Raw genomic sequence first — 57,671 nt, 5'->3', positions numbered from 1 at the left:
AAAAGCGTTTATCGTCGACATTGCTCCGTACCGGCATGCCATGCTTCCGCCGGAAATCAAGGACACCTACTACATCTACGGCTGGAGCGATCACGTCCTGGCTTACATCGCCCAGACCCTCCAGGGGTATGCCTCCATGACGGAGCAGGTAGAAGCGCTGGAGATAGAGGACGGAAAGTAGAGTAGAGGCAGATTTGTTCACAGCAGATGTTCGGCCATGGACGTTTGGTCTGTGGCCTTTTTGCGTATCACGGGCGGCGCCGCCGGAAAGGAACCGGTGGCTGAAACGATCCAGCGGCTGCAACCATCCACTTTCCCTAAAGGAGGTTTATATGGCTATTGTTCAACTGAAATCTACAAACCCGCAGTTTTCCTTTCTGATCAAAAAGAACCCGCAAACCGGCGTTTTGCTCCGGTCGATCCGAAAGGGAATGGCGTACGGCTGGTACACCGACCCGACCACTTTCAACGTGTACTTCAAGGACGCGGACAATGAAATTTCCTACAAACGGCATGAGCAGGAACAATTCGAATATTTGAATGTGTCGCGGTACAACACGCCGCTCTTTCCGTTAAATGCGATAAACGAGTTTTTTTCAGCACCGTTAAAAGTGCATGACGAGCGGGACATAGAAGGCTACGAACACGCCTTTTACATCCACATGATTCATATTGAAAAGCTGCGGTATATCGAGTTTTTTGCCAAGCATCTCAAGGAGTTTGCGTTTGCCGTCGAGCATCGGGCGCATAAAAGCTATGCGCTGACCATCACGACGCGCAAGAGCCTGCATCATCTGCTGCATACGACAAGTGTGCTGTGCCTGTTCTTGTCCATGTTTGGCGAAGAGTATATCGACATTTCCGACAGCATTCTCGATAAGTACACGAGGAGCATCAACCTGATTGACGCGCCGTTTTATATTCGCAGCCTGTTTGTCCGAAACTTCCTGTCCTCGCGGGACCGTTTTCAAACATACAAGGCAGAGCTGGAGAAAACGGGCGGCTGCGAGATCCGGTTTGCATTTGGAAGCACCGCGCTGCAACGCCGGAACTACATCGAAGGTTTGCTGCCCTTCAACAAGTCGATTGTCGATGTAGGCTGCGGGGAAGGATTTTATGCACTGCGGTTCGCCGGGAAGATAGAAGGCAGCTATTTTGCGATAGATACGGATAAAGAAGCGCTCGCTTCCGCAAATCGCAAGGCGCAGGCAAAAGACATCGATAACATCGCGGTATTCGACTCGCTTGACCGCTTCCTGGAGGTGTACAACGGAGAGAGAGTTGACGTTATCCTGACAGAGGTCATCGAGCATATGGCCGAGGATGAAGCCGGGAAGCTGATTCAGTCTATCTTGAGGCATATCGATTTCGAGTACTTTATCATCACGACGCCGAATGCAGATTTCAACCAGTTTTACGAGCTGGATGGATTTCGCCATGACGACCACAAGTGGGAGATGGGAAAAGACGCGTTTCAGCAGTGGTTCTCCGATGTAATCAAAGGGACCGGGGTAAACACGGAATTTGTAGACATCGGCGACGCGGTAAACGGCATTCACACGACGCAGGGCGTCATTGTCAGGAGAAAGGAGGCTTGAATCCATGGAAATTCAAACGAAAGTCCACACTATCCTCATGCTGATCGGACCGACGGAATGCGGCAAGACGACGTTTGCCAGGGAAGTGCTCATTCCCGGTCTGCGGTTTGCCGACGAGACGAAAAACTATCGGGCAAATGTCCAGTACATCTCCTCGGACAGCATTCGCCAGGAGCTTCTGGGAGCGGATTTGGACAAGTACGACCAAGTCATGCTGGAGGCGAGCGAGCAGGCGTTTCAGCTCTTGTATGACAAGCTGAGAGCGGTGACCTCCTACCCGATCAATGCGGAATTCGTCGTGCTCGATACGACGGGACTGGCCGACGATTTTCGGGCAAAGGTGAAGGAGATTGCCAGCCAGAATCACTACAGACTGGAAGCAGTCGTGTTCGACTATCGCAACCGGGAGGATTACTACGCTTCCGAGCGGTCCAAAAAGCTGATTACCAGCCACATTAACCGGTTGAAAAGAGATGTCCTCGGCTCGCTGGCAAAGGAAGGATACGAAAAGATCCATCGGGTGCGGGCAAAAGACTTTTACCGGCCGGCAGAGGGCAAGGTCCATCCCGACTACCGGGTTGTGATCGAAAACAGGGAAGAGTACCTCGGGACAATTCTGCCGCCGGATGGGCGCTATATTATCGTCGGAGATGTCCATGAGTGCGTACAGGAGCTGCAAGGACTATTGCTCGCCTACGGCTACCGGATCGAGGCGGGCAAGCTGATCGCTACGGAGAAGGTCCGGGATACGAAGATCATTTTGGTCGGCGACTGGCTCGACAAAGGAAAAAACACGAGAGAAATTGTAGCGTTTTTGTACGCGAACCGGGAGCATTTCCTGTTTGTCACGGGGAATCACGAGAACTTTGTCGACAAGTATGTAAGGGGAAAAATAAAGGGAGCCGACCAGGAGCTCGTCCATTCGTATTTCGATTCTACGCAGGTGTTTTTGCAGGATGCGGAACTTTTGGAAAAGTTTGCATGCCTGCATGCTCTGTCAAAGCCGTTTTACAGATTTATCGGGGCAAACAGCCCTTCTTTCATCGTGACCCATGCGCCGTGCAAAAACAAATACTTGGGGAAAATGGACGACCATTCGGTTCGCCGCCAGCGGAATTATCGGATCGATCGGGAAAAACCGCTGGAAAACCAGCTTGCCTTTCTGCGGCAGGAAGCGGTGAAAAACCACCCGTATCACGTATTTGGACACATCGCGGCGAAACAGGCGTTTCGCATCAAAAACAAGCTGCATATCGATACAGGCTGCGTCCACGGCAATGTCCTGACCGCCGTCAGTATTGCACACAAACCGTTCTTCCGGTCATATAAATCCGGCCGGGCTGTCCTGACCGAAGAATTGCAATTGCTGTTCCAGGAGGAGCAAAAGGTATCTGTCGACGAATTGCAGGAGGAGGAAATCCGCAGGCTGGATTACTGCTCGCGAAACCGGGTCAATTTTATATCGGGTACAATGTCTCCGGCGGACAAGGACGAAGCGGCAAATGAATTGGAGTCTTTGAAGCGCGGGCTGCAGTACTTTGAAGGGAAAGGGATTCGGCACGTCGTTTTGCAGCCGAAGTACATGGGCTCCAGATGCAATGTGTATCTGCACAGGGAGCTCGCCCAGTGCTTTGCGGTCAGCAGGAACGGCTATAAAATCACGCAGGTCGACCTGACGGAGATTTATGAGGGGCTGCTGCAAAAATTCGGCGGCTACATGGAGCAAAACGGGCTGCAAATGCTCATACTGGACGGGGAGCTGCTTCCCTGGAGCGCGATTGGCGACGGCCTGATTCAAAAGCAGTTCAGACCGATTGAAAAGGCGTTGGAGGGCGAACTTGCCTTTCTGCAGCAAAATGGCTTTGAGGAAGCCTTTGGAAAGCTGGTGGACGAGTACCGGAACAGCGGATTTGAGCAAGACCAGTTCCGCAGCTCCAAGAGCGAGCTGAGTCAAAAATACGGGGCGAGTGTCTATCAAAATTACAAGCATCTGCACGACATTTGGGAGACGTATGTTCCCTTGGACGTCCATGTGAGCGCCTACCACACGTACAAACAGCAGCTGGAGCTGTACGCCGGGGACGGGAAGCTGGAATACAAGCCGTTTTCCTTGCTCAAGGCGGTATTGGAGAATGGACAGGAGCAGCTTCCGGACTGGAAGACGTCAGAGATGTACAGCTTTCTGTCGGATGACGACTTCCTCTTGCTCGATCTGGCTGAGCCGGACAGCGTGGAGCGGGCAGAGCGGTTCTTCGCCAGATTGACGCTGGAAAACCGGATGGAGGGCGTCGTGATCAAGCCGGAGGAAGCGACCAGCAGGGCCGTTCCCTATCTGAAGGTCCGCAATCCTGACTACTTGTCGATCATCTACGGGTATGACTACCGTTTCCCTCACAAGTACAGGAAGCTGCTAAAACAGAAAAACATCGGTCAAAAGCTGCGGACATCGATGAACGAATACGTGCTGGGACAAAAGATGCTGGCAATTCCGTTCCATGAGATCACGTCTGACAATGAAGCGTATAAGGAAGCCGTTGCAAATCTGTTGTTTGAAGCGGCCAAGGAAAAGGAGATCGATCCGCGGCTGTGAATAGGACGGGGGACGTGACGTTCCAGCCGGTCCCACCCGTTTTCATGCAGACCCATCCGTTCTCATACGTTCCCATCCAGCGGCTCCCTCTATCTCCATTCACCAACCGGAGGAGAGGGAGCCGAAAAAATAAGTTCTGTGACTTCAAGTCATTTTTTTCGTCTATTTACTGAGCAAGTGAATAGCATTTCGTGCAAACCGCTCACTCATTCGGAAGGCTGCCGTCCAGGTGGAGGCATGTCTTTTTAGAGCGAATACTGGAGGGGACCAAAAGGAACAGAGGACGAAAAGCGAAGTCTTCTTGCAGTCATGGAAATTTTCCTGAAGGCAAGGTCGGAAGCACTGAATATGGAACAGTCGGTACAGGAGGAACCAGTTTGAAAAACACGGGAAAACTCGAAATTTTTGTTTTGGCCGCAGCTATCCTGATCGGCGCGTGGCTCGTAGCCAGAGCGGCAACCGGAATTGCCGCCTACGGCGATTCGGAAACGCACAACACCGCTGAAATCGCCGGAGCCGTCGTTCGTCTGGAGGCAACGGTGAACGAGATGATTCAAGCCGAAGAACCGGAAGTCATGGATCAGAAGAAAGTCAGAAAATACCTGGGGATCAGTGAGCAAAATTTGACGGAGCTCATTCATGGCTCCGACTTTCCGTATATCAAGATCAGAGGGGACTATTTGTTTCCCAAGAGCGCGGTGGATGAGTGGCTCCACGATAGGGCGAAGGGACGATCATCTTTGCTTCAGTATTAGGAATCGTTTTTATCTTTCTATAAGTTGATAGGACGAGGGAGTAAGGACAAAAGTGTTCGTACTCCCTCTTTTTTGAATGGCCTCGATAGCTCCGGTTTTTCTGCGACTTTTTCCCTATTTGCGGAAAATCAATTGATTGCGGGAAGAAATTCCGCTACGATTTAATAGATAGAATATTCAAATAATTACTCTGGCAACTTGTCTTGTGCTTGTGAGAACATCTGAAAACGAAGGTGGGACCAGCATGAAAAATGAATCGTTGGACAAGCCGTTAACAACCGAAGAAATCGGCCAGATGCAGAGTCATATTTCACCTCGTGAGTTTGGCTGCAGGCAAAACCCTCCTAGTGTCGATGTCTTTGAATCTGCTATCTCTTCGTCAGAAGAACCCAACCCACAGCAGCAAACACAGACAACCCAATCTGTCTCCCGCAGAGAGTTTCTCCACAAAACAGCCCTGCTTGGCTTGGCTGCGGCTGTTCCCGGAAGTCTTCTGACCATCGGTTCTGTCATGGCCGAGGAGGCGGGGGGAATGGAAGGAGCAAAAGCCGCTGCGGCAGGCATCGGTGAATGGATCAAACCAGGCGGAACGATCGTCGACGTACCGGGTGTGAAAGTCGGCCAGATGCAAGATCTAAAGGCGATGACCGGCTGTACCGTAGTCGTGCTGGAAGAGGGCTCCCCTTGCGGCGTAGATGTACGCGGCTCAGCCCCCGGCACACGGGAAACCGATCTGTTGAACCCGATCAACATGGTGGAAAAAGTAAACGCCATCGTGCTGACGGGAGGAAGCGCCTACGGACTGGATTCTGCGAGCGGCGTCATGCGCTATCTGGAGGAGCAGGGCATCGGCCACAATGTGGGGGTAGGTGTCGTTCCCATCGTTCCGGCAGCGGTCATCTTCGATTTATCGTTCGGAAGCGCAAAGGTGCGGCCCGATCAAAAGATGGGCTACGAGGCAGCCAAAAAAGCGAGCAAAGACCCGGTCAAGCAAGGAAATGCAGGAGCGGGAACCGGGGCGACAGTAGGAAAGCTGGCAGGAGGCAAACGGGCGATGAAAGGCGGGCTTGGCTCCGCATCTCTGCATTTGCCAAACGGCTTGGTCGTAGGTGCGGTCGTCTCCGTCAACGCCGTGGGAGAGGTGCGCGACCCCGTTACCGGAGAGATTTTGGCCGGCGCGCGTGACGACAGCGGCAGGATTCGGGACGCTCTCTCCTGGATGATCGAGCAGAGCTCTCCGCCTGTCCCGAGCGGCACCAACACCACGATTGCGGTGGTCGCAAGCAATGCCAACCTGAACAAAACGCAGGCGAATAAAGTCGCGCAGATGGCTCACAATGGACTGGCCAAAGCGATATTCCCCGTACATACGATGAGCGACGGGGATACGGTTTTCGCAGTTGCGACAGGCGGTGTCGATGCATCTGTCAATCTCGTGGGAGCATTGTCCGCGGAGGTGCTTGCAGCAGCGGTCGTCAACGCGATCAAAGCGGCGGAAGGGGCAGAAGGGCTCCCGGCCTATCGGGATCTTCGGAAATAGAGATGGAGATTATGACTTCCTGTCTGATATAGTAAAAAATGAAACATCATCTAAATCAGGCAGGGGTTAGCGAAAATTATGTATAGAATTGGTGTCGTTGGACCGCCTCCTTCTGTCGAGCGGATACTGGCTGTAGCCAACGAATTTGAACATGAGATCGAATTTGTTCCGATAACGTACGGGGATGCAAAAGAAGTGAGCGGCATTGTTCAGGAGCGCAATCACGAATTTGACGGATGGTTTTTCTCCGGGCCCATTCCGTTCACGATTGCGAAAAATGTGCTCAGCCCCGAGGCCAATATGGTCTACTGCCCGCCTACCGGCTCCAACCTGTACCGGAGCTTTATTCAAATGTCGATCGACCGGGATGAAGCCGTGAAGCGAGTCTCGATTGACATGATCGAGTCGGAGGGGCAGTTTTTGCAGGAGCAGTTGTCCGAACTGCAGATACCGGAAGAAGACACGCACGTGATGACCTACGACGAGCATTATGACGCGCAGGCAGTCGCGCAATTCCATCTGAAGGTCTGGAGGGAAGGGAAGACCCAGGGCGCTTTTACTACATTGATGACCGTGGAAGAGCTTCTTCGCGAGGCAGGGGTTCCTGTCTACCGCATTTATATGACCAAGATGGAAATTCGGCAAGCAATGAAGATGGTCATCGAAAGAGCGAGGAGCTCCTACTTCAAGGATACGCAGATCGGTGTCGAAATCATTGAACTTGAGCAGTTTGACACGATTGTGGAAAAATCAACGGCCCGTTTTCATTTACAGCATCTGGAATTGAAGATCAGGCAGCTTTTGCTGCTGCTGTGCGAAAAGCTGGACGGTTCACTTATGGCAAACGGCAACGGCCGCTACCAGATTTTCAGCTCCCGGGGAGCCATCGAGCGGGAGATTGACATGCTGCGCGCGACCTTGCAGCAGCTCTCCCTGGAGGCGGACGTTCCCGTCGCAGTGGGCATCGGGTTTGGCGAGACCGCTTTTTCCGCCGAAAGCAATGCGCGCAAGGCGGTTCAGCATGCAAAAAACAGGGACGGATACGGGATCGTGATCGTCCAGGAAAACGGCGTCATCGTGGAAGCGGCAGGCGAACCGGAACAAATCGCTTATGCCTATCGCTCCAATGACAAGGAGCTTTTGGATAAATTAAACAAGGCAAACGTCAGCATCAAAACCTATAACAAGCTGCAAGCGTTGGTGCAGCGCATGGGCTGGAGCACATTCACGACTTCAGACATCGCCACGTACTTGTCGATGACGGTACGGAATGCCCAGCGGATCATCGGCAGCCTGTGCGAATACGGACTTGCCGAGTATAAGGGAGAAGAGCTTCAGGCTGTGCGCGGACGTCCGAAAAAAATATACCAATTAAAAAAGTAGCGATAAAAAAGATGAGCAGGCCAGTTCTCAAGAGAGGACTGGCTTTTTGTATGGAAAGCGCTTGCTGTTTTGTGAGAAGTCGAACAATTCTGTTGAAAAACATTTAACAAGGCTATATAATTCATTTAACGACAATTTCTCTATTTATTCGCATAATGAAAAATATGCGCAGAATTCACGAAGAAAGGGGCGCTGGCTACCGCTTTCGCAAAAAGAAAGTGCTTACATTGGGGCGGCTGCAGACTGAACACTCATTCGGTTTCGCTGCCGGCTTGCTTTACACACACATGGAAAACGAGTGACTTACCAGGACAGAAAGACACGGGCCGAGGGGGATTGTTCAATGCAAGCGCAAACGCAGCAAGCAAAGTCAGAGTTTCAGGAGCAAAAGGGGACAGGCTTATTGAAATGGGTGGAGCGGATCGGGAACAAATTGCCGAATCCATTCATGCTCTTCCTCTATCTGATCGCCATTTTGTTCGTAGTGACAGCCGTTTTGTCGTTTTTCCACATTACAGCCGTAGACCCGATCAAAAACGAGGAAGTTCAGGTAAAGAATCTGCTCAGCCAAGAGGGGCTTCAATGGCTGCTGCCCAATATCATTAAAAACTTTTCCGGATTCTTGCCGTTGGGATCGATTCTGACGCTGATGCTGGGGGTCGGATTGGCAGAGAAGGTCGGTCTGTTGGAAGCGGTCATCCGCAAGATGTCTCTGCGGGTAAATGCCCGATATGCAAGCTACCTGGTTGCCTTTATCGCTTTTTTCAGCCATGTCTCGTCTGATGCTGCCTTTGTCATCATGCCCCCACTCGGTGCGCTGATCTTCCTGGCTGTAGGACGTCACCCGGTAGCGGGACTTTTGGCTGCCATCGCCGGTGTCGGGTCAGGTTTTACAGCCAATATGCTGATCGTAACAACAGATGTGCTGCTTTCCGGGATCAGCTCGGAAATTTCGAAGTCGGTCGACCCGAACGTGACGGTAAGCGTTTTGGACAACTGGTTCTTTATGTCTGTCTCGGTACTGCTGCTTTCTGCCATCATCGGCTTTATCACCGACAAGTTTGTGGAGCCCAAACTGGGTGTTTATCAGGGCAGTGCGGAGAAAAAGCTGGAGGACCTTTCGGCTCAGCAAAAGAAAGGGCTTCGCGCGGCAGGAATTGCAGCGCTGGTGTTCATCGCCGTACTCGCCATTCTGGTCGTGCCGGAGGGCGGAATCCTGCGTGATCCGAAGCAGGGCACGATTGTTCCGTCGCCGTTTATTTCAGGGATTGTCCCGGTCATTCTGCTGTTCTTCTTCACGGTTGCCATCACATACGGGATCAAGGTGGGCGTGATCAAGAAGCAAAATGACATTCCGGCCCTTTTGACCGATCCGATCAAGGGAATGGCCAGCTTCATCGTCATGGTTTTCCCGCTCTCCCAGTTTGTCGCCATGTTTAACTGGAGCAACATGGGCAGCTTCCTCGCCCTGTTTATCACCGATTTGCTCGAAAAAATGAACATGACAGGAGCGCCTGTCTTTATCGGCTTGATGTTTTTGTCCGCATTCCTCTGCATGTTCATTGCCAGCGGCTCTGCGATCTGGTCGCTTTTGGCGCCGGTCTTTATCCCGATGTTCATGGCGCTAGGGTTCCATCCGGCTTTCGCGCAAATCACATTCCGGATCGCTGACTCTGCCGTGATTCCGTTCGCGATCGTGTCGCCGTTTATCCCGCTGTTCCTTGGGTTCCTGCAGGAATACAAGAAGGACGCCCAGCTGGGAACGTACTATTCGCTGATCATGCCATACCCGATCGCTATATTCATTCTCTGGACACTGCTCCTGGTCGTCTGGTATTTCCTGGGCTTGCCAATCGGTCCTGGCGTCTATCCGAGAATGTAACGCAAAAAATGGCTCCAAGAGAAGACAGGAGGAATTGACTATGCTGGATTTGGTTTCATTGCGAAGAGATTTTCATATGCACCCGGAAGTGGGATTCACGGAATTTCGTACGGCTTCCAAGGTCGTGGAAATACTTGCTTCGCTTGGCTTTGATGTGATTTACGGCCCAGACGCAATGGATGGCGGTTCCCGCAGGGGATTGCCGTCCGCGGACGTGCTGGAGGCTGCTTACGAGCGGGCCTTGCGGGACGGTGCAAACCCGCAGATCGTGGAGAAAATGCGAGGCGGCTACACAGCCGTGATCGGGGTGAAAAAAGGAAAGCAGGAAGGGCCTACCGTTGCGTTCCGGTTTGACATGGATGCGCTGCCTGTCCTGGAAAGTACGGACGCGGACCACCTCCCCCAGGCAAAGGCATTTCGCTCCCGCTATGAAGGAAACATGCACGCTTGCGCCCATGACGGCCATACGACGATTGGACTCGGGCTTGCCGAAAAACTGGCGGACGGCAACTTTTCCGGAACCGTAAAGCTGATTTTCCAGCCCGCCGAAGAAGGTGTCCGCGGCGCTTACTCCATCGTCCAAAAAGGGATGCTCGACGATGTCGATTATATTTTCTGTCACCATCTGGGGACCAATGTCCCGCTCGGCGAGGTGCACGGAGCCTCTTTCGGTTTTCTCGCTACAACCAAGATGGTTGCCCATTTCCACGGGGTACCGTCCCATGCTGGAGCCTCTCCGGAAAAGGGCAAAAACGCCTTGCTCGGAGCCGCTACCGCTCTGCTGAACATCCATGCCATTCCGCGCTTTAGCACAGGCTCAACCCGTGTGAATGTGGGTGTATTGGAAGGCGGGACGGCAGCCAATATCATTCCGCAGCATGCAAAAATGATCGTGGAAACCCGTTCGGTGTCAGAAGAAGTGAATGCCGAGCTGGAACAGCGTGTCCGCAATATCATCGCCCACAGCGCAGCCATGCACGAGCTGGAGCACGAGATCGAAGTGATTGGCGGCGCCATCCCGATCAACAGCGATCTGGACATGGCTGAGCTGGCGATCGAGGAAGCGAAGCAGGTCGAGGGCTTCACCGCCTTCAAGGTCAGCGACAGCAATGCGATGGGCAGCGAGGACGCCAGCTTCATGATCAAGCGCGTTCAGGAGCGCGGAGGAAAAGGGACGTACATGGCGATCGGGACGGATATTCCCGCACCTCACCATCACCCCAAATTTGACATCCAGGAGGAGATTCTCCCGCGCTCCGTAGAGCTGTTGCACCGCATCGCCAAACGTCTGTTGACGTGAGAAGCCGTTCTATCGGACACTCCCCGAATCCTGCAGCTGCGAATAGAAAGGATGTTTCTTTATGCATACCCAACGAATTTCGGAAATGATTGAACAAAAACGCGATTTGTTCATCAGTGTGAGCGACAACATTTGGAGCTTTGCCGAGACGCGCTTTGAAGAGTACCAATCTGCCGAATTGCTGGCGCAAACGCTGGAGAGCGAAGGTTTTCAGGTAGAAAGAGGCGTAGGCGGCATCAAGACGGCATTTATCGGTAGCTTCGGCAGCGGCGGTCCGATTGTCGCCATTTTGGGAGAGTTCGACGCCCTCTCAGGAATGAGCCAAAAGAAAGGGCAGGCGGTGCAAGAACCGGAGGTACCGGGAGGCAACGGGCATGGCTGCGGACACAACCTGCTCGGTACGGCTTCTCTGGCCGCTGCGGTTGCTGTCAAGCAGTACATGGAGGAGAACAATCTCAAAGGCACTGTCCGCTACTACGGATGTCCCGGCGAGGAGGGGGGCTCCGGCAAAGCCTTTATGGCCCGCGCCGGACTGTTTGACGACGTCGACTTTGCCCTCTGCTGGCACCCGATGGGCTACAACAGCATCATGGCGATCGAATCGCTGGCCAATTACCAGGTGTACTTCAAATTCAGAGGCAAAAGCTCGCATGCGGCAGCAAGCCCGCATCTGGGACGCAGTGCGCTGGATGCCGTAGAGCTGATGAACGTCGGCGTCAACTACTTGCGTGAGCACATCATCCCGGAAGCGCGCGTCCACTACGCCGTGACCAATACGGGCGGACTCTCTCCGAATGTCGTGCAGGCCTATGCGGAGGCGCTCTATCTGGTGCGTGCGCCAAAGGTTGACCAGGTGCAGGAAATTTATGAGCGGGTGTGCAAAATCGCCCAAGGGGCAGCGCTGATGACCGAAACCGAGGTAGAGATCGTGTTTGACAAAGCGTGCTCCAATGTGGTGCAAAACAAGGTCATGGAACAGGTCATGTACCGCAACTTCCAAGAGCTGGGCGTCCCCGTGCATGACGAGGAGGAGCTCAAGCTGGCCAAGGAAGTTCGCGCCACGCTGACTGAGCAGGAGTTAAACACCTCGGTAAAAGAATTTCCGGACGGGCCGGACGTCGATATGGTGACATGGCTGAATCCGTACAACGGTGAAACGAGCCCGCTGAACGGCTCTACAGATGTCGGTGACGTCAGTTGGATCGCGCCTACCGCACAGTGTACGACGGCCTGCTTCGTGAACGGGTCGACGCTGCACTCCTGGCAATGGGTGTCGCTCGGTGGTACCTCCCTGGGCCATAAAGGCATGCTCCATGCCGGAAAGGTGCTTGCCTCCACGGCAGTCGACATGCTGAACAATCCGGAGCTGATCGAACAGGCCAAAGCCGAATTGCAGCAGCGTTTGGGCGGAAAGCCATACAAATGCCCGATCCCGGAAGGTGTGCAGCCATCCGTTAAAAAGTAAGCGAGCGTGATTCGGACAATTTGCAAGGTCAAGACGATGAAAAGCCAGCGGTTTCTCGCCGCTGGCTTTTTCTGCAGGCGAATGCCACGGATAAAAAGCAGAAATGGCAAGAAAATGATTGAGAATCTTTTCCTGTTGCGATAGTCTACTAGAGTGCCCATCTATGCACAACAAGAGAAAGAGGGTCTGAATAAAGAGAAAGAAAATTCAGAAAGAACTCTTTAGACAAAAGGAGGACAAGCAATGCGCAAGGGGAAATTGGCGCTGAAAACCTGTCTGAGCGTAGCTCTCGGGCTTACGCTGTTCAGCAGTGCTGCTGCTGCACAGCCCGCTCAGGCAAAAGCCGCCGGGAATTCAGAAATCAAAATCACGCTGCTCGGGACGTCTGACATCCATGGACGATTCATGCCGTGGGACTATGAAATCGATGGTCCAAACAACAACGGAAGCCTAACGCAATTATTTACGATGGTCAAACAAATTCGCGAAGAGAATCCCAACACGATTCTTCTGGACGCGGGAGACTGCATCCAGGGAAATTCGGCTGAACTGTTTAACAGCCATCCACAGTCTCCGATGATGGTTGCGATGAATGCGATGAAATACGACGCGTGGGCATTTGGCAACCACGAATTCAACTTTGGACTGGACGTGCTGGAAAAGATCAGCAGCCAATACGACGGGCCGCTGCTTGCGGGCAATATTTACAAGGAAAACGGCGAGCGCTTCCTGCCAGCCTCCACGATTATTGAAAAAGCTGGGGTAAAGATCGGCATTATCGGGATGAACACCCCGATGATCGAGGATTTTGAAAAGGGAACCGACCACCTGAACGGGCTTGTCGTCAAAAATCCTGTCGATGAAACGAAAAAGGCAATCAAGGAGCTTGAAGGAAAAGTAGACGTCATGATCGGCCTGATGCATATGGGGCTGGACAACGAGAACGGGAAACCGGGGACCGGCGTGCGCGACATTGCCAATGCCAATCCCGAGCTGACCGCCATTTTCGCCGGCCACATGCACAAGCTGGTGAAAAGCGAAGAGGTAAACGGCGTACTGATCACCGAACCGGACAAATACGGCACGCATCTGTCCCGCATCGACCTGACGTTTGCCAAGCAAGGCGACAAAGTGGTGCTGAAAAGCAAGGAAGCGACAGCGCTGCCTGTGAAACAAGCAGACGGTACCTTCGTCGAGTCCGATAAGGCATTGGAAGAAACGCTGAAGCCTTTCCACGAGATTGCCCGCGCAGACGCCAATGTCGTCGTGGCTGAGCTGAAGGGCGAAAATATGGTGCCGAAAAATGAGATTGAGGGCATCCCGCAGGTCCAAATCCAGGAGACGCACCTTGCCGACTTCTTTAATGAAGTCATGCTCTATTACAGCAAGGCCGATGTCGTCGCTCACCAGATCGACAATGACAAGGCCCGTCTGGATGTAGGGCCGATCAAGAAAAAGGACATCGCCTTCAACTACCAGTACGCACTGGGCGAAATTACCGTGTACGAAGTAACAGGCAAAGATTTGAAGGACTACATGGAATGGGCGGCTGGCTACTTCAATACCGCTCGTCCGGGAGATGTGACGATCAGCTTTGACAAGACGCGTCGTTCCTCCAAATACAGCACCAACGACTTTTTCGGCGGAGTGAAGTACGAAATCGACCTTACCAAACCTGCCGGAAGCCGCATCACCAACCTCCGTCGTCTGGACGACAAGCCGATCAAAGCGGAGGATGTGCTCAAGCTTGGCATGAACTCCTACCGTATGGACGCACTCATCGCGAAGGGCGGCGCTTTGGAAGGACGGAAGTTCAAACAGCTCTGGTCGTCCAAGGATGAGAGCGCATTTGGCGAAACAGGCGGAACGATTCGCAACCGCGCCATCGCCTATCTCAAAGAAGTGAAGAAAGGCGTTTACGAGCCAAAAGCATTGAATTACTGGAAGATTGTCGGCGTGGACACCACTGCGCCTGAGCGTGCCGATGTCGTTGAGCTGATCAACGCCGGAATCCTCGGGGTGCCAAAGACAGAAGACGGCAAGTACACCAACGTGGCTTCGATCAACATCAAGGACCCGGTAACAAAAGAAGAGATTGCGGAGCTCTCGCAAAAGGCAAAGGTGAATGCAGCCGCGTTTGCCAATGTGAAAACCAAGGGAGAGTTCTATCAGAAGCTGAATCAAGCGAGAAAGACTGCGGCTGCTCAGGCAAAGCCAGCAGCGAAGTAGGGAAGAAGAGGCAGGGAATATACAGGTTAGGCTTATGCAAGAAGCAAGATAAGCATAGGTCAGGCAAAAAAGCAGCAAGGCTTTTATAGAAGAAGCAGCCCGTGAAAAAACTCGGGCTGCTTTTTTTACATTCCCGTTCCTTCCCCATATTCTTTTTATAGGAAGTATCCAAGTATGTATGGTATCTTTAGTATAAAGCGAACGATTTTTGTCCTCTGGGAGGTGACGCTGTGGAGTTTTCCTTGGATATGACACTCTTGCTGCTGGCAATGGGCCTGTCGGGATATCTGGTTGCACATCTGCTATGCAGTCCGGTAAAGCCGCTGGGATGGGTAGCTTGTTTGGAAAAGGGAATAGATTCGCAGCCGCCAAACGAGATTTCGGTTCGCCCCGCCGTGCATCCGAGGATGCTCTGGGTGCGGCGAAAAAAGCCTCCCGAGGAGCAAGGGTCTTCCAGTGACGATGCTGATCCGCTTTCCTTCTTGTATCGAAAAGACATTTGCAACGATACGAGGAGGAATTCCGAATGTATACCTTTGTTCAACCTGTCATTGATTTGCTGGCCTCGCTGCTGAATGTGATCTTTCAGTTTGCGCAGGATTGGGGAATTGCGATCGTTCTTTTGACACTGTTTGTGAGAGGACTGCTTTTTCCGCTCAATCTGCGGACGGCCCGCCAGACGATGCTGCAGGTCTTGATTCGCCCTGAGCTGAAGCTGCTTCAGGAACGGTACAAAGACGACCAGCCAAAGCTGATGCAAGAGACGATGAATCTCTACCAAAAGGCGGGAGTCAAGCCGCTGTCGATGTTTACGACGGCGATAATGCAGATGCCGATCTTCATGGCGATGTACGGCCTGTTTTTGACGCATGGAGCGGCGATGTCCTCTTCCTTTATTCCCTGGGTTGTCTCCTTTGCCCAGCATGACGCGTGGCACATCCTGCCTGCGCTTGCCGCTGGACTTACCTTTTTGACCGGCATGATTCCGTTGACTGGTGAAATGCTGACAGACACGCCTCTGATTCAACGGGCCTTGACCTCGCTGATCATGGTCGCCTTCTTCTTGATGATTCTCTGGAAAGCGCCTGTCGCCTTGGGCTTGTATTGGACCACCGGCTCCCTGTTCGGTTTGCTGGAACGCGGTTTTTATCGAACCAGATTGGGGAGAAAGGTACTGATGCGGGGACGAGCCGAGCTGCCGATAAGCCAAGAATAAATATTTATACGCAAGCAAACCCTTGAGACAGTCTCAAGGGTTTTTGTTTTTCTATTGTTTTCCCAGCTTCAGCACATCCCACGCATTTCCCCATTCCTTCATCGCATCGAAGACGGGGCGAAGCGTTTTGCCTTTTTCGGTTAGCGCGTATTCCACATGCGGGGGGATTTCCGAGTAGATCGTCCGGCTGATAATCCCTTCTTCTTCCAGCTCCTTCAGACGCATGGACAGCGTCCGCGGGCTGATCCCCTTCAAGGAGCGCTGCAGTTCTCCAAACCGCCGCGGACCATAGAACAGTTCCCTTAAAATGATGAACGTCCATTTCCCCCCGATCACGTGCATTGTTTTTTCAATCGGACACGCTTTTTGATTATATTCTTCAGGCATGAACATCCCTCCGCTATCTTTTTGAATAGTAACTATAAAAAATATCCGTACTTTTATAATAATAGCACTTTCATTATTATAGTGAATAATCATCCTGAAGCAATTGAATGGAGGAAAAAAGCATGAAAGCTGTTGTCTTTGGAGGTACGGGGTTTATTGGAGGGCATGTCGCGGAACAACTGCATCTGGCTGGACACCGCGTGACGGCAGTTGTCCGCAAGACCAGCAACACCGCGTTTTTGGACAGCTTGGGGGTCGACGTCGTTCGCATCGATTTTTCAGATCCAGCCGCCATAGCAGACGTGATGGCAGGAAATGACGCAGCGTACAATTGCACAGCCGACGCAAAGCTGCACACGCAAATAAGCATGAATGCCCCGGTGGAAATTGAGTTGACCCGAACGCTTGCGGAAGAAGCGGCCAAGCAGGGCATTTCCCGGTTTATTCAACTCAGCACAGTGGTCATCTACGATTTTCAAAGCAACGAACCGATAGACGAGTCGTATGTGTCGAAGCCGGAGTACCCGATACAGCGGCTGGGGATTGAAAGGGAGAGAGTCGTCGGGGAAGTGGGACGAAAAACCGGAATGACGACCGTGGTGCTGCGGCCGGCAAGCACAATCGGCGTCCGGGACACTACCTCGTTTTTCGCCAGACTGTTTGCCGCACATGCGCATGACCGCTACCCGATGATCGGCGAGGGGGCTGCACAAGTTTCGCTGGTAGATACCCGCGACATCGGCCGGGCGATGGTCTGGCTGGGTACCTTCCAAAAGCAGCCGCAAGATGACGGCGTCTACCTGCTCAAAGGATTCGATACAACGTGGCGTCAACTGAAGGAAGCGATGGACCTTGCCGCAGGGAAGACTGCCAAAATGCTGGAGCTGCCTGAAGCATTGACCGAAGATGAAATGGCTGCCTATGGGTTGAGTCCATTCGCCGTAAAGACAATGGCGGTAAACAGAATCTGGAAGGACGACAAAATACGGAAGCTCGGCTTTGCCACAAAGTATTCGCTGACGGATGCGGTCGAGGCGGAGGTGAGGGATTTGCTTAGTCGAAAACGAACTTCGGAAAACAGCGGCATTCTTTAAGGAACTGGCATAGGCCATTTATACAGACATAATCCGAAGGAAGATTCCGAGTCAAAACATCAGTATAAAAAAGATTTGGGTACAGGAAAAAAGGGTGATGTACCTTCAGAAACAGAATCGTACGTTTATTCGGTGATGAAAATACATAATGTAAGATATTCATTCTTCAAGGTATAATGAATAGATCCAGCATCTGTAACTCAATCCTACATTTATCTGAAGTGAATAGAGAATCAGACGATTCATCAAAATGGAAATGCTAATAAAGGAAAAATGTTGCAACGGACATACTTTCTAAAAGGAGTCTCCATGATCACCAAAATCAATTTCACCGAAACCGATACCGTCCAAAAGCTCTTCGACCTGCAAAAAGCCGCATACCAGGTAGAAGCCGAACTGATCAATTTTTTTGAAATCCCCCCGTTGAAAGAATCATTTCAAGAGTTCCAGCAGTGCGGCGAGGAATTCTTGGGTTATTTTATCGATAACAAACTTGCAGGCGCCATTTCCTATACCATAGAAAATGAAGAACTGACGATCTGCAGAATGGTTGTGCATCCGGCTCATTTCAGAAAGGGAATTGCCCAAAAGCTGTTGGTGGCGATGGAATTGCAGAATGCAAATTGTTCTGCTTTTAAAGTAGCGACCGGCAGAGAAAATACCCCTGCCAAAAATCTGTACGAAAAAAATCATTATCAATGGAAGCGGGATGTTGAGGTCGCACCTGATGTTTATATCAGCTTTTTTGAAAAAGCAGGAAAGAACTAAGGGCTGGATGGCCTGAGCCTGTATCTGCAACGCGCTGCCATGTTTGTCTGAAAGTCAAGGCACTATTGGATGGCAGGACGATAGATTCCAGAGAAAGCGAATGGTAAAAATGGTATGACGAGTATATACAAGCTGTCGGGTATGTAAGGGAGGAATATGTTTGATCTATGAAATGACGGTTCAAGTTCGTGTTCCAGATATAAAAGAAGGACAAAAGTGGTATCAAACACTGCTCAAAAAGGAACCCGACTTCATCCCTCACGAAGGATTCGCAGAATGGGAGCTTATTCCCGGATGTTGGCTGCAGGTGGCGGAAGGTGCTCCCGCTGATGGCAGCGGACCTATTCGCTTTGGCGTTGCAGATATCGAAGCGGAGCGGGACAGGCTAAGAAGGGAATTGCATATCGAGAGCTTGGAAATCTGTTCGAGAAAAGAAGTTCCTGTAAAATGGGGGACTTTTTCCGACCCCTGGGGAAATCGGCTGGGGTTCTTTGAATACTTGAATGAGACAGAGAAAAAGGAACGCATAAAAGCTATTTTAGGAAAATAAAAAAATCTGCTCACAGGTCCCAATAAAATGGAAACGCTCCAGCAGCGCCTCCGTCTTTTAAAGAAGGGGGGAAAAACATGCTTAAAAAGATTTTTTTGATAGCCGCTGTTGCCTTGGCTGTAATGCTCGTGGCCGCCTGTTCTTCGGAAAAGACAAAACCGTTGACAACCCTGTCGAGCTACGGAGAAATATCCAATCAGGCGAGCACAGAAGAAGCCAAGGTGGAAATGAATACAGAACAACCCAGCTACTCCGCTTCCATTGACAAGGTGACGTTGAAAATCAAAAACGACGGTCCTACTACGTTGACATTTGGGACGCCTTTTACGCTTGAGAAACGGGAGCAAGGAAAATGGTACGTGGTCCCAATGCGCTCCGATATCGCGTTTACGTCCATTGGTCTTCTTGTCGAGCCGGGAGAAACGCGCGAGGACCAAATTAGCATGAGTGACCTTGACTATACCTTGACCAAGGGAGAATACCGGGTTATCAAAAGCTTTTCCGCAAATGAAAAGGAAATCATTGTGGCTGCCCGTTTTGAAATCGAGTAGCTTCGCGGCAACAAAGGCATGGGATGAGCCGCAATACCCTCGGGCGCAATGGCAGAAACACAGGAAGTGTAGTACGATGGGAGGATATTCCACAGGGAAAAGGTGATAAAATGAGCGCCGTATTTCGTGATGTGATCTCCACCGAACAACAATTTATGAAAGAGCTTCGCGAGCCTTTGGGAAATCCGAGCTCACTTGCGGCAAACAAAGTGGTTCACGCTCTTGACCGCCATTGCCGCGAGTTTATATCCAAGTCCCCCTTCCTGGCGATGGCTACCTCCGATGCAAACGGCCATTGCGACGTGTCGCCGCGTGGCGATGCACCCGGATTTGTCCTCGTGCTGGATGACCATCATCTGTTTATTCCCGAACGCCCGGGCAACCGCCGGATGGATTCCATTCAAAATATTGTTGCAAATCCCCACGTCGGCCTTCTATTCTTCATTCCCGGACTGGGGGAAACGCTGCGGATAAACGGTAAAGCGGTTGTTTGCCGCGATCCGGAATTGCTTGAAAAAACCGCTGTAAGCGGCCGGACTCCCATGTATGGCATCGGGGTTGAGGTGGAAGAGGTGTACGCGCACTGTGCAAAAGCCTTCATCCGCTCCGGTCTGTGGAATCCGGATTCGTGGTTGGCCAAGGAGCTGCTGCCTTCCGTCCCGAAAATGCTGGCAGATCACTCGAAAACCCCAAACTCTACGGCAGAAGAGGTAGCAAGCCAACTGCAAGACAGCTATAAGAACCGGCTTTACTAATGGCTGGGTACTGTGTCATAAAGGTGTGCCTTCATTCACCATTTTTTGAATGGTAGCAGCAGTTCTATAGGTTGCATGCCTCATCGAGATTCGGTGAGGCTTTTTTGCGTTCGTAGACGCATGGCCTGTCGATTGAAAGAAATGGTGAGCGAACTCCTGAAAATGGAATCGGCAATTGCGTATCCAGATACGCCCATGATACCCTTTTAGGATAATGTTGCGACAATGGAAACTTCCAAATCGGTGCATCGCTTTAGAGCATCAAATGGAGTGTTCACACTATGCCTGGAGAGGGTCGTGGGATCGATGGCCATTTATATCGCGCTTTTGCGAGGGATTAACGTAGGCGGCAAGAATATGATCAAGATGGCGGAGCTGAAGCGTACATTTGAAACAATGGGCCTCGGCCGCGTGCGGACGTATATCCAAAGCGGCAATGTTCTCTTCGAATCGGAAGAGGAGGAAGAACCGCTGCGCGAGCGGATTGAACAGGAGATAGCTGCAGCCCAAGGTTTGTCCGTGAGTGTCATTTTGAGGACGGCTGAGGAATTGAGACGGATTGCCGCGAGCTGTCCATTTTCGGAAGCCGCGCTGGAGAAAGCGGAGGAATCGGCAGAGGGAGAAAGCCTGTACGTAGGCTTTTTGCTCAGGGAGCCTTCACGGGAAGGGATGGAACGCTTGGCCCCCTACAAAAATGAAGACGAGCAGTATTACATTGCAGGCCGCGAGATATTCCTATTGTTTAGTCGGGGTGTTCGCAATTCCAAGCTTTCCGCGAATCTGCAGAAGCTGGATGTCCCGGTGACGGTCCGCAATTGGAATACGCTCAACAAGCTGGTCGCATTGGCAAATGAGATGGAGGCCTAGTCGGATGATGATGGACCGGGTGGATGCCGCCGTTCAAAATAATATCGCATGGTGCGGGACTGTTTGTGATACGCACGGGATTGCCCAAGCCGCTCACAGCCACGTCTGGGGAGTGCTTTCGAAGGCGCCTGCTTTTTATCCTGATATCATCTCTTCGAGCAGGAATGCAACAACTGCCGATGTACAAGCCTTCGCGGGGAGGCGAGACATTTTGAGCATTAAAGACAGCTATGCGAATCTGGACTTGTCCCCTTTTGGTTTTGACATCTTGCTTGAGGCAGAATGGATATACCGCGACTCGATTTCGGTTAGTCGACCAGCACGAGCTTCATGGCGCTTGATTGCCACCGAAAAAGACCTGATGAGCTGGACGCATGCCAATGGATTGCAAGACGTGATCAAGGCTGATCTATTGAAGCAAACAGCCGTGAAACTATTCATGCACGAAGAAAAGGGTGAAATCTCCGGTTTTATTGCAAATCTGGCTGCGGGTGTAGTAGGGATTTCCAACGTCTTTACTACGGATCATGCCAATGAAGGTCTGTGGCTGGATATTGCAAGCATAGTGTCGGCTGAATTTCCGGGAGTGCCAATGGTGGGATACGAACGAGCGGGCGACTTGTCGGCGGCTCTACTATCCGGTTTCACATCGATAGGATCGCTCCGTGTGTGGGTGAAATCATCATGAGAAGGCTTGCGTGCTGTTGTACCGTTTTTAAGTGGAAATGAACAGAAGTTTTATCCGATTGCAAACGCAGGAAACAAGCTGATAACTGCTGCATGCAAATGACGTGTGCCTCTCCCGGTACACGTTGCGGCGCTGCATGGCGGTAGTCGGACTACATGCCGTATCTTGCAAAATCGACAGTCGTGCGGGTAGAGGTTGACCGTTAAGGGGGTTAACCTCTTTTTTCGTAGAATGCATAATACCGGTATGAAAAAAGAGCGGTTTAGCCGATATAATCTAGGAGTGCCGAAATACCCCCGGCACAGGCATTCAAAACATCCGTCTCTATGCTAACTAACAACACGAATAACAGGAGTGATCGACCACGTGAAGGAAGGACTTGCCCTGACTTTAAAAAATATAGCCATTCTTTTATTTTATGCAGCATACACGCTTGTAAAGCTCTTTTACTTTCAGATACTGCCCTACGCTTTGCATTTTTTGATCGACATCACGGCGCTCTCGATGACGTATATTGTGGTCCAGCCCACCTGGATCAAAACATTTCGCAGACTCCGCAAATGGGTGACGTACGCGATCACGGGCATAGCGATGGTTATTTGCGGCCTGTGGACAATCGAGCATTACTACCTGTTTGGCTCCCAGCTCGGGATTGAGCTGTACTACATCCCGATTGTCCTTGCCACCTTGTTTTTGTCGACGACAGCCGGACTGATCGTCACCGGAATATCCAATCTCATTTTGCTGCTGGTAAAAATTCTCGTAGGCAGCTTTCAGGCTGACTACCTCATCGAGATGTGCCTGAACATCCTGTTCACGGGATTGCTCGTTTATTTGATTCGAACTGTCGTGAATCTGCGGGACCAGGTGGCCAACAAGCAGCATGTGCTGCTGCAGAATTCCCGCGATCTGGTGATCGGGATCAACCGGGAAGGCATTATTGATGTTTGCAACGCAAGCATGCTGCAGTTTCTCGGGGTAGGGAAGGCAGATGTTACTCAGCAGTATTTTTGGGAAGTGGAAGAAAAGCTGGGTGCCGAGGAAAACCAGGCGGTGGAGGCGATCTTTTCGCTCTTGTACACGGAAAAAACGGCAGGATGCAGGGAGTTGGAGATTGTCAAAGGCGGGAATTCATACACGTTCAGCGTCAATACGTATCATTTCAAGGACGATGGCTTTATTAACGGAAGGATTCTCGTATTGTCCGATCTGACAGAGAGAAAAGAAATGGAGCGGGAGCTGGAGAAGAAGGCGACGGAGGACAAGCTTACAGGGCTGCACAATCGCGGGTATTTTGAGGCGAAATTCAAGGAAGAAAAGCTTCGCTCCGAGAGGTATCACCACCAGCTTTCGCTTATCTTGATCGACCTTGATCACTTCAAGCGGATTAATGATCAGTATGGGCATCTCGCGGGGGATGCGGTTCTGCGAGAGACAGCCCGGTTCATCCGTTCCCACGTACGCGAAACGGATTGTACGGCCCGCTATGGGGGAGAAGAGTTTGTCATTCTTTTGCCGGAAACAGGAGAAGAGGAGGCAATGGAAGTAGCGCAGCGGATTCACCAAGGGCTGGCCGATCGAATCATCTGCCACGAAGAGAAAGAAATTCGGGTAAGCGCATCGCTGGGAGTGGTGACGAGCGAAAGCAGCTTTGATCTGTCCGAGCTTTTGGGGCTTGCTGACAAAGCCCTTTACCAGTCGAAAAAAAACGGACGCAACCAAATCACCTCCGCAAACAGTTTACGGGAAAAGGAACAGTATTTGGAGCCAGAAAGGTGAATGAGGAAATGTGGAACCAGGAATTCATCGCCTTTCCAATCCGCCGATGAACAAATGAATTGTGGAATTGATTCAGCGCAGCATGGAAAGACAGCGATGGGGGGACCTCGGCAGCAAAAGCTCGCGGGGTCTTTTTTTTGTTCCATTCTCCCTATTTTGCAATGCTTACTTCTTCCTGCTTTTCGCACGGCCTTCCTTTTGCCGGCTATTCATTCCCCTGTTCAGAGCCCGTCCGGTCGTTCCGCCGCCAACAGCTTGCTGCTGCTTCGTAGAGCTTTGGATAGCCGCATTCGTTCCGCATGTACTGTCTTTTCCACTGCCGCTGGCCACCTGCGTAGCTGCTGCAGCCATGCTTTTCTTGTTGCGGCGCTTGGCGACCTGATTGTTGATCACGATGACGAGACCCTCGTTGTCCCGTTTCTTCTTTCGCTTTTTGCTAGGTTCAGACTGTTTTCCTCTCATTCCGAGATTTCGCGCGCGACCGTCCGCTCCGACACTTTCCTGTTGCTGGGTATTGGAAGAGTCGATCGCGGCGTTGTTTCGTTCGTTTCACCGATGGGATCAGTCCTTTTTTGGTGAAGTTTGTATACAAAATGCGGCTGAATCAGAAAAAGTGTGGGACAAATGGCAGGATCGCCAGAAAATGCGCGAGAGTCCTGTTGATAGGAGGACGGAGAACAAAGCAAAAACGAGAACAATGAGTCAAAGGAAGGAAGGCACAAAACACGGGGATAAAAGACCGCATTTACAACGTAACAATGTTATGTTACATTATCTTCAGGAGGTGTTCCAAATGGAACCAGGACTAATCTCCAAAAAAGAGCTGCTGGAGCTGACAGGCATTTCATACGGACAGCTCTATAGATGGAAACGAAAACAACTGATCCCGGAGGAGTGGTTCATCCGCAAGTCCACGTTTACGGGCCAAGAGACGTTTTTCCCCAAAGACAAGATATTGATTCGGATCGACAAAATCTTGAATATGAAAGAGGATTTGTCCCTGGACGAACTGGCGGATATGTTTTCGCCCAATGCAGCAGAGCTGTCATTGACGAAAGAGGATTTGATAAAACGAAACATTGTTACAGAGGTTTCGCTGAATTTTTATCTGGAACAAACAGGAGACAGCAGTCCGTTTCCTTTTGAACGGATTCTGCAGTTGTTTGTACTGGATAAAATGCTGAAAACCGGCGAAATGAGCCTGGATGAAGGGAAGATGCTGCTTCAGATTTTTCAGGATCACTCTGCCAGCCTGGAAGGCAAAAAATTCGACCTGATGTTTGTGCGAAAGCTGGGGATATCCACTTTTTTGCTGATCGAAAGCGACAGTCGCGTATATCTTGAAAGAAACACAAAAATCGTGCAGCGGCTAAACCTGAATAGCTGCATAGAAGAACTAAAACTACAGATTGGGTAACGGAGGTTGGCAACGATGGATAATCAACAGCGTAGCAGTATCAATATCAATGGGGCAGGAACGGCGACTGGAGGCTCCGTCGACGAAGTGAAAATAAACGGATCGGGTACGATAACAAGCGATCTGGACTGTGCTTCATTCTTTTGCAACGGGACTTCCGACGTCCGCGGAAATGTAAAGGCTGAGCGGATCAAAGTGAATGGCACAGCCTCTTTTCAGGGGAATGTAAACGCCGGAAAGGTAAAGGTATATGGCACCTGCGATATTGAGGGCAATTTGACGAGCGGTGAAGTGCTGGTGAGCGGCTCTTGCGGCATCAAGGGGACGGTGTCCGGGGAGAGCATTGAGATACAAGGTTCGGTTTCGATTGCCCATGACTGTGAGGCGGAGTCTTTTCGAGGACTGGGCAGTTTTTCGGTTGACGGGCTGCTGAATGCGGGAACAATCGACATCGAGCTGTACGGAAAGGCGCGCGCCAAGGAAATTGGCGGCGAGAAAATAACGGTCAAACAAGGGAGAAGGTTTGGCATCGGCAAGCTGATCAGATCCTTTTTCGCTGGGGCCCATGAACTGCACGCAGGTACCATCGAAGGAGACGAAATCTATCTGGAATATACGCGAGCCAAAGTCGTCAGAGGAAAAAATGTTGTGATCGGAGAAGGCTGCGAGATCGATGAGGTGGAGTATACAAGCGACCTCAAAATTTCGCAAGACGCGAAGGTGCGAGGCCACAAAAAGATTTGACGCAAGCTGCCTCTCTTTGCGATTTTGCCGGTATTTTTTCCGTCGGGAACGATCGATAGGGGCGCATTTTCCACAATTTGGACCATAAAAGGAAAGGCAGCTTCGCCGATAATAGAAGTAAGGAATGACAATTCCTCGTAAAATTGTTCTGGGGATCAAAGACAGCCAAACTGTGCAGAGGCTGTCTATTTTTTTGCCCGGAAGTGGGCCCGTTCCATTACGAACGGGCCTGCTGCACTTCCCGCCAGGCCTTTTCCGCCAATTCTTTCAATACCAGCGATTGCTGCCAGCGGTCCGAGATTTCTTCCGCGGGCGTAGCGAGGTATCCGTTCAGGGCAATCGCATAGGGGACAGGCCCTAGTTCACAGACGAAAGGAAGCACATCTCCCTGCCTTGCTTCATCCAGCCAGCAAGCCATGCCCTGCTTCCACCATTGCATATAGTGCTCCGTCATCGGATGCTCGCCGCCAGGTCCGATGTCTGCTTGTATTTGCTGGCCGTTGGATACTCTGCCGTGGATGCAGGAAGTCCGCTTCAGCAATTTCTGAAAGCACGCTTCCGCCTGAGGATGGGGAACAAGCATCTCGCCAGCCAGGACGTAATGAGACAGATCGATGGTAAGGCGAAGGTCAGGCAATGCTTCCGCATACTCGACCGTTCGCAGCAAATCCTGTGTAATCCGTCCGCGGTGCGTTTCCACAAAAACAGGAATCCCATGGTTTTTGCCTTCGCGGATGATGCCCTTGAGCCGGTTGATCGCTTTTTCGCCTACGACGAAGGAATCCTTGACTTGCGCATTTACGTAGCTGACGCCAAACTGTTTAGCCTTGCGCAGAAACGCCGCAAATTCTTCCGGCTCCTCCGGGAAAGCTTCGACGCCGAATTGCAGGTTGTAATGGTCGAGCAAGCTGCGCCAGAGGCCTGCTTCTTCAGGGGCAGGCAGTCTCCCCATAATGCCGCCGTAGCCTGCTTCCGCAATTTTCGCAAGCTTTTTTGCGAGGGGCCACTCGCCGTTTTCATCGCCGATCCCGCGCATAGCCCACCATGACTGGTGAACCTCCAGGCGAGGAGGAAGATGGTGAGGCCCGCACATACTTTGTAAGAAGTTCATGTACATTCTCCTTCGGTAGAAATGGATTTTCCAGAGACAATGTGGTAAGAGAGACAAAAAAACAGAATAGGAAAAGAAACTGACTACTTGGAAAAATGGGATTGACATCCGGCGGAAAAACCTTTACGTTTTTATTAGACGTCCATAGAGGTATATATTCCAACATGAACATATCATAATCTGAAACTCGCATTCTTTCAAGTGAATAATCGATCGAAAATAGATGTTCATGGATTTACTGGAAGGATGTACCGACAATGACGCCAGCAACGTTCTATGTGAGACGACAAGGAGGAGAAAAGCGGATGACACAAACGTATCTGCCGGGATCTGAGCGGGGCAAGTACATGCGTTACGACACGGCTGTAATCCTGAAGCGATTTTACCTTTGCGAAAAAGAGCTGGTCGTAGGCGAGGCAGGCTGGATTCCTGGCATTCCTTACTTTGACATGAAAACGCTTCTGCCCAAAATATTGTGGGAAGACGCGATGACTGCAAATGCGCTGCGGGAACGAGTGTTTGAACTGCGTTTCCCAAGCCGGATTCTTGAAGTGGGCGAGGACCAGCAGCTGATCGACCTTATCCGGAAGGCACGCTCGGCACCGAATGCGCTAGCCTTCCTGTCTTCGCTGGCACATGTCTTCAAACCGGCGCTTCTCCAGGCTTACCAAACCTATCTCCGCTTGGCCGATCATATCGGTGATGGACCGACCTACCGCTTCATGAATCTCGCTGTGGAAGAAAAACAAAGGCAGATTCGGGAGATCAGTCTGTTGCTCGAAAGAGAGTCGGCTCGTGCCGATCATACGGATCGAGTCCTCGCCGAACAGTGGACAAATGAGATCCAGGAGCGCTTGCAGGCGATGGGCGGAATCGGCCTTGATGCGCCAGTGGCAGAGGCTGAGCAAAAAGAGACAGCTTTGGGAAATCAGCCCGCAGCAGCCGGCGAGTCCGCCGAAGCGCTCTCTCATGCGATCCCCTTTGCCCCGATGGAAGTGCCCGCCAGAGATGGCCGCTTTATTCATGTGCGCTTCTACTGGCCGGACAATGTGGACCCGTCGTTTCCTTACGGAGAAGGCTTCCGGCTACAGCTTCGGAGCGCCGTCAGCCATCTGAACGAGATTTGGGCGGTGGAAAATGCGGGACATGTCCTCTACTCGTTTGCCGGGGAGCTGGGATGGGAATTTATCTATGACGCCGCGCGCTGGGTCTACGACGAGAGCAGACATTGCCGGATGGGCTATGAGCGGCTCCGATCATGGGGATTTGAGGAAGCGGAACTGCCGCTTGGCACGTACATTTACGACAGCTGCAAAGGACAGGACCCGATCTACCGGCTCGGCATGCTGTTTTACTTTGAATCGAAGAACATCGGGAAAAAGCTGGACAGAATCAAAAATTTCGAATCAATGAATGACCGCACCAGCCAGCACGACATGGACTTCGACTGGGCCGATGAGACGATCCACACGAGCTATGGAAAGACGTGGCTGTCTGCGGCACTGAAAAAGCGGGGGCAGGACCCGGATGATTATACGGAGATCAAGGAAATGTGCGAAAGCATCGTCAAGCGTACGGTGGAAACGGCTACAGCCGAAGAAATTGAGAAAATCACGGAGATAGCCAACAGGATGATCGCAAAAGGTAAGGCTGCCCAGTAGGAAGGATCGCTATCCAAACATAGAGGAGTTGAAGAAAATGGCTACATTTACGGTAGAGCAAGTTGCCGCAAAAATTCAGCATACGCTGGTAACCCCCAATGCTTCGGAGGCAGATATCAAACGAGTTTGCGAAGAATGCCTGACCTACGGATTTGACGGGGCGATGATTCAGCCGGTGTGGATTCCCCTCGCCAAAAAACTGCTTGCGGGCAGCAAAGTAAAGGTATGTACGGCATTTGGCTACCCGATGGGCGGAGCTACCACTTTTACAAAGGTGGCAGAGGCGCGCGACGTGATTGCTGCCGGAGCAGATGAGTTTGACTTCATGCCGAACTACGGATTGTTCAAAAGCGGGCGTTACGACGAGTTCGCTCAGGAAATCGCGGCTGTCGTCAAAGCGGCCGAGGGCAGAGTGGTCAAAATCATGCTCGAATTCGGGATGCTGGATGAGGAAGAAAAAATAAAAGCCGCTACGTTGGCCAAGGAAGCGGGCGTCACCTACTTGAAAAATTCCAGCGGCTGGGGACAGGGCGGCCATGCCACGGTGGAAGACATCCAATTGCTTCGCCGCATCGCCGGCACACAGACACGGGTAAAAGCGTCCGGCGGGATTCGCACCTTTGAGGATGCCGTAAAAATACTGAACGCAGGCGCGGAGTTGATCGGGACCAGCGGAAGCGTGAAAATCGTCACGGGACAGGGAGAAGCAAGCACGGTTTATTAAAGCGAGGCCGTCTGCCCTGTCGATTGGTCAATGCCGACATAGCCATCCTATGGCAGGGAGCAGGGCTTCTCCCAAACTGTAATTTCAGACTCTTTCGATCATTATTTATTTTGACAAAACAGAAAACAGATGTATATCATGGTTTATAGACGTCAATATACGTTTATTACCTTTACTCTGATGCCAAAGGAGAAGAGAGATGGAGACACAAGGGCAAAAGCATATCGTCGTCATCGGCAGCTACAATGTCGGGTTTATCTGCAGCACGCCGCGAATGCCCGTTTGGGGAGAAACGATATTGGGCAGCGGATTCTCTGTTTGTGACGGAGGGAAAGGCTCCAATCAATCCGTTGCGGCAGCAAAATTGGGAGGCTCTGTTTCTTTTATCGGCTGTGTCGGGGATGATCCGTATGGGAAATCCGGCGTCGCCATGCTGCGAGAAGCGGGGGTCAATGTGGATGAGGTCTCCTTCTCACAGGCTGCCCCGACAGGTGTGGGCTTCGTCTTCCTGAATCAGCATGGAGAAAATTGCATCGTCGTCGATCCGGGAGCAAACCACCTGCTTTTGCCCGAGGAATTGGAGACGAAAGCGTCCATCCGCCGCGCCGATATTCTCGTATTCCAACTGGAAAATCACTTGGATACGATCCGCAAAGGCATGGAGCTCGGCCGCAAGTGGGGGAAAACGGTGATCCTCAACCCGGCTCCGGCAACGCCGGATTTGGACGATTTGCTCGCGCTGTCCAGCATCGTCACTCCGAATGAATCGGAGCTTTTGATCCTGCACGGCCTCGATCCTGCTGCCGAGCTGACGGACGTGGAGTGTGAGCGTTTGGCCCGGCTGCTTTTGGAAAAAGGCCCGGAAGCGGTCATTGTCACCCGAGGGGAGAAGGGTGCGATGGCTGTGACAGCAGATGAGGTCGCATCGATTCCGGCTCCGAAGGTAACCGTGGCAGATACGACCGGAGCAGGCGATTCCTTTACAGGGGCATTGGCTGTCGCCTTGTCGGAAGGCAAGCCGCTTGCGGAAGCCGTGCGGTTTGCTTGCTGCGTCGGCGCCTACTGTGTGACCAAGGAAGACGTCATACCTGCGCTCCCCACGAGGGAACAACTGAATGATTTCATCAAGACGTTTGAATAAATGCCATTTTTGAAAACGCTTTAAATGGAAGCGGGATTGAAAGGCGAGAGGAGGGAGCCAGATGCCGGCACTGCTGAGTCTGCAGAAAATCGAAAAAAGCTTTGGAAGCAACCAGATTTTGCACCAGGTAGACTTTCACCTGCAAAAGGGACAGGTTCACGCCCTTCTCGGGGCCAATGGAGCCGGAAAATCCACGTTGATGAAAATCATTGCCGGGGAGTACACCAAGGATGCGGGAACCATCCGGATCGAAGGCGAGGAGGTGCACATCCTGAGTCCAGGTCACGCCAAACGCCAGGGGATCAGCGTCATTCATCAGGAACTGAGTCTCGTGCCGGAATTTACGGTTGCAGAAAATGTGTACCTCGGCAAAGAGCCGGCACAAGGACCGGGATCATTTCTTCTGTCTCGGAGCGAAGCCGCTAGGAAGACGAGAGCGCTGCTCGACAAGTACCAGATTGAGCTTGATCCGCACCGCAAAGTCAAAGACCTCTCGATCGGGCAGCAGCAGGTGGTCGAAATCTTGAAGGCGATCTCGGAGGACTCCCGTGTCCTGGTCATGGATGAGCCGACAGCGACCTTGACCGCAGCGGAGACCAATCAGCTCTTTGAAGTGATCCACTCCCTCAAGTCAAAAGGGATCGGGATTATCTACATCTCGCATCGCCTCGATGAAATCCAGCAAATTTGCGACTGGGTCACGATCCTCAAAGACGGCAGAAAAACAGCCGAGGGGCCGATCGCGGAGTTCGGCAATGAGCGGATCATCGAATGCATGGTAGGCAGACAGATGGATCATTACTATCCGAACACGAAGCACAACCCGGGCGAAGTCGTTCTCAAACTGCAGCATATACGGAAAAACGGAGTCCTGCGCAATGTCTCCGCCACCTTCCGAAAGGGAGAAATCGTCGGGATATTCGGACTCTTGGGAGCCGGACAGTCAGAGCTGATGCGGATTATTTTCGGCGCAGACCGGGCAGATGGGGGACAGCTAATTTGCAAAGGCCAGGCGGTCCAAATCGATTCACCGCGTACCGCGATGAGCCACGGAATCGCGCTGGTGACCGAAAACAGAAAAGAAGAGGGCCTGGTGCTGGAGCTCGGATCGGATCAGAACATGACGCTGACCAGCATGGAGCAATTCTCCGGCTACGGGCTTCGCAACCTCGGAAAAATCAAGGAGATCGCAAAAGAGTACGTGGGGAAATTGAACATCAAGCTGCACGCCCTGCATCATCCGGTCAAGCATTTGAGCGGGGGAAACCAGCAGAAAGTGATTCTCGGCAAATGGCTGCTTACCTCCCCGGACATTATTCTTTTGAGCGAACCGACGAGGGGAATCGACATCGGGGCAAGGTCGGAGATCTACCACTTGCTCGACCGGCTGGCACATGAGGAAAAAGCGATCGTGATCGCGTCGAGTGATGTGGATGAAATCCTTGGACTGTGTGATCGGGTCTTGATCATGTTCCGGGGAGAAATCATCGCAGAGGTAGATCAGGCCGATGCCAGCATCGAACTCCTCATGGAATATGCGTCTGGAGCCCGGCAAACAACGGGGGTGGGGGGATGAACATGATCAATAGCACAAATCCGGTTGCAAGCAAACCGGCGGTAAACAGGCTCAGTCTGATTCAGCAATACGGCATGTTTTTTATCCTGATTCTCGTGGCAGCGATCTTCACGATGCTGACACCAAACTTTTTGACGCCGTCCAACCTGATCAACATTTTAAGACAGGTATCGGTAATCGGCATTGTGGCAGCCGGTCAAACGCTCGTCATCATCACGTCGGGAATTGATTTGTCCGTAGGCAGCATCGTCGGCCTGTCGGGAGCGGTTTCGGCGGGAGTTACGCTTGCCACAGGAAATGCGTTTCTGGGAATTGCCGCCGGGCTGTTGACGGGGATGGTATTCGGGGTGGCAAACGGTCTGTTGATCTCCCGCCTGAAACTGACGCCCTTCATCGTAACATTGGCCTCGATGACGATGCTGTCCGGTTTTACCCTGATCTATACGGGCGGAAATCCGATTTTGGTGACAAACCCGGTCTACAAATTCATCGGGCAAGGCTATGTAGGTCCGATCCCGTTTCCTGTCGTCGTTCTTTTGCTGGTCTACGCCATTCTTTACTTCGTCCTAAAGCGAACGGTTCACGGCCAGTATATTTACGCCATCGGCGGCAATGAAAAAGCTTCCTTGCTCGCGGGGGTGCGGGTAAACCTGCACAAAACGATTGTGTACGGAACATCGGGATTGCTGGCAGGTCTGGCCTCCGTCATCCTGACAGCGCGTTTGTCATCGGCGACACCTGTCGCGGGAACGGGGTATGAGCTGGACGCCATCGCCGCGGTCATCCTGGGCGGAACGAGTCTGTTCGGCGGCAAAGGAAGCGTGGTCGGGACACTGATCGGGGTCCTGCTGCTCGGGATACTGACGAGCGGAATGAACCTGATCAACGTCTCTCCGTTTTACCAAAATGTGGCAAAGGGGTTGATCGTCCTGTTGGCAGTCATCATCGACCGGATGATCAACAAAGAAAAACAATAGCTCACAGAAAATGGCCAATAAATTGAGGGGGGAATTTTCATGAAAAAATGGATGTTTTCACTGGTAGCAGCGATGCTGATGCTGACAGTTTCGGCGTGTGGTTCGTCCGGTACAACTGGCGCTCCGGCCACGGGATCGGGCGGCTCTGCGCAAGGCGGCAGTGCGGGCGAGGGCAAGATCAAAATCGGCTATGCGATCAACACTTTGAACAACCCGTTTTTTGTCGCCGTAAAAAATGGAGCGGAAAAAGAAGCGGAAAAGCTGGGCGTAGAGCTCGTGGTGGTCAATGCAAACGACGACCTGGCCACACAGCTGCAAGGCGTAGAGGATTTGATCCAGCAAAAGATCGACGTCCTCATCCTCGATCCGGTGGACAGCAAAGGGACCATACCAGCCGCAGAAGCAGCGAATAAAGCCGGGATCAAGGTGATCACCACGGGACGCGAGCTGGAAGGCGCCGAAGTCGTCACGCATCTGGGCTATGACGAGGTCAGGCATGGCATCGTCGCAGGCGAATTCATGAGCAAGCAGCTGGGCGGCAAGGGAAATGTCGTGGAGCTGCAAGGCATCATGGGCACAAACGTGGCACAGGATCGCAGCAAAGGCTTCCAGGAGGGTGTAGCGACATCGCCGGACATCAAGATTGTCGCATCGCAGTCGGCCGACTTTGATCGGGCCAAAGCCATGACGGTCATGGAAAACATCCTTCAGGCCAATCCAGAGATAAACGGCGTCTATGCGGCAAACGACGAAATGGCGCTCGGTGCGGTACAGGCGATCAAAGCGGCAAACCGCACAGGCATCATCGTCGTATCCAATGACGGTACAGCCGATGCTCTTCAGGCGATTAAAGACGGCGACATTGCCGGGACGATGGCCATTTATCCGAACCAGTACGGACAAAAGGCAGTCCAGATCGCCAAGAAAGTAGCCGGCGGCGAATCCGTGGAAAAGAAACTGGAGCTCCCCTCTATTTTCGTAAGCAAGGATAACGTAGAAGAAGCGATCAAGGAATCTCAAAACTAATTGGAAACGAGGAGCGAAGAACAATGAAAAAAGGTACAATCCTGAACCGTGAGCTGAATGAAGCGATTGCCTCGATGGGTCACACTGATTATATGATCGTCTGTGATGCCGGTTTTCCGATCCCAAATGGCGTAAAGCGCATTGATTTGGCGCTGAAAAAGGATGTGCCCGATCTGGAAACGGTTCTCTCCCTGATCGCCGGAGATTTCATCGCAGAAAACATCTACGTAGCCGAGGAGGTCGAAACGAACAATGCGCCTCTGTACAACAAGCTCAAGGCGATGTTCCCCGGCGTAGAAATCGGCACGATGGAGCATCAAAAAATATTGAGCGAGATGGCTTATAAAGCGAAGGTGATCGTCCGTACAGGTGCATTCGATCCATGGGGCAACGTCATCCTGCAATCCGGGGTGAGCGTTCCGCAGTGGTTTGACAAGCCCGGCATCGTTGTTCCCGATTATTACAAAGACAAAATGTAAGGTGTGCAAACCTGGCAAGCTGGGGGTTGTCTTGAAAAAACAGCGGGATAAAAGTATAGTAAATGAGAATAAGTTGGATAAAGGGTGAACCCAGTGATCGAAAAAACAGGTCCGGAACCGATTTATATTCAAGCGAAAAATTGGATTCGGGGAAAAATTGCCAGCGGCGAGTGGAAGGCAAAGGAGAAGCTGCCGTCGGAATCGGATCTCGCAGCCACATTGGGAATCAGCCGGGGTACCATCAAACAAGCGATCAAGCAGTTAATCACAGAAGGCATTCTCGTCCAGATACACGGGAAGGGAACCTTTGTCGTAGGCGAGCAAATGGAGTATCCGTTGGCGGAGAGACTGATTTCCATCGCCGAAACCATGATCGAAAGTCACAAAGACTTTACGACCAGGCTGCTCGGACTGGAGACCTCCCCAGCCGATCAAACCGTAAGCCGGTTTTTGGAGTTGGACCCATCCGGACAGGTTTATCATCTAAAGCGGCTGCGTTTTATCGAAGACACGCCGGTTGTCTTTTTGGAGAACTTTTTGCCGAAACAACTCTTCCCCGGCTTCGAGCAGAACAACTTTGAGGAGAAGACGTTGTTTTCCATAATCGAAGATCGCTACAAACTGAGAATCTCCTGGGGAAAACGCTCATTTTTGGGAAAAGGCGCTGACGAGAAGATCGCGGAAATGCTGCAGATCGACAAAGGAACGCCGATTACGTTCCTGGAGCAGACCATTTACACCGAGGACAATGTACCGATCGAGTATTCCAAAGTATGGCTGCGAAACGATCAGATCAAGCTGACCTCCATTCTGAAAAGAACGCAGTAAGTATGAACGGCTTGCTTCAGAGGAAGCGAGAAAATGCTCTCATCACGAATGTCAGCCAATTCAAGACCGACACAAAGCAAAGCCGTCGTCGATTCGTTGCAGGACACCATGCTGACGAGCAAAAAGAGCAAAAAGCAAAAAACGCTTCAAAAGAAAGCAAGACATATGTTTGCAAAGAGAAGCTGGAGGCTGACGTCAAAAGCCTCCAGTTTTTTATGCGGCCAACCTTTGATTAAGCATCCTTTAGTCCGCTGCTTTTGGATGCGGTTCTGCTTTTGGATGCGGTTCTGCTTTTGGACGAGGTTCCGCTTTTGGGGCGAAGCCGGCCAGTCTACATCCGAGAGGTGTCCCACCGTACCTGATTGCTTTCTTCTATTTTCATCTCCACTGCCAAAAGCCTGAACGACTGCAAACAAAAAAACGCGGAAAATGGCTCCGCGTCCGAATCTTCATCTTACAGCTCATTCAACGAATACTCTCTTTCTACTCTGCAAATCCTCGTCACGTACTGCTCATACCATACCTGTTTCCCTTTTTCCTGCGCCACCAGATGGTCCTCGTTCTGCTTCCAGTTGCGAATATCCTCCAGCGACTGCCAGTACGAGATCGTCACTCCGAATCCGTCCGCATCGCGCGTGCTTTCCACGCCGAGAAAGCCCGGCTGGGCAAATACCAGCTTCTCCATCATTGCGGCCATCTCTTCGTACCCCGTATTATCCGTTTGTGTCCGTTGACTGGTGAAGATCACAGCATAGTAAGGCGGCTTCGGCGTCTTTGCAAATGGCCCCATTTTACCCCCACTCCCTCAACTGGTATCTGTTAACAAGTATAGCACCCGCCTTTTTTTCTGTAACCTATTTCTCCACTGACAGCGATTGTCAGGGATGAGTGGATATACTCGAAAAAGCTCCGGGTATCAGATCTCTATGGGGCGGAAACCTTTTTGCCATACAAAACACTAACGATACGAGGGGGACTTTCAAAGATGAAACCAACCGACTTGCACTACGAATTTTACGTATTGGCAACACCAGAGCAGGTGTGGGACACGCTCGTCTCGCCAGATGGGGTAAAAGCCATTTACGGGGGCTGTGTGATCGAGTCAACGTTCCGTGAAGGAGACCCGATCCGCTATATCGGCCCGGGCGCAGACGGAGATAAAACCATCCACGTCTACGGCGTCATTTTGCAGTGCGAGCAGGCCAAGACGCTCAGCTTTACCCACTTTGTCGGCGATTCCTACCACCCCGGCCAGGAACGGTACGAATCGCGCATCATCTATCGGCTCGAACCGGCCGGCGCGTCCACAAAGCTGACCCTGACCCATGACCGTTGGCATGAGAATGATCCGTCATACGATAACAGCGCGAAGGCATGGTGGATGATCCTCAGCAGCACGAAGACACTGATCGAAACAAGAAGGCCGCTGGCATTTTAAAAGTCGGTTTCGCCATCGGAAACAGTGCTGTAACCCAGCGCCGCAGTCGCTCCTTTAATAATAAAGACTTTCCGTCCACTGGCATTTTCGGCACATGCGGGAAAGCGGGGTCTCTAGAAAATCGTGATCACATGCTTTTTGGGCAGTCCCAAGCTGCGTGCGGAGTGCGGCTAAAGCCGACTCCAACCGCTTGATTTCAGCACGCAGCTGGCCGGGATCACGCAGTTTTCCCATATCGGCATCCCGCTTCATTTCCTGTCCGTCCCTTTGTACAGTTGTCCTCCCTGCTCGCGGAATTCCCTGGCTTTTTCCTGCAGCCCCTCGTCGATAGCCGCATGGACCGAAAGCTGGTTGTCTCGGGCGTAGGCGCGAATATCCTGGGTGATTTTCATGCTGCAAAATTTGGGGCCGCACATTGAGCAAAAATGGGCAGATTTTGCCCCTTCGGCAGGGAGAGTCTCGTCGTGATACTCGCGTGCCCGCTCAGGGTCAAGCGAGAGGTTGAACTGATCGTTCCAGCGGAATTCAAACCGCGCCTTGGAAAGCGCGTCGTCCCGAAGCTTGGCTCGCGGATGTCCTTTTGCCAGATCAGCGGCATGGGCGGCGATTTTGTAGGCGATCAGGCCGTTGCGCACGTCCTCCTTGTTTGGCAGGCCGAGATGTTCCTTCGGGGTGACGTAGCAGAGCATCGCGGTGCCAAACCAGCCGATCATCGCGGCGCCGATAGCGGACGTGATGTGATCGTAGCCGGGAGCGATATCGGTCGTGAGCGGGCCCAGCGTGTAGAATGGCGCTTCGTGGCAAAGCTCAAGCTGCTTATCCATATTCTCTTTGATCTGGTGCATCGGCACGTGTCCGGGACCTTCGATCATCACCTGCACATCATGCTTCCAGGCGATCTTGGTCAATTCCCCAAGCGTCTCCAATTCGGCGAACTGGGCTTCGTCGTTCGCATCGTCGATGGACCCCGGCCTCAGTCCGTCACCGAGCGAGACGGAAATGTCGTATGCCTTCAGGATTTCGCAAATCTCTTCAAAATGCGTGTACAGGAAGTTTTCCTGATGGTGGGCCAGGCACCAGGCCGCCATGATGGAGCCGCCGCGGGAGACGATTCCGGTGACGCGATTAGCGGTCAGCGGGATATAGCGGAGCAGCACCCCTGCGTGGATCGTAAAGTAATCCACTCCCTGCTCGGCCTGTTCGATCAACGTATCCCGGTAGATCTCCCAAGTCAGCTCCTCGGCTTTGCCATTTACTTTTTCCAACGCCTGATAAATCGGGACGGTCCCGATCGGCACGGGGCTGTTGCGGATAATCCACTCCCGGGTCGTGTGAATGTGTTTTCCGGTGGAAAGGTCCATGATGGTGTCGGCTCCCCAGCGGGTGGCCCACATCATTTTTTCCACTTCTTCACCGATGGACGAGGTGACCGCCGATGTCCCGATGTTCGCGTTTACCTTCACGTGAAAATGACGACCGATAATCATCGGCTCCAATTCCGGATGGTTGATGTTGGCCGGCAGGATCGCGCGGCCGCTGGCGATCTCGGCTCTGACGAATTCCGGCGAAACTCCTTCGCGGATGGCGACGAATTCCATTTCCGGCGTGATGATGCCGCGGCGGGCGTAGTGGAGCTGTGTGACGACGCTGCCTTTTTTGGCCCGAAGCGGCTTGCGGTCATTTCGGGGGAAAACAGGTACTGCTTCAAGCTGCTCGGCGCTTTTGAAGCCGTTATCGACAGGCTGCACCGGGCGTCCCGCGTAGGATTCCGTATCGTCTCTTTCAGCAATCCAGCTTTTCCGCAGGGAAGGCAGTCCTTTTTGAATGTCGGCAATGTAGTCGGACGCCGTATACTCGCCGCTGGTGTCATAGACGCGGACGGGCGGGTTGGGAATTTCTCCGTACATGCCCTGGGATGGCGAAAGCTGGATTTCCCGCATCGGGACGCGAAGATCAGGCCTGCTGCCGACCTGGTACACTTTGCGGCTGCCAGGGAAAGGCTGTACAGCCGTCAGGTTGAGGGAAGATGCGTGTGGAATGGACATGAAAAAAACCTCCTTGTCATGGTTGCACGCGGCATGAACCCTGATGGAGGCGGAAGAAGACGCGTCTGCATGACAAAAACAAAACGCCGCAAAAAAACTTGCGACGCCAGACGCGAGAGCAGACAGGAAAGGGACGCAAGCATACGCAGTCCTCTCCGGTCTATATAAACATTCCTCCGCTGGCATTACCCAGTTCAGGTTCAACGGTCGACGACAGAGTAGCCGTCCTCTCAGCCTGGTCATCCCCAAGCTCCCGTGCATCATTGTTTAGAAATAGTTTGTTGTTTCCACCATAGCATAACTACTTTTTCCCAATTGTTCAAGAGGTTTTGTCGCAGCAGGAGGAAAGACATCGTGCAAAGCTTTGTCCAGCTTGTACCATTGGTCCATTCCCACCGAGGAGAGAATCGCGTCTCCATCCTCTTGCTTATAAGAGTCGAGATGAAACTTCGGCCCCATCGTAAACGGCTTGAGATAATGCTCTCCTTCCCGCGTTTCCACGTACATCATATACGCGTAGTCTGAAACCTTGTTGGCCGTTTCATATTCAAACTGCAAAATGAACAGCGAATCAGCCGTTCCCGTTAATTGCTCCACTTTTTCGCTGCCGGAGATCCAATCAACGACGGCAATCTGCTCGGTTTTATCCGAGTACAGGGAGAGAAGCTCCGGTTGCGCTTTGATGGAGTCTTCCCGGTAGTGATGTACCCATATGGCTTTCCCTTTTCCTGAATGAAAAAGCGATTCCAGCGCCGCTCCCGGGTGGGGCGCTTGTTGCTGTGAACACCCGCAGATGAGTGCAGATAGACAAAGGATGACGAAACGGAGCACGTGAGTTCTGGAATTCACTGCCATGATACTGCCTCCCTAACCCCGGAGTTAACCCCCGTTTTTGATGTGATGCCGCAGCGACATGCTTCCCAAAGTACGAACCCTCTCAATATAGTAAACGAAAAAGAAGAGGGAAACGTTTCAAGACAAATCCAACCATCTATAGGATAATCAAATGATTTTAATATAAATAATTGAATTGAACTATTGGTTTGCCGCGGCTATCCTTACGGGTAAATCCCGGAAAGGAAGTTGAGAGCGATATGAATCCGCATGAAGTGAAGCAATGCTTCCCGATTATGAATGTCCCGATCTACGGGAAGCGGCTTGTATATTTGGACAACGCAGCCACTGCCCAAAAACCGGTTCAGGTGATTGAGGCGCTGGAAGCATTTTATCGGATGGCAAACGCCAACGTTCACAGGGGAGTCCACTACCTGGGGGCAAAGGCGACAGACATGTACGAGGCGGCGAGAGAAAAGGTCCGTGCTTTCATCCGCGCAAGCGAAGCGGCCGAGATTGTTTTTACCCGGGGGACGACGAGCGCCTTGAATCTGATCGCCAGCGGATACGGCCGTTTGGTCCTTTGCGAAGGCGACGAGATCGTCATTTCATTGGCCGAGCATCACAGCAACCTGATCCCTTGGCAGCAGGCGGCAAAAGCGGCCGGGGCAACACTGAAATTCATTCCCTTGCAGGAAGATGGGACGATAACGCCGGAAGCTGTCCGTTCAGTGGTGACCCCACGGACTAAAATCGCAGCACTCCACCATATATCCAACGTCTTGGGAGATGTAGTACCGCTCAGAGAGATCGCCGGCATCGTCCATGCACACGGAGGAGTTTTGGTTGTCGACGGTGCGCAGGGAGCGCCTCATTCACCAGTCGATGTGGGGCAGATGGACTGCGACTTTTACGTTTTCTCCGGTCACAAAATGTGCGGTCCTACAGGAATTGGAGTTTTGTACGGGAAGCGTCCATTGCTGGAGCAATTGGTACCTGTTGAGTATGGAGGAGAGATGGTTGAGTCGGTCGATGCCGAATGGGCGTCGTGGAAAGAGCTTCCGTACCGGCTGGAAGCGGGAACCCCTTTGATTGCGGGAGCGATTGGGCTGGGGGCTGCGATTGATTTCCTCGCTCAAATCGGCATGGAGAAGATCGAACGGCATGACCGCAGGCTGGTTGGCTACGCACTGGAGCGGTTGCAGGAGCTCAAAGAATGCAAAGTGCTGGGGCCGCTGCGGCATCGGACGTCCATCCTGACGTTTCAACTGGGGGAGATCCATCCCCATGATCTGGCTACCGTGCTCGATGCAGAAGGGATCGCCATCCGTGCCGGTTACCACTGCGCGCAGCCGCTGGCGAAATGGTTTGGACAAGCGGCGACGGCACGGGCCAGCCTCTATCTCTACAACACCGAAGAAGACGTAGATGCGCTGATCCTGGGATTAAAGAAGGCGCAGGACTTGTTTCGCCGAAATAAATAAGACGGAGTGCCTAAAAAGATTCAGTGTCACGGATTTGGAGAGGCAAGCACGATGCTTAAAAAAGCACCATGAAGGAGGAAGGGCAGACATGCAAGTGTATAAAACAGTGACCATAGCCGGATCGGATTCCAGCGGAGGAGCGGGTATTCAGGCCGATCTCAAAACCTTTCAGGAGCTGGGGGTTTACGGGATGTCGGCCTTGACGACGATTGTCGCGCAAGATGAAAGCTGGGGCCATCATGTTTTTCCGGTTGAACCGGACACGGTAGCAGCGCAGCTACGAACGGCACTGGAGGTGATCGGAGCGGATGCTTGCAAGACAGGCATGCTAGGCTCTATCCGGGTCATCGAGCTTGTGGCCCAAGCAATCGCCGCGAGCGGCATTCAAACGATCGTTATCGATCCCGTCATGATTTGCAAAGGCGTCGATGAAGAACTGCACCCGGAAGTAAATGAGTGCCTCCGCGAAGTGCTGGTTCCGCTGGCGACCGTCGTGACGCCCAATCTGATCGAGGCGGCCAAGCTGAGCGGCATGGCACCGCTGCAATCTGTGGAAGAGATGAAGGAAGCGGCCAGACGCATTCACCGGCTCGGTCCGTCTTATGTGCTGGTAAAAGGGGGAGGGCGGCTGCCGGGAGACAATGCGATTGACCTATTGTATGACGGCAGCAGCTTTGACATTTTCGAAGTGGAAAAGATCCGCACGACAAATACGCACGGGGCGGGCTGCTCCTACTCTGCCGCAATCACCGCGGAATTGGCAAAGGGAAGGTCAGTGCCAGAGGCAGTTGCGACCGCAAAAGCGTTTATTACCGAGGGCATCCGTCACTCGTTTTCCTTGCGCTCGTTTGTCGGACCGACCAATCACAGCGCCTATCGGCAATCAAAAGGCGGCAACTGACCAAGCGGGGCACCGTCTCTGCTTTCCATGTGTTCATTCGCTAAACCAATCCTTATCATATCGGATTTGGAATTGATGCTGCCTGCCAAAATCGCTACCTTATAGCTAAGGGCCCTTGTATTACATCAGGAGAGGAGGAGAGAAAAGGATGGCGAAAGCTGTGTTTTATCATGCTGGATGCAGTGTATGCGTCGATGCGGAACAGGCCATTTTGCCGTATCTCGACCGTACCAAAACCGATGTGGAAACCATTCATTTCGCCCAGCATCCGGACAAGCTGGACGAGGCGGAAAAACTGGGAGTGAAATCTGTGCCTGCACTCGTATTGAACGGTACGGTGTACCATATCAACTTCGGGGCGAGCATGGCGGATGTCCGAAAGGCTGTTGGCAAGTAAGAAGGCGATATCGTAGGCAGCAGCACCCATTTGTTCATGGCTCTTTACTCACCTCGTTGATAGAACCTCTTGGAGGCGTATGCTCGCGCATTACGCCTCTTTTTTTATGAAAGTGTAAAGCCGCTGCAAACCTGTCTATCGTTTAAGGGTGGGGCGATTGCGGTTACTCCATCCTTTTGGCAGTCCCGATCAGGTTTTCGAGGAAAACCCGCGTGGCGGCGCACATATATTTGTCCGCCCGGTAAATGATGCCGATCTGGCGGGTGATCGGACTGGCGAACGGGACGGCGGCAATTTTTCCATTCTGGATAAAGTCGACGTATGGTTTGGGCAGGACAGTGACGCCGATCCCGCTTGCGACCATATTGACGATCGATTCCATCGTAGTCATCTCAAAGGAAGGCTTGACGGAAAAGCCGGCAGTTTCGCAATGCTGATCAATGAGCTGTCTGAGATAGTAATTTTGCGGAAGAAGGACAGAAGGCGTCTCTTTTAACACCTCGAGCGGAGCGGAACGTTTCTCTGCCAGTGCATGGCCGGACGGAACCACGAGGCACAGCTCCTCCTGCACCAGCGGCAGCGTCTCGAACTCCTCGTCCTCGACGGGCAAAAAGACAATGCCCATATCTAGCTGGTTGTCCAGCAGAGCGGAGCGGATGTCTCCCGTGCGCAGTCCAAGTACGGACAGCTCGATATGGGGATACTGCCGATGAAACGCGAGGATGGCTGGCGGCAGCAGGTAATTGACGACCGTCAGGAGTGCGCCGATGGTCAGCTTGCCGCGCTGCAAGCCCTGCAGTTCCGAGATGGCGGCCCGCGCCTGGGACAGTTCATGGAAGACGCGCTGAGCATGTCCGCGCAGGATGCGGCCCGCTTCCGTCAAGGCGGTTTTCTTGCCGATCCGGTCAAACAGCGGGACGCCGATCTCCGCTTCCAGAGCGCGGATTTGCTGGCTTAAAGAGGGCTGAGAAATCCCGACCTTTTCTGATGCTTTGGTGAAATGCAGTTCCTGTGCCACGGCCAAAAAATACTCCAATTGCTTTAATTCCATCGTTCTCACCGCTTTCTATTCATAGGTAAATCCAATTGAAATAATAGTAATGATTGAATTGATCAATGTATATAGAAGCTTATAATGAAGGTGACCATGTGTCCAGTGCAAAATCGTAAACAAAAAAGAAACGGGTAGGGGAGGTCTTTTTTTGAAGCCGTTCGGGTATTTGCCCCATACAGAGACAGAGCGTAAAGAAATGCTGGCGTTTTTGGGTTTGCAGCAGACAGAAGGACTGTTTGACCAAATTCCTGCCGAGATCAGGCTGAAGGAGCCGATCCAGATCCCGCAGGCTTGGTCGGAGCTGGAGCTGACCAGACAGTTTGGACGGATGGCCGCCAGAAACAAAAATACCGAAGAATATGTCTCGTTTTTGGGAGCCGGCGCTTATGAGCACGCGATTCCGGCAGTGGTTGAAGCCATCGTCGGCCGCTCGGAATTTTACACGGCATATACGCCTTACCAGCCGGAAATCTCGCAGGGCATCCTGCAGGCGATTTTTGAGTACCAGACGATGATTTGCGAATTGACCGGAATGGAAGTATCCAATGCTTCTCTATACGACGGTCCGACAGCGATGGCAGAAGCGGGGATGATGGCTTGTGCGGCGACCAAGCGAACCAAATTGCTCGTCTCCAGGGCGGTTCATCCGGAATACCGGGAAGTCCTGAAAACATACGCTTACGGCCAACGGCTGGAGATCGTGGAAATTGGCGTGGGGGATGGGCTGACAGATTTGGACGAGCTGGGAGACCGGATGGGTGACGACATCGCCGGATGTATCGTCCAGTATCCGAATTTTTTCGGCTGCGTGGAACCGCTGGAAGAGCTGGCTGCTCTCACGCGTCATTGCGGGGCGCTGTTTATCGCGGTCGTCAATCCGATTGCGATGGGAATTTTGGAGCCGCCGGGTTCCTTTGGAGCAGACATCGTCGTGGCGGAGGGACAGCCGCTTGGAAATCCGCTGTCATTTGGCGGGCCTTATCTCGGCATTTTGGCGACCACCCGGGCGCTTGTTCGGCGGATGCCGGGCCGGATCATCGGGCAGACCACGGACCTCGACGGCAGACGCGCTTTCGTCCTTACCCTGCAGGCCAGAGAGCAGCATATCCGCCGGGAAAAGGCGACCTCCAACGTCTGCTCCAACCAGGCGCTCAATGCTTTGGCAGCGACCGTCTACCTCAGCTATATGGGCAAGCAGGGACTCTGCGAAGTAGCGAGACAGTGCATGCTGAAAACGCAGTACGCGATTGAGCGTCTCACCTCCATCAAAGGAGTGGAGCGATTATTTTCGACAGCCGTTTTTCACGAATGTGCGTTCAAGCTGCCGGCATCTCCTGCGGCAGTGAACAAAAAGCTTCTTGAGCACGGAATCATCGGCGGATACGAGCTGGCGAAAGACTACCCCAGATACGAAAACAGCGTTCTGCTTGCCTTTACGGAGGCGAGGACGAAAGAGGAGATCGATACATTAGCCGAGCGATTGGAGGCTGTGCTATGAGACAGGAAAAAGATCAGCCGCTTATTTTTGAATGGTCCCGGCCAGGCCGGAGCGCCTATAGCTTGCCAAAGCTCGATGTGCCGGAGCTTTCTGTGGAGGACATTCTGCCTTTGCCCTACATCAGAGCGAAGCGGGCCGAGCTGCCGGAAGTGAGCGAACTGGATGTCGTCCGGCATTATACGGCTCTGTCCCGCCGAAACCACGGAGTTGACAATGGTTTTATCCCGCTTGGCTCCTGCACGATGAAGTACAACCCGAAGCGAAATGAAAAAGTGTCCAAGCTGAGCGGATTTGCGTCCATTCATCCGTACCAGCCGGAGGAGACCGTGCAAGGGGCGCTGGAGCTGATGTACCATTTGCAAAAGGAGTTGGAGGCCATCACGGGGATGGACCAGGTCTCGCTGCAGCCGGCTTCGGGAGCTCAGGGAGAATGGGCAGGCCTGCTGATGATCCGGGCCTATCATGAGTCGCGCGGGGAAAAGCGGACCAAGGTGCTGATACCGGACGTATCCCACGGTACAAATCCTGCCTCGGCTGCCGTCGCCGGGTTTGAGAGTGTCACGATTGCCTCCAACGAGTACGGCGAGGTCGATCTCGAATCGCTCCGGCAAGCGGTAGGGCCGGATACCGCCGCCCTGATGCTGACCAATCCGTCTACGCTCGGTCTGTTCGACCGAAACATTCTGGAGATTGCCCGCATCGTCCATGAGGCAGGGGGACTGCTTTACTACGACGGAGCCAATTCCAACGCCATCCTCGGCTATGCCCGTCCGGGAGACATGGGATTCGACGTGGTGCACCTGAACCTGCACAAAACCTTTACCACCCCCCATGGCGGCGGAGGGCCGGGGGCGGGACCCGTCGGCGTCAAAAAGGAACTGATTCCGTTTCTGCCCGTACCGATCGTAGAGCGGGACCAGGACCGCTACCGGTTGAATGCAGACAAGCCGCAGTCGATCGGAAAGGTCAAGGGGTTCTACGGAAATTTCGGCATTCTGGTCAGGGCTTATGCGTATATGCGCACGATGGGACCGGATGGACTGAAGCTGGTGACCGAAAACGCGGTACTAAACGCCAACTATATGATGAGAAAGCTGCAGCCGCACATCGAGCTACCCTACGACAGGACGTGCATGCACGAATTTGTCCTGTCAGCAAGGCAGCTCAGGAAAAAAGGGGTGCGGACGCTGGACATCGCCAAGCGGCTGCTCGATTTCGGCTATCACCCGCCGACAATCTACTTTCCGCTGAACATCGAAGAAGCGATGATGATCGAGCCGACCGAGACCGAAAGCAAGGAGACGCTGGACCAGTTTATCCAGACGCTCATCCGGATATGCGAGGAGATTGAGAGCAGCCCGGAGACCGTACAGGAAGCGCCGCACACAACTGTGGTGAACAGGCTGGATGAGGCGAAGGCAGCCCGCAATCCGATCCTCCGCTATCGGAGAGAGGAAGAAAATGGACGGGAGGGTTCGGTTTTGCGGTAAAAGGCGACGAGGCTGCAAGCCAAAGGCGTGATGGAATCGAGGAAACAGAAACATAGCGTTATGGCAGAAGAAAGAACCATAACGTCATGCTCGGAGAAGAAGCAAAAGACGTGCTCGGAAAGGCAAGCGATATGCTAGGAAAAGCAAACAGTGCGAAGGCAATTAAGCTTCGCACTGTTTCTTCCTTATGTGATTGAGGAAGGTCGAAAGAAAACACATTGACAACATATAGTATAGTGTCTAAACTAATGAATAGAAAAATTTGGCATATCCCTGGCGACAACAAACAATATGGATGAGGAGAGAATGGTCCAGGAATATTTTTTTGCATAATTTGTTTAGTATCTATACTGTATGGTAGGTCGGTGAAACGGCGAAATGAAAACGGAAATAATCAAGAAAAAAGAAGGCTCAAGCCGAAACCTTTTTTACATGCTTATGGCCATTTGTCTCGGAGCATTCGTGTCACATTTCACAGCAGGCATCGTCAACGTGTCGCTCCCTCGTTTGACGGAAACCTTCCATGCGGGAATTGGCACTGTTCAGTGGATCACGACCGGGTATTTGCTGGCTGTCGCTTCGCTTTTGCCCGTGATGGGAAAGCTTGGCGACCGCTATGGCCAACGCCGCATTCATAATCTCGGCTATGTTTGCTTTACGATAAGCTCGGTTTTGATCGCCTTTTCGCCGAATGTGGCCATCCTGCTGCTGCTGAGAGTGTTGCAAGCGGCCGGAGCTTCGATGTTCCAGGCGACAAATATCGCGTTGATCACTATGTATATGCCAAAGGAGCGGAGAGGCCGCTCGCTCGGAATTGTCAGTACGGCTGTAGCGCTTGGAGGGATGAGCGGTCCCATTGCGGGAGGCATGATCGCTCAATGGCTGAGCTGGCAGTGGCTGTTCCTGATTCACGTTCCCATTATCCTCTTTGCGACTTGGCTTGCCTTTCGCAGCATTCCGAACCAGGAACCGGAGAGAAAGCCGGGCACTTTTGACGGCATGGGGGCGGTTCTCTTTACCGCCGTCATCGGCATCGTCATCTTGGGCGTAACCCAGGGCCAGGTGTGGGGCTGGGGATCGCTGGGGCTTGTTTCGTTATTTGCCGCAGCTCTTGCCGCGCTGGTACTTCTGCTCTGGTGGGAGAAAAGGCAGGCTCACCCGTTTTTGCCCTTGCCGGTATTCAAAAACGCCGCGGTGACATCCGGCCTGTTCATCACGGGAAGCTCTTTTTTGCTCGCCAACACGATTTTGGTCGTCTTGCCGTTTTACTTGACCGGGTTGGTTGGAATCGTTCCTCTTGAAGTGGGGTACATCATGGCCGCCTATCCGCTCATACTTGCGGCTGCAGGGCCGTTTGCGGGGGCACTCTCGGATCGGTACGGCTCCCGGCTGTTCCAGTTTCTCGGCTTATGCGGCATGGGCGGAGGTTCTTTGATCCTGACGCTGTGGCTGGAGCAGCTGTCCATGCTGGAGATTGTCCTGACGCTTGCGTTGACAGGCTTTGGCATGGGGCTGGTAACGTCCCCGAACAACAGCTTCATTATGAAAAATGTCGCTTCCCACTACGTGGGTACGATTGGCGGAATGGTTGCCCTGATGCGAAATGTCGGGATGGTTTTCGGTGCGGCACTGGGCCTCGGGTTCATGAATGGAGTGTCCTTCGATGAAAAAGCACAGGCGATGGGTGCATTTACAAGCGTGTTCGGAATCAACGTCGCTATTTTTGTTTTGAGCATTGCGGTATTTGGATACGGCTTATTTTTGGACCGGAAAACCAAGGGAAGCCAAAAGCAAGAGACAAACCATTCTGTTTGACCCAAAACGGGCGCCTTGACACGGAATGGTTTAGAAACTAAAGTATGGGTATGAGAGAACAGCAAATTTTCCCACCCGAAAAAATGAATACAGGCAGTCAAAAACTGGGGCGCGTCATTTTGCAGCTTCAACGACTCGAGCGGCAGCCTCGAACGTTTGGGGAAGCGGGCGTGCTGACGCCGAGCGAAATTCATACAATCGACGCCATCGGCTGTGAGGGCGGCATCCTAATGAGTGAGCTTGCGTCCCGCCTCGGTGTGACAAAAGGTGCCGTGACCCAGCTCGTGACGCGCCTGGAAGCCAAGGCGCTGGTTACAAGGACGACACACCCGACAGATTCCAGAGCGGTGATGGTCTCGCTGACGGAAAAAGGGAAAGTGGCATATCGCATCCATGAGGAAATGCATCATGAATTTTATCAACAGCTTCGCCTGCAATTGGATCCTGACGAGATTGCCGTATTTGAAAAATGTTTAGATAAATTGAGTGAGCTGCTGCGTGACTAGTTCTGCATTAGGCAAAGGGGAAACCGTTATGAGACAGATTGAAGTCCTGCCCTATGACGAAGAGTGGGCGGCATTGTTTGAAAAAGAGAAGGAGCTTTTGCAGGGCATATTCTCCGAAGAACTGGTCGCGATCCATCACATCGGCAGCACTTCGATCAGAGGAATGAAGGCAAAGCCGATCATTGACATCATGCCGGTCGTAAAAGACATTGAGCGGATCCATCTGTATAACGACTCCATGCGAATGGCCGGATATGAGCCCAAAGGGGAGAACGGGTTGCCTGGCCGCCGCTACTTTCAAAAAGGAGGCGACCAGCGAACACACCACGTCCATATGTACCAGCAAGGCCATCCCGATATCCACAGGCATCTTGCCTTCCGCGATTACGTAAGCAGCCACCCCGATGCAATGGCTGCTTATGCGAGCCTCAAGGAAGAGCTTGCCAAAAAATTCCGCTATGACAGCCAGGCGTACGCAGACGGCAAAAGCGGACTTGTGCGACAGATCGATGAGGCAGCTCTCGCTTGGTATCTAAACAGAACAAGTTAGGGTGGTGGTATTTTGCTGAGGCAACCCAATGAGAACCCAGTCGGTCCCGTCTCGCCATCCATCCATGAACCGATCACTTATTCGAGAAGCAATTGATAAAACGCCACATCGTGGTATTCCCCGAATTTGTACCCCACCTGACGAAAAACCCCCACTGGCTGAAATCCAAACTTGACGTGAAGCTGAGCGCTGGATTCATTGCCTCCGGTGATTCCGGCGACCAGCGCGTGGTAGCCAAGTTCTTTCGCCGCCGCGATAAGCTTTGTCATCAACAGCCCTCCGATTCCCTTTCCATGATGATCATGATGAACGTAGACAGAAGATTCCGCTGTCTGGTTGTACGCGGGCTTCTCCCGAAACGTGCCAAGCGACGCATATCCTACTACCGATCCGTTTTCTACTGCCACCAGCAAGGGGTGCTGCTCGTCGTATTTTTGGAACCATTTCTTTCGCTGCTCGAGCGTCTGTTCCACCAGGTCGAACGTGGCAGGAGAAGTCCGTACGACGTGATTGTATATTTCCAATAGGACGGGCAAGTCGTGTTCGGTTGCTTTTCTTACGGTAATAGAAGACATGCTGTTCACCACCTGACGAATTTGAGTCAATTATATGTCAGGTTTTCTTACATGAACAAGAGAAAAGTTTCCTAAGCTTTGGACTTCCCAGATTCAGGGACAAAAAAATGGTGCCGTTTTGAAGGGGATTGCTAATGATTGGAGAATAACATACTTATTGATTTAATAAGTATATAGAACGCCTGCGTTAAATCGGCAGACTCCTCGCCCATAGTTTGCTTGCTGCCGTTATTTATACTGAATCAACCCGATTCCCAAGCCAACAGGGTCTGCCAGATAAGCCAGGTAAAACTCGTCGAACTCCATTTTATCCCGGACTATTTTGGCTCCGCTCTCTACCGCCTTGGCCAGTGTATCGTCCAGCGAGTCCACCTCGATGACAACCCGTGTCCCGTGCGGATAATCGCTTGGACCGAGTGCAATGCCGCCATGAATTCCGGGCTTGGTATCGGAGCCAGTCGTGACTTCGCGATAGTCCCAGTAAGGTTCTGCAATTTTCCAATCAAATACGGATGAATAGAACGCTGCTGCTTTTTCAGGGTCTTGGCTGTTTAATTCAAACAAAACGACTCGTGCCATTCGTGCGCCTCCCATTGTTTGACAAGTTGTCAGAGTATTCTTCAAATCCATTGCAATTCCTTCTTGGAGATAGGGGCTTTTTTTCTCGGGGTGGTGAGTTGTCCGCCCGAATAGTCGAAAGCTGTCCGCTCGCGTAGTCAGTGAGTGAAGTTTCATGGAGGAGGATATTATGAATTTTCATGTGCTTTCAGTCGTGACCAGCAAGCTTTCAGACATGAAGAGGTTTTATACCGAAGTGCTCAGGCTTCCATTAACGTCGGAAGACTCCGCATCGTTTACAGTAAAGGCAGGCAGCTCGCTCCTGCGTTTTTCCGAGTCGGTGGAGCCCGCTTTCTATCATTATGCGTTTGCGATTGCCAAGCCGCATTTTGAAGCGTGCCTTCAACGAATAAAAAAGCACCAAGGCTTGCTGCGAGACCGGGATGGAGAGGAACGGATGACTTCAGTGATCTGGAAAGGAAGCCAGATATATTTCGAAGACCCGGAAGGAAATATTGTAGAAGTGCTTTCCTTTGAGGAAGAGGGAGCCGAAGGAGGGTGGCTGCGCATTCAGGAGATTGGAATGCCGGTCCCGGATGTAGCTGCCTTTGCCGAGAAGCTTTCCGTTTTGGGCAGCGAATTTGAAGCGGAAAGCGATACATTTCGCTTTTTCGGTGATCGGCGTGGGGTATTGGTGCTCGTAAAGCAAGGACGTTCCTGGTTTCCGACCAACCGTCCGGCCGCGATTCATCCGATCATCGTGGAGGTGGAGCAAAGGAGCGGAGAAAGTGAAGGAGAAAGAGGTCCATTCACCATCGAGCAACCCGAGCTTGGGTATACGATTACGGTACGCTAAGCTAATCTAAGCGGATTCTATTTGCGGAGAAGCGATCCGATCAACAGCATACCCGCACCCGGAACTTGTGCCGGGAGAGGTGATCCATTTGCATTTCCAATCATTGCCCGCTATGGATCGCTTTTTGCGCCTTATGCTCATCCTCCGGACGGACAAAAATTTCATAGGTAGTGGTGCGGTCGGTACGGGGGAACATTACACTAGAAGTATCCAAACCCAAATGATTGATGTCATTTGGCGATTTTGTCCGGTAGCTGATGCCGTGAGCCTGCAATTTTGCCGCGGCTTTGGCATACGCTTCGGTGCCGACCGCTATATGCACCAGGCACTTGTGTCGAGAAAAAAACCTGGAAAACAGACCCATTCATAAATGCCCCCAATCCCTTTATTTTCCAAAAGCGAAGCCGTATACTTATATCAATGATTTTAGCTGAAGAGAGGGAAGCCTACCAATGAAGTCTTTTTTTGCTGATCGGTTGGTTGATACTGCTTGCAGGGGCAATTCTTTCGCGTGTCAATCCCAGGTTCAGAAGCATCCGGTTAATCGGGGACGGTGCTCTCCCGTTTCTTTTGTACATCACTGCCCCTGATTTGTGGCCGCTCTGTCTGGGCCTGTTTTTCCTCCTGTACGCCGCGGAAATCTTTCGAATGTATCGAGAGCAGAGGAATTGATCCTCCTTGCGTCTCTGTCCAGCCTTCGCTGTCAGATTTTCCTTTCTTCCGGAATTGGTCCTGATTGTATTCGTCGTATCTCCTGTTTGAAAATATTCCAAATGAGCAAGATAGATCTCCTATTTTATGAAAAGAAGCGAAAAAATAAAACTGACCGCAAAATAGCCGGCTCCCGCCCAAAAAAACGGACCGTGGGGGATCAGTCGCGGGTGAAACGACACGTCGTCCTGTCCGGTTAGCTCATACATCCCTTCGTTCTGCCCGCCTTCGACCTTACGAATGTATGATTCCTGCCTCCGCCAAGAAGCAAAAAAACGCTTGCAACTGATCCAGAAGGCGGTAAAAAATTGCCCCTGGATGACGAAAAGCACGCCCCATGCCATCAGCAGCAGAAGAGAAGCGTAGCAGAGGCCGTCTGCGTATCCGCCAAGCGACAGCGGGGAGGGAGAGAAAAAGCCAAATGCCAGAGCAAAGAGGGGAGGACCTGCAATCAGCGACGCCATTTGCCATCCGGAAGACCAATTTGCAGTCGACATGCGATCTCTCCTTATAAAAAAAGATGTAGGCAAGCTGAATAGATTCAGCGCATGTAAAATATTACTGTATTTTCTGAAAATAACTTGACTGACAATTCCAAAAAGTTGTATTTTATCTCTAGTATATCCTACCAAAAGATGGAACGTCCATCAAATCGAACAATGGGGGGCACTATGAGACGAAAAAAGAAAGGCTTATCCTTAGTCATCGCGTTGTTGATGGCGTTTACTGTGGCCGGATGCAATTTCAACTCCGAACAGACAAATACGCAGACACCGGCGCCAAATAACGGCAATCAAACCGCTGAGCCAACCGCGGGGAAAAAGGTACTGCGGATTTATGACTCGGACGAGATCCCGACGCTGGATACCGCTCAAGTACACGAAGATGTCTCGTTCGCGGTCGTGAACAACACGATGGAGGGCTTGTATCGCAGAGACGCGAACAGCCAGCCGTATTTGGCGATGGCGGAGAAGCACGATATGTCCCCGGACGGTCTGGTACATACCTTCAAGATTCGCGAAAATGCCAAATGGAACAATGGCGAGCCGGTAACCGCACATGACTTTGAGTTCGCCTGGAAAAAGGTATTTCAGGCGGCCGGCCACTACAGCTTTATGTTCGAGACAGCAGCGGTCCTCAATTCTACTGCGATTCTCAAAGGAGAAAAGAAGCCGGAGGATCTCGGTGTAAAGGCATTGGATGACCGCACGCTGGAAGTCAAGCTGGAGTACCCCAACCCGCTGTTGAATCAGCTTCTTTCCTTCCCGACATTCTTCCCGCAGAAGAAGGAGTTCGTCGAGAGCAAAAAGGAGAAATACGGCCTGGAATTCGACACGGTGCTGTACAACGGCCCCTTCATGCTGACGGAATGGAAGCACGATCAGGGCTGGAAGTACGAGAAAAACCCGAACTATTGGGATAAAGACAAGGTCAAGCTGGATCAAATCGACGCCTATGTCGTAAAGGATGTCTCTACGGCATTGACTCTGTATGAATCGGGTCAAATCGACCGGGTGGAGCTGACTTCTTCCTTCGTGGATCAGTACAGGGACAAAGAGGGCTTCCTGACGATCAAGGACCCGTCTATCCGTTTCTTGCGCTTCAATCATACGCATCCTGCACTGGGCAATGTGAACATTCGCCGGGCAATCAACCTGGCCTGGGATAAACAGGGACTCACGGATGTCATTTTAAACGACGGTGCTACCCCGCTATATGGCATGGTTCCCGGTGGATTCTTCTTCTCGCCCGAAGGAAAGGATTTCCGACAGCTCAATGGCGATATCAACAAAGGGACGGTAGAGCAGGCACAGGAATTCTGGAAAAAAGGATTGCAGGAAACAGGGCTGAGCGAAGTGAAGGTAGCGCTTAACCTTGCCGATACAGATACGCAGAAAAAAGTGGGCGAATACTTAAAGAACCAACTGGAGAAAAATCTCCCCGGCTTTACGCTTGAGCTGAAATCAGTACCGACCAACCAACGGCTTGAGCTCGAAAAGGCGGTCAATTACGACATCTCGCTTTCAAGCTGGGGACCGGACTACAGCGATCCGATGACCTACATTGACATGTGGGTGACAGGCGGCTCAGCCAACCGGATGAAATACTCAAATGCAAAGTACGACGAAATGGTAAAACAGGCCAAGATGGAGACCGATATGTCCAAGCGCTTCCAGATGATGCTGGAGCTGGAGAAGATGCTGCTTGATCAGGACGTGGCTGTCGCGCCTGTTTATCAGGAAGGGCTTGCAGTATTGCAGCGGCCGACGGTGAAGGATTACGTCGTTCTGCCAACAGCGCCGAGGTACAACTACATGTGGGTGGATATTGCAGGGCAGTAATTGACGGTATCATTATCCAATGACCAAAAAAAGAGGATCGCATTTGCGTATCCTCTTTTCACCTGTAAATCACGGGAGAGCATAACCCTCCCGTTTTCCGATTTTTTGCGAAGCGGACAGCCAGACTGAAGATGGGGTGAACAAATGGGAGCTTATTTGCTGAAACGGGTTGGATACATGCTGGTGACGCTGTTTATCATTGCAACTGCTACTTTCTTTTTAATGAAGACGCTCCCCGGCACACCTTTCACCAATGCCGACCGGTTGAATGAGCAGCAGTTGGAAAACATGAAGGCCAAATACGGACTGGATCAGCCGGTTGCCATTCAGTACGTTCGCTATTTGGCCAATCTGGTCCAAGGCGATTTGGGCATGTCATTTAAATTTATGGGCAGAAGTGTAAACGAGGTGATCTTTGAGCGGATCGGTCCATCGGCGCTGATCGGATTTCAGGCGCTGATCGTGGGGACGTTTGTCGGGCTTGGGCTCGGGGTTGTCTCAGCGCTCCGGCATAACAGCATCTGGGACTACACCTCGGTTACGCTGGCTGTGTTGGGGATGTCGATCCCCTCCTTTGTCTTTGCCGCTCTTTTGCAGTATTACCTGGGATTGAAATGGGGCTTGTTGCCGCCGGCTCTGTGGAAGGGGTACGAGTACACCATTTTGCCGACTCTTGCGCTTTCGGTTACGGTAATCGCTACCGTCGCCAGGTTCATTCGGACGGAAATGCTGGACGTGATCAGTCAGGATTACGTCATGACTGCCCGGGCCAAAGGCTTGTCCGAGACGGGTGTAATCGTAAAACACGTCCTGCGAAACGCCTTGATTCCCGTCGTGACGATGCTCGGACCGCTCGCCGTCAACATTATGACAGGGACGCTTGTGATCGAGAAGATCTTCTCTGTTCCGGGTCTGGGCGAGCAATTTACGCTGTCCATCGTCGTCAATGATTACAGCGTAATTATGGGGATTACGCTTTTTTACAGCTTGCTCTTTATCCTGATGGTTTTCGTGGTGGACATCCTGTATGGTCTGCTTGATCCGAGAATCAGCGTGAGAGGAGCGAAGGCGAAATGAGTGCTGAACTGGGAAAAAACGAATCGACTCTGGTGTCGCAAGTACATAGCCATTCGTCTGTCTTTCCACCTGCCGAAGTCACGGATGACCTGTTCATCCATGAACCGCTTGACTCTCGGTTGCAAGAGCAGGTATCGGGCCAGACCGTTTCTGTTTGGAAGGATGCCTGGAGACGGCTGCTGCAAAACAGGGGAACCGTTATTGCGATGTGCATCATCGTCCTGATCACACTCTTGGCATTGATCGGACCGCAGTTGTCTGGACGACCCTACGACGAACAAAATCTGACGTTTTCCAACCTGCCGCCCAAGGTAGCTGGCCTGGAATGGCTCGGTTTTGACGGGAAGGATGCCAAAGGAATCGATCAATACGAGGCAAGAGGAATCACCGAGCACTTTTGGTTCGGAACGGATGAATTCGGGCGAGACCTCTGGACGCGTGTCTGGAAGGGGACGCAAATATCGCTTACCATCGCCCTTTTGGCGGCACTGCTTGATTTGGTCATCGGAGTGGCCTACGGCGGAATCTCTGCCTTTTACGGCGGAAAGATCGACAATGTAATGCAGCGCATCATCGAAGTGCTCGTAGGCATACCAAACTTGATCGTGATTATTTTGTTCATCTTGATCCTTGATCCGGGGATTTTCTCCATCGTCTTGGCTATGATCGTGACCGGCTGGGTCGGAATGGCCCGTGTCGTACGCGGGCAGATGATGCAGATCAAGGCGCAGGAATTTGTGCTCGCTTCCCGGGCCCTTGGCGCTTCCAACTCCCGATTGATCGTCAAGCATCTTTTGCCAAACGCGGTCGGCCCGATCCTGGTCACACTGATGTTTACGATTCCGACTGCCATCTTTTTCGAAGCGTTTCTCAGCTTTATCGGGCTGGGCTTGCAGCCTCCGCTTGCATCGCTGGGCGTCCTTATCCAGGACGGGTACGTGTCCATGCGTTATTTCACCTACAAGCTCGTTTTCCCGGGCATTGTGATCAGCGCCTTGATGATCAGCTTCAACCTGTTGGCTGACGGACTGAGGGACGCGCTTGATCCGCGCATGAAAAAATAGCCGGAATAGAAGGGAGACAAACCATGTACGAACCGATCTTGTCCGTAGACAATTTGCACGTCTCGTTTCATTCCCAGAACCGGGTGGTCAAAGCCGTCAGGGGAGTCAGCTTTGCGCTGCAAAAAGGGGAGACGCTGGCGATCGTGGGAGAATCCGGTTCAGGCAAATCAGTGACAGCGAAAAGCCTGATGCGGATGCTGCCGGCCCAAACTGCCAAAATAACGGAGGGCGCCATCCGCTATGACAATCAGGATGTGCTGTCCTTTTCGCCGCGCGAGCTGCAAAAGCTGCGGGGCAAAGAGATCTCCATGGTCTTTCAGGACCCGATGACATCGCTCAATCCGACGATGAAAATCGGCCGCCAAATCATGGAGGGGTTGGCCAAGCATGAAAAGTTGACGAAGTCGGAGGCAAAGCAAAAGGCGATTCAGATGCTGGAGATGGTCGGGATTCCGCAGGCAGCCGAGCGGATCGATGCCTATCCCCATCAATTTTCCGGAGGAATGCGACAACGAGTCGTCATCGCCATCGCGCTCGCCTGTCGACCGAAGGTGCTGATCGCCGATGAACCGACAACGGCTCTGGATGTCACCATTCAGGCGCAAATTCTCGACCTGATGCGCGGACTGCAGAAGCAGACAGGGACGTCTATCATCCTGATCACGCATGATTTGGGAGTCGTGGCCAATATGGCCCAGCGAGTTGCCGTCATGTATACGGGAGAAATCGTCGAGATCGGGCCTGTCCATGAGATATTCACGAGGCCGCAGCATCCCTACACGAAGGGATTGCTGCAATCGATGCCCCGTCTGGACGCGGACCGCTCCGAGCCGCTGGTGCCGATCCCGGGGTCTCCGCCCGATGTGACCAGGCTGATGGGTGGATGCTCTTTTGCCCCTCGCTGTCCCTATGTGATGCGGGTGTGCCATCATTTTTCGCCCCAATCGACGAGCCTTGGTCCGGAGCATCAGGTTTCCTGTTGGCTGCAGGACAGGCGGGCAGAGGAGATGCGCCGCTCCTTTTGCTCATGAGTGCAAAAAAGCGAGGGAAACAGAGCAAACCCTATCGGTTCATTGCAAAATCCTGATCTTGCCGAGGAGCCATTTGCAAAAAAACGAAAAAACGGCCGTTTTTGAAGGTCTATGCGGAATAGCCGGATTCGGAGAGTTCCATTTTTTGTGATACAATAAAGACATCTCAAAAACGGAAAGGATCAGGATACCAATGGTTCCGTATAGGAGCGTATGGAAACGTTATGATCTCTCCTACACATAGCGTCGCAGCATGTCGATCGTCACTAGGGCGACTCAACCTGCTGCGAAAGTGAGGAAATACGTATGGAACGCTGTCTGTATGTCAGAAGTTCCTCAGTGGTCGGTTGGGCGCTCAAGCCAA

The 57,671-nt window shown here is 52.2% G+C and carries 54 protein-coding genes, 1 pseudogene and 1 riboswitch (1 of these 56 running past the window's edge); of the genes and pseudogenes, 44 read left to right on the top strand and 11 right to left on the bottom strand.

All coding sequences use genetic code 11. The features are described 5' to 3' along the window. The 12 genes from NST37_RS16960 to NST37_RS16905 all read left to right on the top strand — a co-directional run. Window positions 1–181, top strand: the end of a protein-coding gene (locus tag NST37_RS16960) for a TROVE domain-containing protein (protein ID WP_122958220.1). 1,325 nt of this gene lie to the left of the window's left edge; the window shows 181 of its 1,506 coding nt (coding positions 1,326–1,506); the start codon falls outside the window, past its left edge; it ends in the stop codon at window positions 179–181. A 151-nt stretch (window positions 182–332) separates the two neighbouring features. After that, on the top strand, window positions 333–1,598 hold the full coding sequence (locus NST37_RS16955; protein ID WP_339185582.1) for a methyltransferase domain-containing protein: 1,266 nt from the start codon (window positions 333–335) through the stop codon (window positions 1,596–1,598). A gap of 4 nt (window positions 1,599–1,602) precedes the next feature. Beyond that, window positions 1,603–4,188: an AAA family ATPase gene (locus tag NST37_RS16950; protein ID WP_003386432.1), complete on the top strand. Its 2,586-nt coding sequence runs from the start codon at window positions 1,603–1,605 to the stop codon at window positions 4,186–4,188. 377 nt (window positions 4,189–4,565) lie between these two features. Continuing rightward, on the top strand, window positions 4,566–4,943 hold the full coding sequence (locus NST37_RS16945) for a helix-turn-helix domain-containing protein (RefSeq protein ID WP_003386431.1): 378 nt from the start codon (window positions 4,566–4,568) through the stop codon (window positions 4,941–4,943). A 532-nt stretch (window positions 4,944–5,475) separates the two neighbouring features. Continuing rightward, on the top strand, window positions 5,476–6,483 hold the full coding sequence (locus NST37_RS16940; RefSeq protein WP_051925529.1) for a P1 family peptidase: 1,008 nt from the start codon (window positions 5,476–5,478) through the stop codon (window positions 6,481–6,483). Between the two features lie 78 nt (window positions 6,484–6,561). Beyond that, a complete protein-coding gene (locus tag NST37_RS16935) occupies window positions 6,562–7,866 on the top strand; it encodes a hypothetical protein (RefSeq protein ID WP_003386428.1) in 1,305 nt (434 codons plus the stop codon). 343 nt (window positions 7,867–8,209) lie between these two features. Then, the gene (locus NST37_RS16930) at window positions 8,210–9,748 is read left to right on the top strand and encodes an AbgT family transporter (protein ID WP_024985637.1); all 1,539 of its coding nucleotides are present in this window, start codon (window positions 8,210–8,212) and stop codon (window positions 9,746–9,748) included. Between the two features lie 40 nt (window positions 9,749–9,788). Continuing rightward, complete coding sequence (locus tag NST37_RS16925; RefSeq protein WP_243014903.1) at window positions 9,789–11,048, top strand: amidohydrolase; 1,260 nt, start codon at window positions 9,789–9,791, stop codon at window positions 11,046–11,048. A 61-nt stretch (window positions 11,049–11,109) separates the two neighbouring features. Continuing rightward, window positions 11,110–12,513 (top strand): M20 family metallopeptidase, encoded by a 1,404-nt coding sequence (locus NST37_RS16920; RefSeq protein WP_039070712.1) that lies wholly within the window; start codon window positions 11,110–11,112, stop codon window positions 12,511–12,513. A 243-nt stretch (window positions 12,514–12,756) separates the two neighbouring features. After that, entirely contained in the window at window positions 12,757–14,742 is a 1,986-nt protein-coding gene (locus NST37_RS16915; RefSeq protein ID WP_024985634.1) for a 5'-nucleotidase C-terminal domain-containing protein, read from the top strand. 230 nt (window positions 14,743–14,972) lie between these two features. Beyond that, window positions 14,973–15,317: a hypothetical protein gene (locus NST37_RS16910; RefSeq protein WP_024985633.1), complete on the top strand. Its 345-nt coding sequence runs from the start codon at window positions 14,973–14,975 to the stop codon at window positions 15,315–15,317. Next, on the top strand, window positions 15,269–15,958 hold the full coding sequence (locus tag NST37_RS16905) for a YidC/Oxa1 family membrane protein insertase (protein ID WP_031932763.1): 690 nt from the start codon (window positions 15,269–15,271) through the stop codon (window positions 15,956–15,958). Before NST37_RS16910 ends, NST37_RS16905 begins: the two co-directional genes overlap by 49 nt. Window positions 15,959–16,009: 51 nt before the next feature. Here the strand turns inward: NST37_RS16905 and NST37_RS16900 are convergent, their stop codons facing one another. Further along, window positions 16,010–16,345, bottom strand: coding sequence for a helix-turn-helix domain-containing protein (locus NST37_RS16900; protein ID WP_024985631.1), 336 nt, complete (start codon window positions 16,343–16,345; stop codon window positions 16,010–16,012). A gap of 122 nt (window positions 16,346–16,467) precedes the next feature. Here NST37_RS16900 and NST37_RS16895 point away from each other — a divergent pair, with 122 nt between their 5' ends. From NST37_RS16895 to NST37_RS16860, 8 genes are all read left to right on the top strand, one after another. After that, complete coding sequence (locus tag NST37_RS16895) at window positions 16,468–17,439, top strand: NAD-dependent epimerase/dehydratase family protein (protein WP_339185580.1); 972 nt, start codon at window positions 16,468–16,470, stop codon at window positions 17,437–17,439. A gap of 273 nt (window positions 17,440–17,712) precedes the next feature. Then, the gene (locus tag NST37_RS16890) at window positions 17,713–18,207 is read left to right on the top strand and encodes a GNAT family N-acetyltransferase (protein WP_331280858.1); all 495 of its coding nucleotides are present in this window, start codon (window positions 17,713–17,715) and stop codon (window positions 18,205–18,207) included. Between the two features lie 160 nt (window positions 18,208–18,367). Further along, a complete protein-coding gene (locus NST37_RS16885) occupies window positions 18,368–18,757 on the top strand; it encodes a VOC family protein (RefSeq protein WP_172920801.1) in 390 nt (129 codons plus the stop codon). Between the two features lie 77 nt (window positions 18,758–18,834). Beyond that, the gene (locus tag NST37_RS16880) at window positions 18,835–19,308 is read left to right on the top strand and encodes an immunoglobulin-like domain-containing protein (RefSeq protein ID WP_003386416.1); all 474 of its coding nucleotides are present in this window, start codon (window positions 18,835–18,837) and stop codon (window positions 19,306–19,308) included. A 110-nt stretch (window positions 19,309–19,418) separates the two neighbouring features. Further along, complete coding sequence (locus NST37_RS16875; protein ID WP_339185579.1) at window positions 19,419–20,063, top strand: pyridoxamine 5'-phosphate oxidase family protein; 645 nt, start codon at window positions 19,419–19,421, stop codon at window positions 20,061–20,063. A gap of 306 nt (window positions 20,064–20,369) precedes the next feature. After that, window positions 20,370–20,930, top strand: a complete 561-nt coding sequence (locus tag NST37_RS16870) for a DUF1697 domain-containing protein (RefSeq protein ID WP_339185578.1) — start codon at window positions 20,370–20,372, stop codon at window positions 20,928–20,930. A 4-nt stretch (window positions 20,931–20,934) separates the two neighbouring features. Next, window positions 20,935–21,618 (top strand): hypothetical protein, encoded by a 684-nt coding sequence (locus NST37_RS16865; RefSeq protein ID WP_024985625.1) that lies wholly within the window; start codon window positions 20,935–20,937, stop codon window positions 21,616–21,618. Window positions 21,619–21,984: 366 nt separating this feature from the next. Then, window positions 21,985–23,397, top strand: a complete 1,413-nt coding sequence (locus tag NST37_RS16860; RefSeq protein WP_003386412.1) for a diguanylate cyclase — start codon at window positions 21,985–21,987, stop codon at window positions 23,395–23,397. Between the two features lie 165 nt (window positions 23,398–23,562). Here NST37_RS16860 and NST37_RS16855 read toward each other — a convergent pair. Further along, a pseudogene (locus NST37_RS16855) lies at window positions 23,563–23,937 on the bottom strand (hypothetical protein); the annotation flags it as partial. A 253-nt stretch (window positions 23,938–24,190) separates the two neighbouring features. Here NST37_RS16855 and NST37_RS16850 point away from each other — a divergent pair. Further along, window positions 24,191–24,814 (top strand): YhbD family protein, encoded by a 624-nt coding sequence (locus NST37_RS16850; RefSeq protein ID WP_003386409.1) that lies wholly within the window; start codon window positions 24,191–24,193, stop codon window positions 24,812–24,814. Window positions 24,815–24,829: 15 nt separating this feature from the next. Continuing rightward, entirely contained in the window at window positions 24,830–25,558 is a 729-nt protein-coding gene (locus NST37_RS16845; RefSeq protein WP_003386408.1) for a polymer-forming cytoskeletal protein, read from the top strand. A gap of 217 nt (window positions 25,559–25,775) precedes the next feature. Here the strand turns inward: NST37_RS16845 and NST37_RS16840 are convergent, their stop codons facing one another. Next, a complete protein-coding gene (locus NST37_RS16840; protein ID WP_339166311.1) occupies window positions 25,776–26,669 on the bottom strand; it encodes a sugar phosphate isomerase/epimerase in 894 nt (297 codons plus the stop codon). A 305-nt stretch (window positions 26,670–26,974) separates the two neighbouring features. On the opposite strand from NST37_RS16840, the gene NST37_RS16835 reads away from it, so the two are divergent. From NST37_RS16835 to NST37_RS16800, 8 genes are all read left to right on the top strand, one after another. Beyond that, window positions 26,975–28,330, top strand: coding sequence for a DUF455 family protein (locus NST37_RS16835; RefSeq protein ID WP_339166309.1), 1,356 nt, complete (start codon window positions 26,975–26,977; stop codon window positions 28,328–28,330). Between the two features lie 37 nt (window positions 28,331–28,367). Next, the gene (gene deoC / locus NST37_RS16830; protein ID WP_003386405.1) at window positions 28,368–29,054 is read left to right on the top strand and encodes a deoxyribose-phosphate aldolase; all 687 of its coding nucleotides are present in this window, start codon (window positions 28,368–28,370) and stop codon (window positions 29,052–29,054) included. Window positions 29,055–29,253: 199 nt separating this feature from the next. Next, a complete protein-coding gene (gene rbsK, locus NST37_RS16825; RefSeq protein ID WP_327956041.1) occupies window positions 29,254–30,195 on the top strand; it encodes a ribokinase in 942 nt (313 codons plus the stop codon). 61 nt (window positions 30,196–30,256) lie between these two features. Then, window positions 30,257–31,771, top strand: coding sequence for a sugar ABC transporter ATP-binding protein (locus tag NST37_RS16820; RefSeq protein ID WP_339185577.1), 1,515 nt, complete (start codon window positions 30,257–30,259; stop codon window positions 31,769–31,771). Further along, on the top strand, window positions 31,768–32,748 hold the full coding sequence (locus NST37_RS16815) for a ribose ABC transporter permease (protein ID WP_024985618.1): 981 nt from the start codon (window positions 31,768–31,770) through the stop codon (window positions 32,746–32,748). Before NST37_RS16820 ends, NST37_RS16815 begins: the two co-directional genes overlap by 4 nt. Before the next feature lie 39 nt (window positions 32,749–32,787). Next, window positions 32,788–33,774, top strand: a complete 987-nt coding sequence (locus NST37_RS16810; protein ID WP_172920474.1) for a substrate-binding domain-containing protein — start codon at window positions 32,788–32,790, stop codon at window positions 33,772–33,774. Window positions 33,775–33,797: 23 nt separating this feature from the next. Continuing rightward, the gene (rbsD, locus tag NST37_RS16805) at window positions 33,798–34,253 is read left to right on the top strand and encodes a D-ribose pyranase (RefSeq protein WP_024985617.1); all 456 of its coding nucleotides are present in this window, start codon (window positions 33,798–33,800) and stop codon (window positions 34,251–34,253) included. A gap of 93 nt (window positions 34,254–34,346) precedes the next feature. Then, window positions 34,347–35,081: a GntR family transcriptional regulator gene (locus NST37_RS16800; RefSeq protein ID WP_003386397.1), complete on the top strand. Its 735-nt coding sequence runs from the start codon at window positions 34,347–34,349 to the stop codon at window positions 35,079–35,081. A 454-nt stretch (window positions 35,082–35,535) separates the two neighbouring features. Here the strand turns inward: NST37_RS16800 and NST37_RS16795 are convergent, their stop codons facing one another. After that, window positions 35,536–35,871, bottom strand: a complete 336-nt coding sequence (locus tag NST37_RS16795) for an antibiotic biosynthesis monooxygenase (RefSeq protein ID WP_003386395.1) — start codon at window positions 35,869–35,871, stop codon at window positions 35,536–35,538. Window positions 35,872–36,066: 195 nt separating this feature from the next. Between NST37_RS16795 and NST37_RS16790 the strand changes: the two genes are divergently transcribed. Further along, the gene (locus NST37_RS16790) at window positions 36,067–36,519 is read left to right on the top strand and encodes an SRPBCC domain-containing protein (RefSeq protein ID WP_024985614.1); all 453 of its coding nucleotides are present in this window, start codon (window positions 36,067–36,069) and stop codon (window positions 36,517–36,519) included. 248 nt (window positions 36,520–36,767) lie between these two features. Here the strand turns inward: NST37_RS16790 and thiC are convergent, their stop codons facing one another. Both thiC and NST37_RS16780 read right to left on the bottom strand, forming a co-directional pair. After that, a complete protein-coding gene (gene thiC / locus NST37_RS16785; RefSeq protein ID WP_339185576.1) occupies window positions 36,768–38,564 on the bottom strand; it encodes a phosphomethylpyrimidine synthase ThiC in 1,797 nt (598 codons plus the stop codon). A gap of 154 nt (window positions 38,565–38,718) precedes the next feature. Then, window positions 38,719–38,830, bottom strand: a riboswitch (TPP riboswitch). 1 nt (window position 38,831) lies between these two features. Beyond that, window positions 38,832–39,419 carry a hypothetical protein gene (locus NST37_RS16780; protein ID WP_327956043.1) on the bottom strand — a complete coding sequence of 196 codons (588 nt, stop codon included), beginning with the start codon at window positions 39,417–39,419 and terminating at the stop codon, window positions 38,832–38,834. Window positions 39,420–39,658: 239 nt separating this feature from the next. On the opposite strand from NST37_RS16780, the gene NST37_RS16775 reads away from it, so the two are divergent. From NST37_RS16775 to NST37_RS16765, 3 genes are all read left to right on the top strand, one after another. Next, window positions 39,659–40,882, top strand: coding sequence for a SufS family cysteine desulfurase (locus NST37_RS16775; protein WP_251237736.1), 1,224 nt, complete (start codon window positions 39,659–39,661; stop codon window positions 40,880–40,882). An 88-nt stretch (window positions 40,883–40,970) separates the two neighbouring features. After that, entirely contained in the window at window positions 40,971–41,783 is an 813-nt protein-coding gene (gene pdxK, locus NST37_RS16770) for a pyridoxine/pyridoxal/pyridoxamine kinase (protein ID WP_003386387.1), read from the top strand. A 148-nt stretch (window positions 41,784–41,931) separates the two neighbouring features. Continuing rightward, on the top strand, window positions 41,932–42,180 hold the full coding sequence (locus NST37_RS16765; protein WP_003386385.1) for a thioredoxin family protein: 249 nt from the start codon (window positions 41,932–41,934) through the stop codon (window positions 42,178–42,180). A 163-nt stretch (window positions 42,181–42,343) separates the two neighbouring features. On the opposite strand, the gene NST37_RS16760 is transcribed toward NST37_RS16765, so the two are convergent. After that, entirely contained in the window at window positions 42,344–43,240 is an 897-nt protein-coding gene (locus tag NST37_RS16760; RefSeq protein WP_243015033.1) for a LysR substrate-binding domain-containing protein, read from the bottom strand. Window positions 43,241–43,430: 190 nt separating this feature from the next. On the opposite strand from NST37_RS16760, the gene gcvPA reads away from it, so the two are divergent. From gcvPA to NST37_RS16735, 5 genes are all read left to right on the top strand, one after another. Next, entirely contained in the window at window positions 43,431–44,732 is a 1,302-nt protein-coding gene (gene gcvPA, locus NST37_RS16755; RefSeq protein ID WP_339186795.1) for an aminomethyl-transferring glycine dehydrogenase subunit GcvPA, read from the top strand. Beyond that, window positions 44,729–46,222 carry an aminomethyl-transferring glycine dehydrogenase subunit GcvPB gene (gene gcvPB / locus NST37_RS16750; RefSeq protein ID WP_031932781.1) on the top strand — a complete coding sequence of 498 codons (1,494 nt, stop codon included), beginning with the start codon at window positions 44,729–44,731 and terminating at the stop codon, window positions 46,220–46,222. Before gcvPA ends, gcvPB begins: the two co-directional genes overlap by 4 nt. A gap of 378 nt (window positions 46,223–46,600) precedes the next feature. Then, a complete protein-coding gene (locus NST37_RS16745) occupies window positions 46,601–48,037 on the top strand; it encodes an MFS transporter (protein ID WP_003386374.1) in 1,437 nt (478 codons plus the stop codon). A 50-nt stretch (window positions 48,038–48,087) separates the two neighbouring features. After that, window positions 48,088–48,543, top strand: coding sequence for a MarR family transcriptional regulator (locus NST37_RS16740; protein WP_339185575.1), 456 nt, complete (start codon window positions 48,088–48,090; stop codon window positions 48,541–48,543). 28 nt (window positions 48,544–48,571) lie between these two features. Continuing rightward, window positions 48,572–49,093, top strand: coding sequence for a GrpB family protein (locus NST37_RS16735; RefSeq protein ID WP_024985606.1), 522 nt, complete (start codon window positions 48,572–48,574; stop codon window positions 49,091–49,093). A 77-nt stretch (window positions 49,094–49,170) separates the two neighbouring features. Here the strand turns inward: NST37_RS16735 and NST37_RS16730 are convergent, their stop codons facing one another. Together NST37_RS16730 and NST37_RS16725 are read right to left on the bottom strand one after the other, a co-directional pair. Next, a complete protein-coding gene (locus NST37_RS16730) occupies window positions 49,171–49,668 on the bottom strand; it encodes a GNAT family N-acetyltransferase (protein WP_003386370.1) in 498 nt (165 codons plus the stop codon). A 228-nt stretch (window positions 49,669–49,896) separates the two neighbouring features. Next, complete coding sequence (locus NST37_RS16725; RefSeq protein WP_339185574.1) at window positions 49,897–50,247, bottom strand: VOC family protein; 351 nt, start codon at window positions 50,245–50,247, stop codon at window positions 49,897–49,899. A gap of 169 nt (window positions 50,248–50,416) precedes the next feature. On the opposite strand from NST37_RS16725, the gene NST37_RS16720 reads away from it, so the two are divergent. Continuing rightward, entirely contained in the window at window positions 50,417–51,082 is a 666-nt protein-coding gene (locus tag NST37_RS16720) for a VOC family protein (protein WP_339185573.1), read from the top strand. Window positions 51,083–51,182: 100 nt separating this feature from the next. Here the strand turns inward: NST37_RS16720 and NST37_RS16715 are convergent, their stop codons facing one another. Further along, a complete protein-coding gene (locus NST37_RS16715; protein ID WP_003386367.1) occupies window positions 51,183–51,446 on the bottom strand; it encodes a hypothetical protein in 264 nt (87 codons plus the stop codon). A gap of 427 nt (window positions 51,447–51,873) precedes the next feature. Next, a complete protein-coding gene (locus NST37_RS16710; protein WP_024985601.1) occupies window positions 51,874–52,290 on the bottom strand; it encodes a DUF3899 domain-containing protein in 417 nt (138 codons plus the stop codon). 174 nt (window positions 52,291–52,464) lie between these two features. On the opposite strand from NST37_RS16710, the gene NST37_RS16705 reads away from it, so the two are divergent. From NST37_RS16705 to NST37_RS16690, 4 genes are all read left to right on the top strand, one after another. Beyond that, window positions 52,465–54,135 (top strand): peptide ABC transporter substrate-binding protein, encoded by a 1,671-nt coding sequence (locus NST37_RS16705; RefSeq protein ID WP_003386363.1) that lies wholly within the window; start codon window positions 52,465–52,467, stop codon window positions 54,133–54,135. Window positions 54,136–54,279: 144 nt separating this feature from the next. Beyond that, on the top strand, window positions 54,280–55,212 hold the full coding sequence (locus tag NST37_RS16700; protein WP_003386362.1) for an ABC transporter permease: 933 nt from the start codon (window positions 54,280–54,282) through the stop codon (window positions 55,210–55,212). Beyond that, on the top strand, window positions 55,209–56,276 hold the full coding sequence (opp3C, locus tag NST37_RS16695) for an oligopeptide ABC transporter permease (RefSeq protein WP_003386361.1): 1,068 nt from the start codon (window positions 55,209–55,211) through the stop codon (window positions 56,274–56,276). The genes NST37_RS16700 and opp3C overlap by 4 nt, the downstream gene beginning before the upstream one ends. 23 nt (window positions 56,277–56,299) lie before the next feature. Further along, complete coding sequence (locus NST37_RS16690; RefSeq protein ID WP_003386360.1) at window positions 56,300–57,307, top strand: ABC transporter ATP-binding protein; 1,008 nt, start codon at window positions 56,300–56,302, stop codon at window positions 57,305–57,307. Window positions 57,308–57,671 lie beyond the last annotated feature (364 nt).

The sequence above is a fragment of the Brevibacillus sp. FSL K6-6036 genome (assembly GCF_037964015.1).
Taxonomy (GTDB): Bacteria; Bacillota; Bacilli; order Brevibacillales; family Brevibacillaceae; genus Brevibacillus; species Brevibacillus borstelensis.
Note: the sequence above shows the minus strand (reverse complement) of the source record. Positions and strands in the feature narration are given on the sequence as shown.

Excerpts from the sequence above, each read along its gene's own strand:
- NST37_RS16725 (WP_339185574.1), bottom strand. The coding sequence starts at position 50,247 with ATGGCACGAGTCGTTTTGTTTGAATTAAACAGCCAAGACCCTGAAAAA.
- NST37_RS16890 (WP_331280858.1), top strand. The coding sequence starts at position 17,713 with ATGTTGCAACGGACATACTTTCTAAAAGGAGTCTCCATGATCACCAAA.
- NST37_RS16875 (WP_339185579.1), top strand. The coding sequence starts at position 19,419 with ATGAGCGCCGTATTTCGTGATGTGATCTCCACCGAACAACAATTTATG.
- NST37_RS16775 (WP_251237736.1), top strand. The coding sequence starts at position 39,659 with ATGAATCCGCATGAAGTGAAGCAATGCTTCCCGATTATGAATGTCCCG.
- NST37_RS16930 (WP_024985637.1), top strand. The coding sequence starts at position 8,210 with ATGCAAGCGCAAACGCAGCAAGCAAAGTCAGAGTTTCAGGAGCAAAAG.
- pdxK (WP_003386387.1), top strand. The coding sequence starts at position 40,971 with ATGCAAGTGTATAAAACAGTGACCATAGCCGGATCGGATTCCAGCGGA.
- NST37_RS16865 (WP_024985625.1), top strand. The coding sequence starts at position 20,935 with ATGATGATGGACCGGGTGGATGCCGCCGTTCAAAATAATATCGCATGG.
- NST37_RS16790 (WP_024985614.1), top strand. The coding sequence starts at position 36,067 with ATGAAACCAACCGACTTGCACTACGAATTTTACGTATTGGCAACACCA.
- NST37_RS16840 (WP_339166311.1), bottom strand. The coding sequence starts at position 26,669 with ATGAACTTCTTACAAAGTATGTGCGGGCCTCACCATCTTCCTCCTCGC.
- NST37_RS16905 (WP_031932763.1), top strand. The coding sequence starts at position 15,269 with ATGTATACCTTTGTTCAACCTGTCATTGATTTGCTGGCCTCGCTGCTG.
- NST37_RS16715 (WP_003386367.1), bottom strand. The coding sequence starts at position 51,446 with ATGGGTCTGTTTTCCAGGTTTTTTTCTCGACACAAGTGCCTGGTGCAT.
- NST37_RS16780 (WP_327956043.1), bottom strand. The coding sequence starts at position 39,419 with ATGGCAGTGAATTCCAGAACTCACGTGCTCCGTTTCGTCATCCTTTGT.
- NST37_RS16870 (WP_339185578.1), top strand. The coding sequence starts at position 20,370 with ATGGCCATTTATATCGCGCTTTTGCGAGGGATTAACGTAGGCGGCAAG.
- NST37_RS16880 (WP_003386416.1), top strand. The coding sequence starts at position 18,835 with ATGCTTAAAAAGATTTTTTTGATAGCCGCTGTTGCCTTGGCTGTAATG.
- NST37_RS16795 (WP_003386395.1), bottom strand. The coding sequence starts at position 35,871 with ATGGGGCCATTTGCAAAGACGCCGAAGCCGCCTTACTATGCTGTGATC.
- NST37_RS16730 (WP_003386370.1), bottom strand. The coding sequence starts at position 49,668 with ATGTCTTCTATTACCGTAAGAAAAGCAACCGAACACGACTTGCCCGTC.
- NST37_RS16720 (WP_339185573.1), top strand. The coding sequence starts at position 50,417 with ATGAATTTTCATGTGCTTTCAGTCGTGACCAGCAAGCTTTCAGACATG.
- NST37_RS16710 (WP_024985601.1), bottom strand. The coding sequence starts at position 52,290 with ATGTCGACTGCAAATTGGTCTTCCGGATGGCAAATGGCGTCGCTGATT.
- NST37_RS16765 (WP_003386385.1), top strand. The coding sequence starts at position 41,932 with ATGGCGAAAGCTGTGTTTTATCATGCTGGATGCAGTGTATGCGTCGAT.
- NST37_RS16835 (WP_339166309.1), top strand. The coding sequence starts at position 26,975 with ATGACACAAACGTATCTGCCGGGATCTGAGCGGGGCAAGTACATGCGT.
- opp3C (WP_003386361.1), top strand. The coding sequence starts at position 55,209 with ATGAGTGCTGAACTGGGAAAAAACGAATCGACTCTGGTGTCGCAAGTA.
- NST37_RS16915 (WP_024985634.1), top strand. The coding sequence starts at position 12,757 with ATGCGCAAGGGGAAATTGGCGCTGAAAACCTGTCTGAGCGTAGCTCTC.
- NST37_RS16950 (WP_003386432.1), top strand. The coding sequence starts at position 1,603 with ATGGAAATTCAAACGAAAGTCCACACTATCCTCATGCTGATCGGACCG.
- NST37_RS16845 (WP_003386408.1), top strand. The coding sequence starts at position 24,830 with ATGGATAATCAACAGCGTAGCAGTATCAATATCAATGGGGCAGGAACG.
- NST37_RS16740 (WP_339185575.1), top strand. The coding sequence starts at position 48,088 with ATGAGAGAACAGCAAATTTTCCCACCCGAAAAAATGAATACAGGCAGT.
- gcvPB (WP_031932781.1), top strand. The coding sequence starts at position 44,729 with ATGAGACAGGAAAAAGATCAGCCGCTTATTTTTGAATGGTCCCGGCCA.
- NST37_RS16925 (WP_243014903.1), top strand. The coding sequence starts at position 9,789 with ATGCTGGATTTGGTTTCATTGCGAAGAGATTTTCATATGCACCCGGAA.
- NST37_RS16920 (WP_039070712.1), top strand. The coding sequence starts at position 11,110 with ATGCATACCCAACGAATTTCGGAAATGATTGAACAAAAACGCGATTTG.
- NST37_RS16820 (WP_339185577.1), top strand. The coding sequence starts at position 30,257 with ATGCCGGCACTGCTGAGTCTGCAGAAAATCGAAAAAAGCTTTGGAAGC.
- rbsK (WP_327956041.1), top strand. The coding sequence starts at position 29,254 with ATGGAGACACAAGGGCAAAAGCATATCGTCGTCATCGGCAGCTACAAT.
- NST37_RS16850 (WP_003386409.1), top strand. The coding sequence starts at position 24,191 with ATGGAACCAGGACTAATCTCCAAAAAAGAGCTGCTGGAGCTGACAGGC.
- NST37_RS16745 (WP_003386374.1), top strand. The coding sequence starts at position 46,601 with ATGAAAACGGAAATAATCAAGAAAAAAGAAGGCTCAAGCCGAAACCTT.
- NST37_RS16815 (WP_024985618.1), top strand. The coding sequence starts at position 31,768 with ATGAACATGATCAATAGCACAAATCCGGTTGCAAGCAAACCGGCGGTA.
- NST37_RS16735 (WP_024985606.1), top strand. The coding sequence starts at position 48,572 with ATGAGACAGATTGAAGTCCTGCCCTATGACGAAGAGTGGGCGGCATTG.
- rbsD (WP_024985617.1), top strand. The coding sequence starts at position 33,798 with ATGAAAAAAGGTACAATCCTGAACCGTGAGCTGAATGAAGCGATTGCC.
- NST37_RS16810 (WP_172920474.1), top strand. The coding sequence starts at position 32,788 with ATGAAAAAATGGATGTTTTCACTGGTAGCAGCGATGCTGATGCTGACA.
- gcvPA (WP_339186795.1), top strand. The coding sequence starts at position 43,431 with ATGCTGGCGTTTTTGGGTTTGCAGCAGACAGAAGGACTGTTTGACCAA.
- NST37_RS16900 (WP_024985631.1), bottom strand. The coding sequence starts at position 16,345 with ATGCCTGAAGAATATAATCAAAAAGCGTGTCCGATTGAAAAAACAATG.
- NST37_RS16955 (WP_339185582.1), top strand. The coding sequence starts at position 333 with ATGGCTATTGTTCAACTGAAATCTACAAACCCGCAGTTTTCCTTTCTG.
- NST37_RS16690 (WP_003386360.1), top strand. The coding sequence starts at position 56,300 with ATGTACGAACCGATCTTGTCCGTAGACAATTTGCACGTCTCGTTTCAT.
- thiC (WP_339185576.1), bottom strand. The coding sequence starts at position 38,564 with ATGTCCATTCCACACGCATCTTCCCTCAACCTGACGGCTGTACAGCCT.
- NST37_RS16700 (WP_003386362.1), top strand. The coding sequence starts at position 54,280 with ATGGGAGCTTATTTGCTGAAACGGGTTGGATACATGCTGGTGACGCTG.
- deoC (WP_003386405.1), top strand. The coding sequence starts at position 28,368 with ATGGCTACATTTACGGTAGAGCAAGTTGCCGCAAAAATTCAGCATACG.
- NST37_RS16895 (WP_339185580.1), top strand. The coding sequence starts at position 16,468 with ATGAAAGCTGTTGTCTTTGGAGGTACGGGGTTTATTGGAGGGCATGTC.
- NST37_RS16705 (WP_003386363.1), top strand. The coding sequence starts at position 52,465 with ATGAGACGAAAAAAGAAAGGCTTATCCTTAGTCATCGCGTTGTTGATG.
- NST37_RS16935 (WP_003386428.1), top strand. The coding sequence starts at position 6,562 with ATGTATAGAATTGGTGTCGTTGGACCGCCTCCTTCTGTCGAGCGGATA.
- NST37_RS16940 (WP_051925529.1), top strand. The coding sequence starts at position 5,476 with ATGGAAGGAGCAAAAGCCGCTGCGGCAGGCATCGGTGAATGGATCAAA.